Annotated in this window: 57 protein-coding genes, 3 tRNA genes and 1 rRNA gene (1 of these 61 only partly in view); 36 read left to right on the forward strand and 25 right to left on the reverse strand. The window is 55.7% G+C overall.

Going from position 1 to position 56,349, the window contains the following annotated elements:
* Positions 1-103 (forward strand): 5S ribosomal RNA (rrf, locus tag USH94_RS18210); the annotation flags it as partial.
* A gap of 234 nt (positions 104-337) precedes the next feature.
* Here the strand turns inward: rrf and USH94_RS18215 are convergent.
* A tRNA-Phe gene (locus USH94_RS18215) sits at positions 338-413 on the reverse strand.
* Between the two features lie 170 nt (positions 414-583).
* On the opposite strand from USH94_RS18215, the gene USH94_RS18220 reads away from it, so the two are divergent.
* Together USH94_RS18220 and USH94_RS18225 are read left to right on the forward strand one after the other, a co-directional pair.
* The gene (locus USH94_RS18220; protein WP_111965416.1) at positions 584-1,429 is read left to right on the forward strand and encodes an AraC family transcriptional regulator; all 846 of its coding nucleotides are present in this window, start codon (positions 584-586) and stop codon (positions 1,427-1,429) included.
* A 37-nt stretch (positions 1,430-1,466) separates the two neighbouring features.
* Positions 1,467-2,057, forward strand: a complete 591-nt coding sequence (locus USH94_RS18225; RefSeq protein WP_111965415.1) for a LysE family translocator — start codon at positions 1,467-1,469, stop codon at positions 2,055-2,057.
* Here USH94_RS18225 and USH94_RS18230 read toward each other — a convergent pair.
* The 5 genes from USH94_RS18230 to aspA form a co-directional block, all read right to left on the reverse strand.
* The gene (locus tag USH94_RS18230) at positions 2,054-2,629 is read right to left on the reverse strand and encodes a transcriptional regulator (RefSeq protein ID WP_111965414.1); all 576 of its coding nucleotides are present in this window, start codon (positions 2,627-2,629) and stop codon (positions 2,054-2,056) included. The two genes, USH94_RS18225 and USH94_RS18230, sit on opposite strands and share 4 nt — an antisense overlap.
* Positions 2,630-2,678: 49 nt before the next feature.
* On the reverse strand, positions 2,679-4,370 hold the full coding sequence (locus tag USH94_RS18235; RefSeq protein ID WP_111965413.1) for a protein-disulfide reductase DsbD: 1,692 nt from the start codon (positions 4,368-4,370) through the stop codon (positions 2,679-2,681).
* Positions 4,346-4,669 carry a divalent cation tolerance protein CutA gene (gene cutA, locus USH94_RS18240; protein ID WP_111965412.1) on the reverse strand — a complete coding sequence of 108 codons (324 nt, stop codon included), beginning with the start codon at positions 4,667-4,669 and terminating at the stop codon, positions 4,346-4,348. Before cutA ends, USH94_RS18235 begins: the two co-directional genes overlap by 25 nt.
* 113 nt (positions 4,670-4,782) lie before the next feature.
* The gene (locus tag USH94_RS18245) at positions 4,783-6,084 is read right to left on the reverse strand and encodes an anaerobic C4-dicarboxylate transporter (RefSeq protein WP_024907357.1); all 1,302 of its coding nucleotides are present in this window, start codon (positions 6,082-6,084) and stop codon (positions 4,783-4,785) included.
* Between the two features lie 115 nt (positions 6,085-6,199).
* Complete coding sequence (gene aspA, locus USH94_RS18250; RefSeq protein WP_003855923.1) at positions 6,200-7,636, reverse strand: aspartate ammonia-lyase; 1,437 nt, start codon at positions 7,634-7,636, stop codon at positions 6,200-6,202.
* Between the two features lie 334 nt (positions 7,637-7,970).
* On the opposite strand from aspA, the gene USH94_RS18255 reads away from it, so the two are divergent.
* On the forward strand, positions 7,971-8,435 hold the full coding sequence (locus tag USH94_RS18255; RefSeq protein WP_023616652.1) for an FxsA family protein: 465 nt from the start codon (positions 7,971-7,973) through the stop codon (positions 8,433-8,435).
* Between the two features lie 24 nt (positions 8,436-8,459).
* Here the strand turns inward: USH94_RS18255 and yjeH are convergent, their stop codons facing one another.
* On the reverse strand, positions 8,460-9,710 hold the full coding sequence (gene yjeH / locus USH94_RS18260) for an L-methionine/branched-chain amino acid transporter (protein ID WP_111965410.1): 1,251 nt from the start codon (positions 9,708-9,710) through the stop codon (positions 8,460-8,462).
* Positions 9,711-9,889: 179 nt separating this feature from the next.
* Between yjeH and USH94_RS18265 the strand changes: the two genes are divergently transcribed.
* The 3 genes from USH94_RS18265 (at position 9,890) to USH94_RS18275 (ending at position 12,346) form a co-directional block, all read left to right on the forward strand.
* Complete coding sequence (locus tag USH94_RS18265; RefSeq protein WP_003855929.1) at positions 9,890-10,183, forward strand: co-chaperone GroES; 294 nt, start codon at positions 9,890-9,892, stop codon at positions 10,181-10,183.
* Positions 10,184-10,214: 31 nt separating this feature from the next.
* Entirely contained in the window at positions 10,215-11,858 is a 1,644-nt protein-coding gene (gene groL, locus USH94_RS18270) for a chaperonin GroEL (RefSeq protein WP_023310114.1), read from the forward strand.
* A 134-nt stretch (positions 11,859-11,992) separates the two neighbouring features.
* Positions 11,993-12,346 carry a DUF4156 domain-containing protein gene (locus tag USH94_RS18275; protein WP_023310115.1) on the forward strand — a complete coding sequence of 118 codons (354 nt, stop codon included), beginning with the start codon at positions 11,993-11,995 and terminating at the stop codon, positions 12,344-12,346.
* Between the two features lie 47 nt (positions 12,347-12,393).
* Here USH94_RS18275 and epmB read toward each other — a convergent pair whose 3' ends face one another.
* Positions 12,394-13,422, reverse strand: coding sequence for an EF-P beta-lysylation protein EpmB (epmB, locus tag USH94_RS18280; protein ID WP_111965409.1), 1,029 nt, complete (start codon positions 13,420-13,422; stop codon positions 12,394-12,396).
* Positions 13,423-13,462: 40 nt separating this feature from the next.
* On the opposite strand from epmB, the gene efp reads away from it, so the two are divergent.
* From efp to ecnB, 3 genes are all read left to right on the forward strand, one after another.
* Positions 13,463-14,029: an elongation factor P gene (efp, locus tag USH94_RS18285; protein ID WP_008502940.1), complete on the forward strand. Its 567-nt coding sequence runs from the start codon at positions 13,463-13,465 to the stop codon at positions 14,027-14,029.
* A 58-nt stretch (positions 14,030-14,087) separates the two neighbouring features.
* Positions 14,088-14,219: an entericidin A/B family lipoprotein gene (locus USH94_RS18290; RefSeq protein WP_024907352.1), complete on the forward strand. Its 132-nt coding sequence runs from the start codon at positions 14,088-14,090 to the stop codon at positions 14,217-14,219.
* A 108-nt stretch (positions 14,220-14,327) separates the two neighbouring features.
* A complete protein-coding gene (ecnB, locus tag USH94_RS18295) occupies positions 14,328-14,474 on the forward strand; it encodes a lipoprotein toxin entericidin B (protein ID WP_003025482.1) in 147 nt (48 codons plus the stop codon).
* A 35-nt stretch (positions 14,475-14,509) separates the two neighbouring features.
* Here ecnB and USH94_RS18300 read toward each other — a convergent pair whose 3' ends face one another.
* Positions 14,510-15,109: a helix-turn-helix transcriptional regulator gene (locus USH94_RS18300; protein WP_111965408.1), complete on the reverse strand. Its 600-nt coding sequence runs from the start codon at positions 15,107-15,109 to the stop codon at positions 14,510-14,512.
* 261 nt (positions 15,110-15,370) lie between these two features.
* Between USH94_RS18300 and sugE the strand changes: the two genes are divergently transcribed.
* On the forward strand, positions 15,371-15,688 hold the full coding sequence (gene sugE, locus USH94_RS18305) for a quaternary ammonium compound efflux SMR transporter SugE (RefSeq protein WP_111965407.1): 318 nt from the start codon (positions 15,371-15,373) through the stop codon (positions 15,686-15,688).
* Here the strand turns inward: sugE and USH94_RS18310 are convergent.
* Together USH94_RS18310 and USH94_RS18315 are read right to left on the reverse strand one after the other, a co-directional pair.
* Positions 15,685-16,215, reverse strand: a complete 531-nt coding sequence (locus tag USH94_RS18310) for a lipocalin family protein (protein WP_111965406.1) — start codon at positions 16,213-16,215, stop codon at positions 15,685-15,687. The two genes, sugE and USH94_RS18310, sit on opposite strands and share 4 nt — an antisense overlap.
* Positions 16,216-16,320: 105 nt before the next feature.
* Positions 16,321-17,466: a cephalosporin-hydrolyzing class C beta-lactamase ACT-58 gene (locus USH94_RS18315; RefSeq protein ID WP_111965422.1), complete on the reverse strand. Its 1,146-nt coding sequence runs from the start codon at positions 17,464-17,466 to the stop codon at positions 16,321-16,323.
* 132 nt (positions 17,467-17,598) lie between these two features.
* Between USH94_RS18315 and ampR the strand changes: the two genes are divergently transcribed.
* Positions 17,599-18,474, forward strand: a complete 876-nt coding sequence (gene ampR, locus USH94_RS18320; protein ID WP_111965405.1) for a LysR family transcriptional regulator AmpR — start codon at positions 17,599-17,601, stop codon at positions 18,472-18,474.
* A gap of 29 nt (positions 18,475-18,503) precedes the next feature.
* On the opposite strand, the gene frdD is transcribed toward ampR, so the two are convergent.
* Genes frdD through frdA form a run of 4 tightly spaced genes read right to left on the reverse strand, consistent with a single transcriptional unit; the run spans position 18,504 to position 21,797 of the window.
* Positions 18,504-18,863 carry a fumarate reductase subunit FrdD gene (gene frdD / locus USH94_RS18325; RefSeq protein ID WP_111965404.1) on the reverse strand — a complete coding sequence of 120 codons (360 nt, stop codon included), beginning with the start codon at positions 18,861-18,863 and terminating at the stop codon, positions 18,504-18,506.
* Positions 18,864-18,873: 10 nt separating this feature from the next.
* Entirely contained in the window at positions 18,874-19,269 is a 396-nt protein-coding gene (gene frdC / locus USH94_RS18330; protein ID WP_111965403.1) for a fumarate reductase subunit FrdC, read from the reverse strand.
* A gap of 10 nt (positions 19,270-19,279) precedes the next feature.
* The gene (locus USH94_RS18335) at positions 19,280-20,014 is read right to left on the reverse strand and encodes a succinate dehydrogenase/fumarate reductase iron-sulfur subunit (RefSeq protein WP_111965402.1); all 735 of its coding nucleotides are present in this window, start codon (positions 20,012-20,014) and stop codon (positions 19,280-19,282) included.
* Positions 20,007-21,797: a fumarate reductase (quinol) flavoprotein subunit gene (gene frdA, locus USH94_RS18340; protein WP_111965401.1), complete on the reverse strand. Its 1,791-nt coding sequence runs from the start codon at positions 21,795-21,797 to the stop codon at positions 20,007-20,009. Before frdA ends, USH94_RS18335 begins: the two co-directional genes overlap by 8 nt.
* Positions 21,798-22,107: 310 nt before the next feature.
* Between frdA and epmA the strand changes: the two genes are divergently transcribed.
* A complete protein-coding gene (gene epmA, locus USH94_RS18345; RefSeq protein WP_024907345.1) occupies positions 22,108-23,085 on the forward strand; it encodes an elongation factor P--(R)-beta-lysine ligase in 978 nt (325 codons plus the stop codon).
* A gap of 44 nt (positions 23,086-23,129) precedes the next feature.
* On the opposite strand, the gene mscM is transcribed toward epmA, so the two are convergent.
* From mscM to rsgA, 3 genes are all read right to left on the reverse strand, one after another.
* On the reverse strand, positions 23,130-26,453 hold the full coding sequence (gene mscM / locus USH94_RS18350; protein ID WP_111965400.1) for a miniconductance mechanosensitive channel MscM: 3,324 nt from the start codon (positions 26,451-26,453) through the stop codon (positions 23,130-23,132).
* A 19-nt stretch (positions 26,454-26,472) separates the two neighbouring features.
* A complete protein-coding gene (gene asd / locus USH94_RS18355) occupies positions 26,473-27,441 on the reverse strand; it encodes an archaetidylserine decarboxylase (RefSeq protein ID WP_111965399.1) in 969 nt (322 codons plus the stop codon).
* Between the two features lie 97 nt (positions 27,442-27,538).
* A complete protein-coding gene (gene rsgA, locus USH94_RS18360; RefSeq protein WP_181574042.1) occupies positions 27,539-28,591 on the reverse strand; it encodes a small ribosomal subunit biogenesis GTPase RsgA in 1,053 nt (350 codons plus the stop codon).
* A 107-nt stretch (positions 28,592-28,698) separates the two neighbouring features.
* Here rsgA and orn point away from each other — a divergent pair, with 107 nt between their 5' ends.
* The 3 genes from orn to USH94_RS18375 all read left to right on the forward strand — a co-directional run bounded on the left by orn (position 28,699) and on the right by USH94_RS18375 (position 29,628).
* Positions 28,699-29,244: an oligoribonuclease gene (orn, locus tag USH94_RS18365; RefSeq protein ID WP_023310130.1), complete on the forward strand. Its 546-nt coding sequence runs from the start codon at positions 28,699-28,701 to the stop codon at positions 29,242-29,244.
* Positions 29,245-29,440: 196 nt separating this feature from the next.
* A tRNA-Gly gene (locus USH94_RS18370) sits at positions 29,441-29,516 on the forward strand.
* 36 nt (positions 29,517-29,552) lie between these two features.
* Positions 29,553-29,628: transfer RNA gene (locus tag USH94_RS18375), tRNA-Gly, on the forward strand.
* A 270-nt stretch (positions 29,629-29,898) separates the two neighbouring features.
* Here the strand turns inward: USH94_RS18375 and queG are convergent.
* Positions 29,899-31,038: a tRNA epoxyqueuosine(34) reductase QueG gene (queG, locus tag USH94_RS18380; protein ID WP_111965397.1), complete on the reverse strand. Its 1,140-nt coding sequence runs from the start codon at positions 31,036-31,038 to the stop codon at positions 29,899-29,901.
* Between queG and nnr the strand changes: the two genes are divergently transcribed.
* From nnr to rlmB, 14 genes are all read left to right on the forward strand, one after another.
* The gene (gene nnr, locus USH94_RS18385) at positions 31,037-32,560 is read left to right on the forward strand and encodes a bifunctional ADP-dependent NAD(P)H-hydrate dehydratase/NAD(P)H-hydrate epimerase (RefSeq protein WP_111965396.1); all 1,524 of its coding nucleotides are present in this window, start codon (positions 31,037-31,039) and stop codon (positions 32,558-32,560) included. The genes queG and nnr overlap by 2 nt on opposite strands.
* Positions 32,553-33,014 carry a tRNA (adenosine(37)-N6)-threonylcarbamoyltransferase complex ATPase subunit type 1 TsaE gene (tsaE, locus tag USH94_RS18390; RefSeq protein WP_013095283.1) on the forward strand — a complete coding sequence of 154 codons (462 nt, stop codon included), beginning with the start codon at positions 32,553-32,555 and terminating at the stop codon, positions 33,012-33,014. Before nnr ends, tsaE begins: the two co-directional genes overlap by 8 nt.
* Before the next feature lie 16 nt (positions 33,015-33,030).
* Positions 33,031-34,371, forward strand: coding sequence for an N-acetylmuramoyl-L-alanine amidase AmiB (amiB, locus tag USH94_RS18395; RefSeq protein WP_111965395.1), 1,341 nt, complete (start codon positions 33,031-33,033; stop codon positions 34,369-34,371).
* Between the two features lie 9 nt (positions 34,372-34,380).
* Complete coding sequence (gene mutL / locus USH94_RS18400) at positions 34,381-36,225, forward strand: DNA mismatch repair endonuclease MutL (protein WP_111965394.1); 1,845 nt, start codon at positions 34,381-34,383, stop codon at positions 36,223-36,225.
* A complete protein-coding gene (gene miaA, locus USH94_RS18405; protein ID WP_032662417.1) occupies positions 36,218-37,168 on the forward strand; it encodes a tRNA (adenosine(37)-N6)-dimethylallyltransferase MiaA in 951 nt (316 codons plus the stop codon). The genes mutL and miaA overlap by 8 nt, the downstream gene beginning before the upstream one ends.
* A gap of 85 nt (positions 37,169-37,253) precedes the next feature.
* Positions 37,254-37,565, forward strand: coding sequence for an RNA chaperone Hfq (hfq, locus tag USH94_RS18410; protein ID WP_023334248.1), 312 nt, complete (start codon positions 37,254-37,256; stop codon positions 37,563-37,565).
* Positions 37,566-37,639: 74 nt separating this feature from the next.
* The gene (gene hflX / locus USH94_RS18415; RefSeq protein WP_023310136.1) at positions 37,640-38,920 is read left to right on the forward strand and encodes a ribosome rescue GTPase HflX; all 1,281 of its coding nucleotides are present in this window, start codon (positions 37,640-37,642) and stop codon (positions 38,918-38,920) included.
* Between the two features lie 56 nt (positions 38,921-38,976).
* The gene (hflK, locus tag USH94_RS18420) at positions 38,977-40,233 is read left to right on the forward strand and encodes an FtsH protease activity modulator HflK (protein ID WP_111965393.1); all 1,257 of its coding nucleotides are present in this window, start codon (positions 38,977-38,979) and stop codon (positions 40,231-40,233) included.
* A gap of 2 nt (positions 40,234-40,235) precedes the next feature.
* Positions 40,236-41,240 carry a protease modulator HflC gene (gene hflC, locus USH94_RS18425; RefSeq protein ID WP_111965392.1) on the forward strand — a complete coding sequence of 335 codons (1,005 nt, stop codon included), beginning with the start codon at positions 40,236-40,238 and terminating at the stop codon, positions 41,238-41,240.
* A gap of 71 nt (positions 41,241-41,311) precedes the next feature.
* A complete protein-coding gene (locus tag USH94_RS18430) occupies positions 41,312-41,509 on the forward strand; it encodes a DUF2065 domain-containing protein (protein ID WP_111965391.1) in 198 nt (65 codons plus the stop codon).
* Positions 41,510-41,613: 104 nt separating this feature from the next.
* Entirely contained in the window at positions 41,614-42,912 is a 1,299-nt protein-coding gene (locus USH94_RS18435; protein ID WP_111965421.1) for an adenylosuccinate synthase, read from the forward strand.
* Between the two features lie 192 nt (positions 42,913-43,104).
* Positions 43,105-43,530, forward strand: a complete 426-nt coding sequence (gene nsrR / locus USH94_RS18440) for a nitric oxide-sensing transcriptional repressor NsrR (protein WP_111965420.1) — start codon at positions 43,105-43,107, stop codon at positions 43,528-43,530.
* A 38-nt stretch (positions 43,531-43,568) separates the two neighbouring features.
* Positions 43,569-46,010 (forward strand): ribonuclease R, encoded by a 2,442-nt coding sequence (rnr, locus tag USH94_RS18445; RefSeq protein WP_111965390.1) that lies wholly within the window; start codon positions 43,569-43,571, stop codon positions 46,008-46,010.
* A gap of 66 nt (positions 46,011-46,076) precedes the next feature.
* A complete protein-coding gene (gene rlmB / locus USH94_RS18450; RefSeq protein ID WP_028015258.1) occupies positions 46,077-46,811 on the forward strand; it encodes a 23S rRNA (guanosine(2251)-2'-O)-methyltransferase RlmB in 735 nt (244 codons plus the stop codon).
* Positions 46,812-46,901: 90 nt separating this feature from the next.
* Here the strand turns inward: rlmB and USH94_RS18455 are convergent, their stop codons facing one another.
* Positions 46,902-48,176 carry an MFS transporter gene (locus USH94_RS18455; RefSeq protein WP_111965389.1) on the reverse strand — a complete coding sequence of 425 codons (1,275 nt, stop codon included), beginning with the start codon at positions 48,174-48,176 and terminating at the stop codon, positions 46,902-46,904.
* A gap of 194 nt (positions 48,177-48,370) precedes the next feature.
* Between USH94_RS18455 and USH94_RS18460 the strand changes: the two genes are divergently transcribed.
* A complete protein-coding gene (locus USH94_RS18460; RefSeq protein ID WP_111965388.1) occupies positions 48,371-49,993 on the forward strand; it encodes an isovaleryl-CoA dehydrogenase in 1,623 nt (540 codons plus the stop codon).
* Here the strand turns inward: USH94_RS18460 and USH94_RS18465 are convergent.
* The 3 genes from USH94_RS18465 to bsmA form a co-directional block, all read right to left on the reverse strand.
* On the reverse strand, positions 49,990-51,921 hold the full coding sequence (locus USH94_RS18465) for a methyl-accepting chemotaxis protein (RefSeq protein ID WP_111965387.1): 1,932 nt from the start codon (positions 51,919-51,921) through the stop codon (positions 49,990-49,992). The genes USH94_RS18460 and USH94_RS18465 overlap by 4 nt on opposite strands.
* A gap of 172 nt (positions 51,922-52,093) precedes the next feature.
* Positions 52,094-52,381 carry a DUF1471 family protease activator YjfN gene (gene yjfN, locus USH94_RS18470; protein WP_111965386.1) on the reverse strand — a complete coding sequence of 96 codons (288 nt, stop codon included), beginning with the start codon at positions 52,379-52,381 and terminating at the stop codon, positions 52,094-52,096.
* A 136-nt stretch (positions 52,382-52,517) separates the two neighbouring features.
* Positions 52,518-52,847 carry a biofilm peroxide resistance protein BsmA gene (gene bsmA / locus USH94_RS18475; protein WP_111965385.1) on the reverse strand — a complete coding sequence of 110 codons (330 nt, stop codon included), beginning with the start codon at positions 52,845-52,847 and terminating at the stop codon, positions 52,518-52,520.
* 137 nt (positions 52,848-52,984) lie between these two features.
* Between bsmA and yjfP the strand changes: the two genes are divergently transcribed.
* The gene (yjfP, locus tag USH94_RS18480) at positions 52,985-53,707 is read left to right on the forward strand and encodes an esterase (protein WP_111965384.1); all 723 of its coding nucleotides are present in this window, start codon (positions 52,985-52,987) and stop codon (positions 53,705-53,707) included.
* Positions 53,708-53,874: 167 nt separating this feature from the next.
* Here yjfP and yjfY read toward each other — a convergent pair whose 3' ends face one another.
* Complete coding sequence (gene yjfY, locus USH94_RS18485) at positions 53,875-54,150, reverse strand: DUF1471 family protein YjfY (protein WP_010427445.1); 276 nt, start codon at positions 54,148-54,150, stop codon at positions 53,875-53,877.
* 341 nt (positions 54,151-54,491) lie between these two features.
* On the opposite strand from yjfY, the gene rpsF reads away from it, so the two are divergent.
* Genes rpsF through rplI form a run of 4 tightly spaced genes read left to right on the forward strand, consistent with a single transcriptional unit; the run spans position 54,492 to position 55,931 of the window.
* Positions 54,492-54,887 carry a 30S ribosomal protein S6 gene (rpsF, locus tag USH94_RS18490; RefSeq protein WP_014068637.1) on the forward strand — a complete coding sequence of 132 codons (396 nt, stop codon included), beginning with the start codon at positions 54,492-54,494 and terminating at the stop codon, positions 54,885-54,887.
* Between the two features lie 6 nt (positions 54,888-54,893).
* A complete protein-coding gene (priB, locus tag USH94_RS18495) occupies positions 54,894-55,208 on the forward strand; it encodes a primosomal replication protein N (RefSeq protein WP_008502895.1) in 315 nt (104 codons plus the stop codon).
* Positions 55,209-55,212: 4 nt separating this feature from the next.
* Positions 55,213-55,440: a 30S ribosomal protein S18 gene (gene rpsR, locus USH94_RS18500; protein ID WP_000135199.1), complete on the forward strand. Its 228-nt coding sequence runs from the start codon at positions 55,213-55,215 to the stop codon at positions 55,438-55,440.
* 41 nt (positions 55,441-55,481) lie between these two features.
* On the forward strand, positions 55,482-55,931 hold the full coding sequence (rplI, locus tag USH94_RS18505) for a 50S ribosomal protein L9 (RefSeq protein ID WP_024907318.1): 450 nt from the start codon (positions 55,482-55,484) through the stop codon (positions 55,929-55,931).
* 67 nt (positions 55,932-55,998) lie between these two features.
* Here the strand turns inward: rplI and USH94_RS18510 are convergent, their stop codons facing one another.
* A protein-coding gene (locus tag USH94_RS18510) for an OapA family protein (RefSeq protein ID WP_111965383.1) crosses the window boundary here: on the reverse strand, positions 55,999-56,349 show its 3' portion. 294 nt of this gene lie beyond the right edge of the window; the window shows 351 of its 645 coding nt (coding positions 295-645); its start codon lies off the right edge, out of view; it ends in the stop codon at positions 55,999-56,001.

Genomic DNA, 56,349 nt, shown 5'->3' on the forward strand with positions numbered 1-56,349 from the left:
GCGCGGTGGTCCCACCTGACCCCATGCCGAACTCAGAAGTGAAACGCCGTAGCGCCGATGGTAGTGTGGGGTCTCCCCATGTGAGAGTAGGGAACTGCCAGGCATCAAACATAAGAACCCCGTACCGAAAGGTGCGGGGTTTTTTGCTTTGTGCTCAGAAAAAACCGGTGTCGCTGCACTTGCCGGATCTACGGGTTTAGTAGGCCCGATAAGGTAAAGCTGCAAATTGGCAATACAGACCGCACGATCCCACGACAAAGAGAAACAAGAATACAAAGAAGGGATTTATAAACGCAGAAAAGCAAAAACCCAGCCATAGGCTGGGTTCTTTAAATAGTGGTGCCCGGACTCGGAATCGAACCAAGGACACGGGGATTTTCAATCCCCTGCTCTACCGACTGAGCTATCCGGGCAACGGAGCGCATTAAACCGCAATCACGCGCTATCGTCAACATTATTTCGGGAAAAGCTGTTCAACTGCTTAAGTTTACGGCAATCTGCCCGCTTTCGCCGCGAAAATGCACAAATCTTCCAGACAGAACCAGTGTAATACGGCAATGCTGATAGTAAGAGGAGGGCAGTAATGGTGAATGACTGGCTTGAACTGCGTCAGCATGCAGATACGGGTATTGAGACGATTAAAGCGCATTTCGAAGGGCATGCATTTGATCCGCACTGGCACGATAGCTACCTGGTAGGGATAACCCTCTCCGGCACGCAGCAGTTTCACTGCCGCCGTGAGCGTCATCGCAGCCAGCCGGGCGACGCTTTCCTCCTCGAGCCTGGTGAAATCCACGACGGAGATGCGCCTGTAGAGGGTGGTTTTACCTATCTGACCTTCTATCTTGATGAGCGCTGGCTTATCCGTGCGCTACAGGGGCTTTACGAATCTACTCCCGGGAGTTATTCACTCCACTTTGCCCAAACGCTGACGCGGGAGCCGCAGCTGGTGCGCGCTATCGGCGAGACATTTTCCACCCTGCATAATAATGAGTTGAAGATCGTTCAGCAGAGCGCAATGGATAATCTGCTCTCCCGGATCACCGCCCAATGCCACTGGCGTAAAAAGCTGCCGTCGCAGTTACAAAGTGCTGCCGTGGCGTACCGTGCGCGCGACTATCTCTATGCTCATATCGGCGAGAACGTAGGGCTATCAGACCTTGCGCGCGAGACGGGCACCGATCGCTTCACCCTGACGCGCTGTTTTAAGCGCGAGTTCAACCTGGCGCCTCACGCATGGCTTATTCAACTGCGTCTGGCAAAGGCCCGACAGCTGCTTGCGTGTGGCGACCAGCCTGTTGATGTGGCTGCGGCAGTGGGATTTGCCGATCAAAGCCATCTGGGGCGCTGGTTTCAGCGGGCTTACCGTATCTCTCCTGCACACTACCGCCGGTTGTGCACAAATCTTCCAGACGTTTCCAAAAAATAGCCGCACATTCATGGCTCTAATAAAAAAGGAGCCACCTGTGAGTTTGATACCCTTTCTGTTGTTCGCCTTTGTCGCCTCCATTACGCCGGGGCCAACCAATATTCTGGTGCTGATGAACAGCCAGCGCTTTGGCGTTAAAAATACCGTACCAGCTATTCTGAGCGGGTGTATCGCGGCCAGTGCGATTGTGCTGATATCAGGCGCCGGCGCAGGGGAAGTGCTGCGTCAGTATCCTCTAATACGTCAGCTCATGAGCTGGACAGGCGTGCTGTGGCTAAGCTGGATGAGCTGGCAGCTGTTTCGCGCCCCGGCCGCTCGTCTCTGCGCTGAGAACCATATCCAATTTACCGCTAAGGCGGCTGCACTGCTGCAGATCGTGAACCCTAAAACCTGGATGATGGCGCTGGCCGTCGTCAGTCTGTTTGCGCCTGCTGGCGATCATGCATTGCGAGATATTGCGCTAATGGCGCTATGGTTTCTGCTGATCTCAATAGCCTGTTTGATGTGCTGGGCGTGGCTGGGTAAAGCGGTGAACCGAATTTTTCGCACCACCGTAGCGATGGTGCGGTTTCAACGCCTGATGGCGCTGTGTCTTATCGTCTCTTCCTGGGCTGGCATGCTGGCTTAGGTCAGCGCTCCGCCCATACGGCACTGAGCAAAGCGCAGAATATCTTCCGCCAGGCGGTGCGCTGTATCCACATCGGCCTGGCTACGGTTTACCAGCATGCGGCTGAGGCAACCTTCCAGCACCAGTTCCATCTGCTTCGCCACCATCGCCGGATCGTCGACTTCCAGGGTGGTTAACAGCTCATGGGTGAAGTCATGAGCCGCCCGTTTTTGCTGATCTGCTAACTGGTGGATAGGATGCCCAGGGTCGGGAAAATAAGTGCAGGCGGCGATAAACAGACAACCCGGGTACCGGTTGTTGCTGACACATTCCGTCAGGGCGGTATAGCGCGCCAGCAGCTTCTGCTCCGCAGTCAGTTCTTCATTCAGCATCAGCTGCCTGCGCCAGATATCAACCTGCTGGCTGAGATAGCGCAGGGCATCATAGAGTAGCGCTTCTTTATCCGGCCAGAAGCGCTTAAGCTCACCCAGGGGGTAATCGATACGGTCGGCTACCATCTCAAGCGTGGTGCTGGCGATCCCTTGAATCTCAAGTAATTGCAGGGCTTGTCCCAGTACGTCTTCACGTTGCACGGTTATCTCCTCCGCTATTCCCAACGGTTTGTCCCGTTTAAAGTGTTGTTTACGGTTGGCGATTGCGCAAATGCGCGCTAAATGCCGCTGCATCCATAAACCCGGTTACACGCTTTTCTGGCTGCTCCTGGCCCTGTTGATTGAAGAAAAGAATGGTTGGCAGTCCGAGGACGTTAAGCTGCTTCAGCAGAGCCTTATCCTGTGCTTTGTTGGCTGTCACGTTTGCCTGGAGCAGAACAGTCTCTTTCAGGGCATTTTGCACCTGTGGATCGCTAAAGGTGTATTTTTCAAACTCTTTGCAGGCGACGCACCAGTCGGCATAGAGATCGAGCATCACCGGTTTGCCTTTTGCCTGTAAGAGCGCGCTGTTGAGCTCATCAACGTTCTTAATCTGGATGAAGTTCAAATGCGCCTGCGTCTGGCCGACCGGCGAGCCGAACGCCCAGTCTTGAAGAGGACGCACGCTTACCAGCGCGGCAGCCAGCAGCAGGATTTGTACCAGACGCATCCACGCTTTTTTCGCCCCCAGGCTGACGATAAACGCCCAGGTAAAGAACGCTACCCCGAGCATTGCCCACAGGCGCATACCCCAGACGTCACCGATGATACGCTCCAGCAGGAACACCGGCAGCGCCAGAATGACAAAGCCAAATGCGGTTTTCACCGTTTCCATCCACGGGCCGCTCTTCGGCAGCAGTCGATTGCCGAAAACCGTGACCAGAATCAGCGGCAGACCCATGCCCAGGGCATACAGGTACAACGTTCCGCCGCCGAGCCACATGTTTCCGCTCTGGGCGATATAGAGCAGGATGGCGCTAAGCGGCGCGGTGGTGCAAGGGGAACAAATCAGCCCGGCAATGGCACCCATTGCGAACACGCCGCCTGCCGAACCACCCTGCTGGCGATTACTCATCAGCGTTAAGCGGGTTTGCAGCGAGGAGGGCAACTGCAGCGTGAACAGGCCAAACATCGACAGCGCCAGCAGGATAAATATCGCCGACAGGCCAATCAGCACATAAGGATGCTGCAGTGCGGCCTGGAACTGTAACCCGGCAGCGGCAACCACAAGTCCAAGGGCCGTGTAGGTCAATGCCATACCCTGCACGTAAATTAAGGCCAGCAGCAGCGCGCGGGCTGTGGAAAGGCGCTGTTTGCCGCCCAGCACGATGCCAGAGATGAGCGGATACATAGGCAGCACGCAGGGTGTAAAGGCAATGCCAATCCCAATCAGGAAGGCCCAGAGCGCCGAGAATGGAAGGTCTGCGCGGTCTTCGCTCTTCTCGTCCGAGGGGAGAGGGGAAACTGCAGCAGCCGCTTTCACTTCGCTGAGCGGAACAACCTTCGTTTCCGGCGGATAGCAGAATCCGGCATCCGCGCACCCCTGATAGGTCACCGTCAGCGTCGCGCCTTTATCCGCCTGATTCACCGTAACAGGCACGTTCAGGCGCTGGCGATAGATCTCGCTTTTGCCGTAAAACTCATCTTCATGCCACTCGCCAGCGGGCATCTGTAATGCGCCTACGCTGGCCTGAGCAGGCGTAATGCTCACCTGCTTGCGATAGAGGTAATAGCCCTCTTTCACCTGCCAGTTGAGCGTAAGGTCATGCTGGTTTTGCTGAAAATCGAAAACAAACGCCTGGTCGACAGGGATGAAGTTCGAACGGCCGGGCGCGTCAAATAGCCCGGCAAATACTGATGTGCTGCACAGCAGCAGAATCAGCGTAAGGAAGCGTTGAGCCATGAGAGATAGTCGTTATCGCCATGAACCACTGGCACAACCAGCAGCTCCGGGGTTTGGTAAGGATGATGAGATTTGAGGCAGTCCAGGAGTGCCTGCTGATTTGCCAGATTGGTTTTGAGCAACATCTGGACCTCGTACTCTTGCTCCAGCTTACCTTCCCAATAGTAAAGAGAGGTGGCACCGGGGAGGAGCGTAACGCAGGCTGCCAGTTTTTCGGCCAGCACTTTGGCGGCGAGATCCTGGGCAGAGGCTTCATCAGGGGCGGTACAAAGTACGACAACAGCATCAGGCGTGTTCACAAGTCGACCTCCTCATCACGAAAGGTTTAACTATATCACGCAAGGCGGTTGGTCATTAATGAAACGGGCCGCAGAGCGGCCCGATTTTAACTATTTTTACAACCGGGAGCGGTTTACAGCACCACGCCACCGATGATAAAGCCGAGGATCACGCAAAGTGAAATGGCGACCACGCCCGGGATCAGGAACGCATGGTTAAACACATACTTACCGATACGGGTTGAGCCGGTGTCATCCATCTCTACCGCCGCCAGCAGGGTTGGGTAGGTAGGCAGCACGAACAGGGCGGAGACGGCAGCAAACGAGGCGATGGCGGTCAACGGCGTTACGCCCAGCATCAGTGCCGCAGGCATCAGCGCTTTGGTGGTCGCGGCCTGAGAGTAAAGCAGGGTCGCAGCAAAGAACAGCACGACCGCCAGCAGCCATGGATAGTTGTGCAGCAGGTCCCCGGCCACGGTCTGAATGTCGCTGATGTGCGCTTTCACGAAAGTATCACCGAGCCACGCCACACCCAGCACGCACACGCAGGCGCTCATACCGGATTTAAAGGTGCTGGCGTTCAGCACTTCGCTGGTATCAATTTTACAGGTGATGCTAATTAGCGTGGCTATGGTCAGCATAAACACGACAATCGCTTCGTTGCGCGGCAGAACCGGGTTCTGGATCAGACCTACGGTATCGCTGATGGCGGTCGCGTAGAACATGACGGCAACGATACCAATCAGGAACAGCAGCACGGAGCGTTTCGCGTGTGGCTTCAGTTCGAAGACCTGACTGCCGCGCAGGCTCACTTCACCTTTTGCCAGACGCTCCTGATAAACCGGATCGTCTTTCAGTTCAGCGCCGAGGAAGTTACACAGCACGGCGGTAATCATCACCGCGATCAGCGTCACCGGGATACAGATCGCCAGCAGCGTCAGGTAGCTCACGCCCATCGGCTCAAGGATACCGGCGAAGAAGACCACCGCCGCGGAAATCGGTGAAGCGGTAATGGCAATCTGGGACGCGACGACCGCAATGGAGAGCGGACGCGACGGACGGATACCCTGTTCTTTCGCCACTTCGGTAATCACCGGTAACGTAGAGAAAGCGGTGTGGCCAGTACCGGCGAGAATGGTCATAAACCATGTCACCAGCGGAGCAAGGAAGGTAATGTATTTTGGATGGCGGCGCAGCATACGCTCCGCCAGGCTTACCAGGTAGTCCATACCGCCAGCTACCTGCATAGCGGCGATAGCGGCAATAACTGCCATGATGATTTCGATAACGTCGAACGGTATAGCGCCGGGTTTAATCTGAAAGATAAGGGTAAGAACGAGCACCCCAAGACCGCCGGCAAAACCGATGCCGATACCCCCGAGTCGTGCTCCCAAATAAATCGCCAACAAGACGATGACGAGTTCTGCTCCAAACATAAGGACCTGCCTTGCTTATTAACAAGTTGATATTGAATTGTTGTATTTTGGTAACGCCTAAAAAGAAAAAAGGCACGTCACAAGTGACGTGCCTTAAGAAGCCTAGCCTGAACGGTTACTGTTCGCTTTCATCGGTATATCGTTTCGCTTTATATGCCGGGTGCATCAGGTTTTGGGCCGAGAAGATATCGTCCAGCTCGGCTTCGGTCAACAGCCCGCGCTCCAGTACCACTTCACGTACACTCTTACCGGTTTCGGCACAAATCTTACCGACGATGTCGCCATTGTGGTGACCGATGAACGGGTTGAGGTAGGTGACGATCCCGATGGAGTTGTAGACATAACCTTCACAGACTTCTTTATTCGCCGTGATGCCGTTAATGCATTTTTCCAGCAGGTTGTAGCAGGCGTTCGTCAGGATGTGGATAGATTCAAACATCGCCTGGCCAATCACCGGCTCCATCACGTTCAGCTGCAGCTGACCCGCTTCAGAGGCCATGGTCACGGTCGTATCGTTACCGATGACTTTGAAGCAAACCTGGTTCACCACTTCTGGCACCACCGGGTTCACCTTGGCCGGCATGATGGATGAACCGGCCTGCAACTCTGGCAGGTTGATTTCATTCAGGCCAGCGCGCGGACCGGAAGAGAGCAGGCGCAGGTCGTTACAGATTTTGGACAGTTTCACTGCCAGACGTTTCAGCGCGCTGTGTACCATGACGTAGGCGCCGCAGTCGGAGGTGGCTTCAATCAGGTCTTCTGCAGGCACAACCGGCAGGTTAGACACTTCAGCCAGTTTCTGTACCGCCAGCTGCTGATAGCCATCCGGGGTGTTCAGACGCGTACCGATGGCGGTGGCGCCCAGGTTCACTTCCAGAAGCAGCTCGGAGGTGCGCAGCAGGTTTTTGGTCTCTTCGTTCAGCAGTACGTTAAACGCGTGGAATTCCTGGCCGAGGGTCATCGGCACCGCATCCTGCAGCTGGGTACGACCCATTTTCAGGATGTCCTGGAACTCAACCGCTTTACGCTGGAAGCCATCACCCAGTTGGTTGATCGCATCCACCAGTTTCACCACGGAGGCATACACCGCAATACGGAAGCCGGTTGGGTAGGCGTCGTTGGTGGACTGGCATTTGTTAACGTGGTCGTTCGGGTTCAGGTACTGGTATTCACCTTTCTGGTGACCCATCAGCTCCAGGCCAATGTTTGCCAGTACTTCGTTAGTATTCATGTTGACGGAGGTGCCCGCGCCGCCCTGATAGACGTCAACCGGGAACTGGTCCATGCATTTGCCGTTGTTCAGCACTTCATCGCAGGCTGCGATAATCGCATTTGCCGCGCTTTTAGGAATGGTTTGCAGCTCTTTGTTGGCCAGTGCTGCGGCTTTCTTCACCATCACCATGCCACGGACAAACTCAGGGATGTCGCTGATTTTGCTGTTGCTGATGTAGAAGTTTTCAATCGCTCTCAGAGTGTGGACACCGTAGTAGGCATCCGCTGGAACTTCCCTGGTACCCAACAAGTCTTCTTCGATACGAATGTTGTTTAACATGTGAACCTTCTTTTCAAGCTGCCGATGGATTGTACTAAACACACAGTATTTATGTGGTTTTAAATATTTTCTGGCCGACGATTATTCCCTCAATCAGCCAGATGCTCGAGATCATATGCTGATGATAGCGAATTGCCGTAAGCTGGATCACTTATTATCGAGCCGATTCCATGATAATTATTAATCTGTGAAATGGGTCACCGCTTTAAAATTTCCAAAAAAAATATCCGTGCAAACTGATTGAATTTTCGCTAACCGTCACCATCTCATACAAACGCGCGTCGCTAACACATTCAGACAGGGGCCGATGGCCCTTGCCATACAGGAGATGCCAGTGCGCTGGATACCGTTTATTGCTTTCTTCCTCTATGTTTACATTGAGATTTCCATTTTTATCCAGGTTGCCCATGTGCTGGGCGTCCTGCTGACGCTGATTCTGGTGATTTTCACCTCTGTCATCGGCATGTCGCTGGTGCGTAATCAGGGTTTCAAAAATTTCCTGATAATGCAGCAGAAGATGGCCGCAGGGGAAAGCCCGGCGGAAGAGATGATCAAAAGCGTGTCGTTGATTATTGCGGGGCTGCTGCTGATCCTGCCGGGGTTCTTCACTGACTTCCTCGGCCTGCTGCTGCTTCTGCCGCCGGTGCAAAAACACCTGACCATGAAGCTGCTGCCGCATCTGCGCTTTAGCCGAATGCCGGGGGGCGGATTTAGCACCGGACCGGGCGATACCTTCGAAGGGGAGTATCAGCGTAAGGATGAACAGCACGACCGTCTAGATCACAAAGACGATCGGTGATTTTGTTGCCCGGTGGCGCTTCGCTTACCGGGCCTCCGGGAGCGCACCGCGCCTCGGCAAAAACACCCACAGCCCTGCCAGCATGACAATTGCGTACAAACTCTTCCAGCCCACCATCGCCAGCAGCAGCAGGCAAAGCAAACCCCCGACGACCGCCAGAGCTTTATAGCGACCTTTTAGCAAACGGCATCCCGCCAGCATGCACAGCAGGTAGATCATGATGAAAATGCCGTTGGCGTAGACGATGAGCGCGTCCAGATTGATCTTCAGTGCGTAAATACAGAGCGTGCTCACCACGCAGCAGCCCAGTACGGCATTCAGGGCATTCAGCGGAAGCTGGCGTTTAGACAGGCGCGCGAGGAGATTCTCAGGTTTGTCGAGCGCCTGCGACCACACCAGACGGGCAAAGCTCTGGATATAAATGTTGAGGCTGGCAAAACAGGCCAGATAGCCGATGACGCAGGCTATCCACAGCGCTTTCACGCCAAACAGATCAACCACGATACCCGGCAGCGATGCCGCGGCGGCGAGATCCGCTCCGAACGCGTGGAAGTGTAAGACCAGCACGGTACACGCCCAATAGACCGTGCCAGCCAGCAGCAGGCCTATCATCAGGGCGCGGGGGAAATCACGTTCAGGCTGCTTAAATTCAGACGCCAGATGGGCAAAGGCTTCCAGGCCGACAAAACACCAGAACATGACGGAGAGTGCGGCAAAAAGCTGCGCGTGGTCGACGTCTGTCAGCGCAGGGAAGGGAATTTCCTTGATGGTGATATCGCCCGCCCACCAGATAGCGACAACGAGCGCGACAATCAGCACCGCAACCAGCGTCTGCAGGTTGGCGCTCGAGCTGGCGCCGCGAGAGCCCACCCACCAGACGATTGCCAGCGTACCCAGCTCGGCCAGCAATAACTGCTCGTTATGCCAGCCAAACAGCGCCTGACCAAATCCGGTCGCAATATGCAACGCCGCAGGAAGGCCAACCGGAATCACGGAGAGAAACAGCCAGCCGGTTACACGCTGCAGTCGCGGGCCAAAGGCCAGTCCGACAAAGTGCGCCACGCCGCCCGCGCTGGGGAAATGCCGCCCCAGGATGGCAAACACAATGGCTATCGGGAAAACCAATACAATCAGCGCCGGCCACGCCCACAGGCTGTTATTTCCAGCCACCAGCGCCGCCAGTGCGGGTACGGCAAACACGCCTGTACCTAACAAGGAGGTTGAGAGCAGTCCGACGCCCTGCGCCAGTCCCAACTCCTGCTTGAGTCCACTCATTGACATCGCCCTGCCAGTACCAAAAGAGAGGCGATGGTAACACTTTCGCAAATTTTTTTTTCAACTCCCCCTTGAAGGGGTAAAAAGCTATCCCCATCTCTCAGGGCACTAGTCGGAAAACCGCATGCGGGCCGGCGTCATCCATAACTGATAATGACTTTCTCAAAGGAGAGCTATCAATGAGTATTCGTCCGTTACATGATCGTGTGATCGTCAAACGTAAAGAAGTTGAAACCAAGTCTGCTGGCGGCATCGTTCTGACCGGTTCTGCAGCAGCCAAATCAACGCGTGGCGAAATCATCGCTGTCGGTAAGGGCCGCATCCTGGAAAACGGAACTGTGCAGCCACTGGACGTTAAAGTTGGTGACATCGTAATTTTCAACGATGGCTACGGCGTGAAATCCGAGAAGATCGACAATGAAGAAGTGTTGATCATGTCCGAGAGCGACATTCTGGCAATTGTTGAAGCGTAATTTACGCACGAGAATTTGAGGAAATAAGAACATGGCAGCTAAAGACGTAAAATTCGGTAACGACGCTCGTGTAAAAATGCTCCGCGGCGTAAACGTACTGGCAGATGCAGTTAAAGTGACCCTGGGCCCGAAAGGCCGCAACGTAGTGCTGGATAAATCCTTCGGCGCGCCAACCATCACCAAAGATGGTGTTTCTGTAGCACGTGAAATCGAGCTGGAAGACAAGTTCGAAAACATGGGTGCTCAGATGGTGAAAGAAGTTGCCTCTAAAGCGAACGACGCTGCAGGTGACGGTACCACCACCGCGACCGTTCTGGCGCAGGCGATCATCACCGAAGGTCTGAAAGCCGTTGCTGCGGGCATGAACCCAATGGATCTGAAACGTGGTATCGACAAAGCTGTCGCCTCCGCTGTTGAAGAACTGAAAGCGCTGTCCGTACCGTGCTCTGACTCTAAAGCCATTGCTCAGGTTGGTACTATCTCCGCTAACTCCGACGAAACCGTAGGTAAACTGATCGCTGAAGCGATGGACAAAGTCGGTAAAGAAGGCGTAATCACCGTTGAAGACGGTACCGGTCTGGAAGACGAACTGGACGTGGTAGAAGGTATGCAGTTCGACCGCGGTTACCTGTCCCCATACTTCATCAACAAGCCAGAAACTGGCGCTGTTGAGCTGGAAAGCCCGTTCATCCTGCTGGCTGATAAGAAAATCTCTAACATCCGCGAAATGCTGCCAGTACTGGAAGCCGTTGCGAAAGCAGGCAAGCCTCTGGTTATCATCGCTGAAGACGTTGAAGGCGAAGCGCTGGCGACCCTGGTGGTTAACACCATGCGCGGCATCGTGAAAGTGGCTGCGGTTAAAGCACCTGGCTTCGGCGATCGCCGTAAAGCGATGCTGCAGGATATCGCTACCCTGACTGGCGGTACCGTGATCTCTGAAGAGATCGGTATGGAGCTGGAAAAAGCGACCCTGGAAGACCTGGGCCAGGCGAAACGCGTTGTGATCAACAAAGACACCACCACCATCATCGATGGCGTGGGTGAAGAAGCCGCTATTCAGGGCCGCGTTGGTCAGATCCGTAAGCAGATCGAAGAAGCGACTTCCGATTACGACCGTGAAAAACTGCAGGAGCGCGTAGCAAAACTGGCAGGCGGCGTTGCGGTAATCAAAGTCGGTGCTGCTACCGAAGTTGAAATGAAAGAGAAAAAAGCACGCGTTGACGATGCTCTGCACGCGACCCGTGCTGCGGTAGAAGAAGGCGTGGTTGCTGGTGGTGGTGTCGCGCTGGTGCGTGTTGCCGCTAAACTGGCTGGCCTGACCGCTCAGAACGAAGACCAGAACGTAGGTATCAAAGTTGCGCTGCGCGCAATGGAAGCCCCTCTGCGTCAGATCGTTTCTAACGCCGGTGAAGAGCCATCTGTGGTTGCGAACAACGTGAAAGCGGGCGAAGGTAACTACGGTTACAACGCAGCAACTGAAGAATACGGCAACATGATCGACTTCGGTATCCTGGATCCAACTAAAGTGACCCGTTCTGCTCTGCAGTATGCGGCCTCTGTTGCTGGTCTGATGATTACCACCGAGTGCATGGTGACCGACCTGCCTAAAGGCGATGCGCCTGACTTAGGTGCTGCTGGTATGGGTGGCATGGGCGGTATGGGCGGCATGATGTAATCGTGCGCTCTACGTCGTAGAATGTGAAAAACCCCCGAGCAGAAATGCTCGGGGGTTTTTCTTTTGGTCATCTTTTAGGTATAAGATTTACACACGGACAACTACTGTCCAGCTTATTGAAAACGAGGAATAACATGCGCGTAAAAGTCTGTGCAGGGATTGTAGGGGCAGCATTGCTGCTGGCGGGTTGTAGCTCCAGCAATGAGCTGTCGGCAGCGGGCCAGGGCGTTCGCTTTGTGGAAGATAAGCCTGGCAGTGAATGCCAGCTGTTAGGCACGGCAACCGGTGAGCAAAGCAACTGGATGTCAGGTCAGCATGGCGAAGAAGGTGGCTCGATGCGCGGTGCGGCGAATGCCCTGCGTAACCAGGCTGCGGCAATGGGCGGGAACGTGATTTACGGCGTGAGCAGCCCAACGCAGAGTATGCTGTCCAGCTTCGTGCCGACCGCCAGCCAGATGAACGGCCAGGTCTACAAGTGCCCGAACTGATTGCCTTTTTCCCTCTCCCTGTGGGAGAGGGTTAGGGTGAGGGGAAACTAGTGCTGTCGCAGCTGCAAGTCCAGCGGCGTCTTGCTCGGCTCTCCGCCAATCTCCCGTGCCAGCTTCGGCACCATATAGCCTGAAACCAGCGTTAACAGTTCGCGCATAATCTGCCGGGCTTCTTCATCCGTCACCATGAAATGGGCCGCGCCCTGAACGCGATCCAGCACGTGCAGGTAATAGGGCATCACGCCCGCATCAAACAGGGCGTTACTCAGGTCAGCCAGCACGCGGGCGCTGTCATTCACGCCGCGCAGCAGCACGCTCTGGTTCAGCAGCGTTACGCCCGCTTTACGCAGACGCGCCATCGCCGCGCGAAAATCATCGTCAATTTCGTTCCCGTGGTTGATATGGTTCACCAGCAGCACCTGCAATCTTGACTGCTCCAGGCGTGACACCAGTCCGTCGGTGATCCGCGCGGGAATAACAATCGGCAAACGGCTATGAATGCGCAGACGTTTAATGTGCGGGATGGCTTCCAGCTGTGTCAGCAGCCAGTCCAGCTCGTGATCTTTTGCCATCAGCGGATCGCCTCCGGAAAAAATAATCTCATCCAGCTCTGAATGGGCGGCAATATAGTCCAGCGCGACCTGCCAGTTGCGTTTATTGCCCTGGTTTTCGGCATACGGGAAGTGCCGACGGAAGCAATAACGACAATTTACCGCGCAGCCGCCCTTTACCAGCAGCAGGGCACGGTTGAGATATTTGTGCAGTAAACCAGGCACCACGCTGTTCTGCTCTTCCAGCGGATCGGTGCTGTATCCCGGCGCGGTGATAAACTCATCCTGCGAAGTAAGCGTTTGTTTTAATAGCGGATCGTCGGGGTTGCCTTTCTCCATCCGCGCCACAAACGCACGGGGAACGCGCAGGGCGAAAAGGCGCTTTGCCTCGCGGCCGGCAAGCAACTCTGGGTGCTGATCGAGGTCTAAAAGACGCAGCAATTCATCAGGACTGGTGATTACATCGGCAAGTTGCGATAACCAATCTTCTCTGGACGGGGTGTTTAGGGTTACAATATGCGCCATTTTGTGGCTTAGCTACCAGTTAACAAATTTAGAGGGCCTTATGGCAACGTACTATAGCAACGATTTTCGTGCTGGTCTTAAAATCATGATGGACGGCGAACCGTACGCGGTTGAAGCCAGCGAATTCGTTAAACCAGGTAAAGGCCAGGCATTCGCACGCGTTAAGCTGCGCCGTCTGCTGACCGGTACCCGTGTTGAGAAAACCTTCAAGTCTACTGACTCCGCTGAAGGCGCTGATGTTGTTGATATGAACCTGACCTATCTGTACAACGATGGCGAGTTCTGGCATTTCATGAACAACTCCACTTTCGAACAGCTGTCTGCTGATGAGAAAGCGGTAGGTGATAGCGCTAAATGGCTGCTGGACCAGGCTGAGTGCATCGTAACCCTGTGGAACGGTCAGCCTATCGCTGTGACCCCACCAAACTTCGTAGAACTGGAAATCGTTGAAACCGATCCAGGTCTGAAAGGTGATACCGCAGGTACCGGCGGTAAACCAGCCAAACTGTCTACCGGCGCAGTGGTTAAAGTTCCACTGTTCGTACAGACTGGCGAAGTGATCAAAGTGGATACCCGCTCCGGCGAATACGTGTCCCGCGTGAAGTAATTTACGTCATGATTGAAGGCGCAGCGCCCGCTGCGCCTGATTTTTGCAGGCAGGGATGATGAAACGTACCGTTAAAATTCTGCTTCTGTTAGCGCTTTCCAGTGCATTGCTTTCCGGCTGTAACACCACGCGTGGAATGGGACAAGATATCCAGGATCTCGGTCATATCATTTCTCACGCCGCCAGCTAAGTTCGTCTAATTTTCCTAAAAATGCTTCCTTTTCCGTCATCCGGCGGGATCTTGTCTATCCTTAAGTTGCTATACACAAAACAACTTTGGCTATAAAAGGAAGATATTATGGTTAAGAAGACAATTGCAGCGATCTTTTCAGTCCTGGTACTTTCTTCAGTATTAACAGCCTGTAATACCACGCGTGGCGTTGGTCAGGATATTTCTGAAGGTGGTAGCGCAATCTCTGGTGCGGCAACTAAAGCTCAGCAGTAATTAACACACGGTACGAGACCAGCCGTTTCGTACCGTCAGCTTTTTGATTCCTGCAGGGATAAGAACGGAGAAAAACGCGTATCCATATGCAATTTCATGCGGATATTACGTTTATAGGTATAGACCGTTTTTCCGTTGATACTCAGGTGAGCAGCAATCTTTTGATTGCTCGCGCCGTCCATCCACAATGTCAGCACTTTCTCTTCCTGCCGGGTCAGCAACGGGGCGGCTGCCGTGGGCCTTTCAGCGCATGAGCGCGAGGTTAATGCGTCGTTTATAGTCGTTGCCACTTCTTCGAGACTGGCGTTTTTCAACAGCGACGACCAGACCGGGAACTGTCCGAGCCAGTCTGCCATGCCGTTGTCCTCTCCCGACTGCAGCAAAATAAACGGTAAGCGTTCACTGGCGTTGAGCAAGGACGAGAGCTGCTGAAAATGATGAATATCCTGCCTGAAGCCGTACAGATCGGCGATAACCAGTGTGGGTTTCCATTGCAGAATGTGCTCCCTGGCAAGGAACAGATTATTCAGCCCGGTCACAACGTAGTGTCCCGGGAACAAACCGGAATGATTGAGCCATGCTTCAAACCCCGTTCGGGTGAAGTGACAACGGTCAATCAAGAGAATTTTGAACATATTATATTCGCAGTCGGCTAGTGGTTTGGCTTCCTGCCATCAGAAAGCACATCATCATAGAGAAGTCGGATGAGTGCTAAATGCCGGAACTACGCGCCATACTGCGGCTATTTCTTGCCTTAACGTGTTCAGCAAAAAAAGATTGAAAAAAAATAGCACGCTAACCAAAATATGGGGCGTAATCTCTGCCTTACGGGACGACCCGTAAGCGTTTCTTTCACCGGGGACGGCCCCAACTTCTATTAAGTTAAGGAGCCTGAAATGTCCTGGATCATTCTTTTTATTGCCGGTCTGCTCGAAGTGGTGTGGGCGATTGGTCTCAAGTACACCCATGGATTTACCCGTCTGACGCCCAGCTTTATTACCGTAACCGCGATGATCGTGAGTATTGTCCTGTTATCCTGGGCGATGCGCTCGCTGCCTGTGGGAACGGCTTATGCCGTCTGGACGGGCATTGGTGCGGTGGGGGCCGCCATCACCGGCATTCTGCTACTGGGAGAGTCAGCGAGTCTGGCGCGTATCGCCAGCCTCGCCTTGATTGTAGCGGGGATCATTGGGCTTAAGCTCAGCACCCATTAATGGGGTTGTTTTACCCAGATCAGTTTTGACACATCAAACCCTTGCCGGGTCGCGACGTCCAGCATCTGCTGTTTCATTTCTGACGAAATAGTTGGCGTGCGGGAAAGTATCCACAGATAGTCGCGATCCGGCCCGCAGACCAGCGCGTGACGGTACTCTCTGTCGAGCGCGATCACGTTATAGCCTCCATAAAATGGGCCAATGAACGAGACTTTGAGCGCGGCCCGTCGCGGGTCGCCCGTGAAGTACGCTTTCCCAATCGACTGCTGCCACATCTCCCGATCGGGATTATAGCCCCGGTTGATCACCTGAATACCGCCATCATCCATCGGGCTGTAATTTGCAGTGACCTTCTCTAAGCCCTGCTCAAACCGATGGTCGAGGCGCGCGATTTCATACCATGTTCCAAGGAAGCGTTGTGCATCAAAAGGCGTGACGACGGTAACGCCAGGCGGTGGGGTAGGGGAACTGCAGGCAACCACTAAAAACGCGGCTGTCACCGCGGCGATAACAGGCAGAATGCGCATAGGAGTTTCCTTACTGTTTTTTGTTAAGTGTAGATGACGGCAAGGAAAATGTGGTTTTTGTGCGGTGTGTTTCGCCGGGTAAGCGCAGCGCCACCCGGCAATGTTTTACTGCAGCGCGTCGAGGATATGGTATGCCGCCTCAACGCGGGCAGGGTTCGGATAGCTTTTATTCGCCAGCATCACAATGCCGAGCTGTTTTTCAGGAATAAATGCCACGTAGCTGCCAAACCCGCCGGTTGAGCCTGTTTTATGGACCCAGGACGCGTTGACCGGCGGTGCCGGCGGATTCACTTCTCTCGCGGTCAGCGGTGCCAGCGCTACCTTATTGTCGCTACCTTTAACCACGGTTTTGGCATCGACCGGCCAGTTAAGCATTTCCCAACCTAACCCTTGATACATGGCCCCCACGCGCCAGTAGCGAGACTGCGCCAGGGCAATGCCTTGCCTGAGTGAAGTATCCGGGAGGGAGTCTGGCTTCATATTAACCATCACCCAGCTTGCCATATCCTGCACGTTGGTTTTTACGCCATAGGCTTCTGCATCCAGCATTCCTGGCGAAACGTGGACCGCTTTACCGTCGCGGTATCCCCAGGCGTAATGCGCCTCTTCCGTTTTCGGAACGTTAATCCAGGTATGGTCCAGCTTGAGCGGCTTAAAGACCCGCGTCGTTATGGCCTGCTCATAGCTCATGCCGGAAGGTTTGACCGCCAGCGCGCCAAAAAGACCGATGCTGGCATTGGCGTAAAGACGCGTGGTGCCCGGCTTCCACTGCGGCTGCCAGTTTTGATAAAAGCGCAGCAGAGAGGCGTTATCCGTGACCTCATCCGGTACCTGTAACGGCAGACCGCCTGCGGTATAGGTTGCCAGATCCAGCATGCGGATCCCCTGCCACTGCTTGCCTGTCAGCTCAGGCCAGTATTTTGTCACCGGATCGCCCAGCGATATTTCACCGCGAGCAATGGCATCGCCACCCAATACGCCGGTGAAGGTTTTACTTATAGAACCCAGTTCGAACAAGGTTTGTGGGGTAACAGCTTTGTTTGCCGCAACATCGGCTTTACCGAAGGTAAAGTAGTGCGGCTGACCCTGATAAATCACCGCCACCGCCATGCCCGGAATGGCCTGCGCTTTCATCAGTGGCGTAACGGTGCGTTCCACCACCTCAGCCAGCTGTTTTTCTGACATCGGGGCAGCCAATACTGAGCTGGAGGTGCTGAGCAGCAGGGCGCAGCAAAGGGATTTTGTCATCATCATTTATCTTCCGTAATAGCAGTTCAAGGGAGTGTCCGGGCCCGTCAGACCGCTGTAGTCTGTTGGATTTGACTATGGCTGACAAACGGTTAAATTTAGCATGAGCTGTTAATTTTTCTAACGGACGAGACCATGACGCGCAGCTATCTTCCTCTGAACTCCCTGCGGGCGTTTGAAGCAGCCGCCAGGCACCTCAGTTTTACGCATGCCGCTATTGAGCTGAATGTCACCCATTCCGCGATTAGCCAGCACGTAAAGGCGCTGGAGCAGCACCTTAACTGCCAGCTTTTCGTTCGCGTTTCGCGAGGGCTGATGTTGACTACCGAAGGCGAGAATTTGCTGCCGGTGCTGAATGACTCGTTCGATCGTATCGCCGGAATGCTGGATCGCTTTGCCAGCCAGCGCGCGCAGGAGAAGCTCAAAATTGGCGTGGTCGGGACATTTGCGACGGGGGTGTTATTCTCGCAGCTCGCGGACTTCCGCCGCTGCTATCCGCATATTGATCTTCAGCTTTCCACCCATAACAACCGTGTCGATCCGGCGGCTGAAGGACTTGATTACGCCATTCGTTATGGCGGCGGGGCGTGGCACGGCACGGAAGCGACGTTTCTTTGCCCCGCACCGCTTGCGCCGCTTTGCACGCCTGACATTGCTGCCGCGTTGCACACCCCTGCAGATGTCCTGAAGTTTACCCTCCTGCGCTCTTACCGGCGCGACGAGTGGACCGCCTGGATGCGGGCTGCGGGAGAAAACCCGCCTTCACCGACGCACCGGGTAATGGTATTTGATTCGTCCGTCACCATGCTGGAAGCCGCGCAGGCAGGCACAGGGATTGCCATTGCGCCTGTCGATATGTTTACCCAGTTACTCAGCAGCGAGCGCATCGTGCAGCCGTTTGCAACGCAGATTGACCTCGGCAGCTACTGGCTGACAAGACTACAGTCACGGGCAGAAACCCCCGCAATGCGCGAGTTTGCCCAGTGGCTGGTGGGGAAGATGCAGAAATAAAAGGCCCGCCGGATGGCGGGCCTGAAGCTTCAGATGGTGACCACGGCAATCAGCGTTACTACGGTCAGGATAGTCGCCAGACCGTAGAAAACCCATTTCCCGCTCGGGACATGGATTTTCAGGTCATGCATCGCATGGTGAATACGGTGCAGGCCACACCACAGCGGCAGGACGATCATCAGGAAGATGAACACGCGGCCGATAAAGCTGCTCGCGAACGCCAGTACGCGTTCGTAGCTCAGCGCATCTCTCGGGAAGAGCCCCAGCGGCAGCATAATGCCGACCAGCAGTATAATGACGGGGGCGATGATGGCACTCCACATGCCGCCTGCGCCAAACAGACCCCAGAAGACCGGCTCGTCAGAACGTTTTGGATTTGGATTGATCACAGTAGTCTCCTTACCAGAACAGTGCGACAAACAGAATGACCACAGTGACCAGAATCGTCACTGCCCAGAGCCCTTTAATCACCGGCTCTGGCCCCATTTTCTCGTCTTTTACGATGATGTTCGCCGCTTTTGGCGCCAGCTCAAACCAGGTTTTGGTATGAAGCAGCGCGGCCGCGAGCACGATCAGGTTCAGAACAACAATGATCGGGTTTTGCAGGAAACCGACGAAGCTGGCCCAGGCTTCCGGGCCATGCTTGAGGGCAAAAACGCCGTACATCAGCTCAAGGCTGAACCAGACCGCCGGTACCGCCGTGCCTTCACGCAGCATGTAGAAGCGATAAAACGGCAGATTTTTCCACCAGGTTGACGGCACAGGCCGCACGTAGGCTTTGCGTTTAGTCGTCATCATGCACTCCTTAGCGTGGTTTCAGGGTAGCGATAAGAAAGTCTTTCGAGCTTTCCACTTTACCCTGCTGAATTGCGGCGGCCGGGTCGACGTGCTTCGGACAGACTTCGGAGCAATAACCCACAAAGGTACAGCTCCAGACGCCGTTCTGGCTGTTAAGCTGCGCCATGCGTTCTTTTTTGCCGTGATCGCGGCTGTCCTCGTTATAGCGGTGCGCCAGGGTAATGGCGGCCGGGCCGATGAACTCCTTGTTCAGGCCAAACTGTGGACAGGCGGCGTAGCACAGGCCGCAGTTGATGCATCCGGAGAACTGATGGTATTTCGCCATCTGAGCTGGCGTCTGGGTGTTTGGCCCCTGAACCGGCGTGCGCGGGTTACCAATGATGTACGGCTTAATCGCTTCCAGGCTTTCGATAAAGTGGGTCATATCGACCACCAGATCGCGTTCAATCGGGAAGTTGCCCAGCGCTTCGACCTTAATGCCCTTGGTGTATTCGCGCAGGAAGGTCTTACAGGCCAGCTTCGGCACTTTGTTGACCATCATGCCGCAGGATCCGCAGATTGCCATGCGGCAGGACCAGCGGTAGCTCAGGTCTGGCGCCAGGTTGTCTTTGATATAGCCGAGCGCATCCAGCAGGGAGGTTTGCTCGTCAAAAGGGACTTCATAGAAAGCGCTGTGCGGTGCGGCGTCCACTTCCGGATTGTAGCGCACCACTTCAACCTTCATTTTTTGCATCTCAGCCATTCGCCTTCTCCTTCTTCTCGGCGGCTTCTGCTTCTGCACCGTACACGCGTTTAGCCGGCGGCAGCGTGGTGATTTTCACGTCGCTGTAGTCCAGACGTGTGGTGCCATCCGCATCGCGCCAGGCGAGAGTGTGTTTCAGGAAATTGACGTCGTCACGTTCGGTGCAGCCTTCGTCCAGACGCTGGTGGGCTCCACGTGACTCTTTACGCGCCAGCGCAGAGTGCGCCATACATTCCGCTACGTTCAGACCGTGGCCCAGCTCGATAGTGTAGAGCAGGTCGGTGTTGAATACGCTGGAGGTATCGGTGATGCGCACGCGCTTGAAGCGCTCCTGCAGTTCCGCCAGCTTGTCGACGGTTTTTTGCATCAGCTCTGGCGTACGGTAGATACCGCAGCCTTCTTCCATCGACAGGCCCATCTCGTCGCGGATCTTAGACCAGTTCTCGTTACCCTCCTGGTTCACCAGATCTTTCAGGCGTTTTTCAACGTCTGTAACCTGCGCATCCAGTGCGGCACCGTTGACTTCGCCTGCTGTAGCCGCCCGCTCCATCGCGCGCTCGCCCGCCATGCGGCCAAAGACCACCAGCTCTGCCAGCGAGTTAGACCCCAGACGGTTGGCGCCGTGCAGGCCCACTGAGGAACACTCGCCGACGGCGAACAGACCTTTAATTCGGGTTTCACACTGCTGGTCGGTTTCGATCCCGCCCATGGTGTAGTGCGCCGTTGGACGTACCGGAATCGGCTCTTTCACCGGGTCGACGCCAACGTAGGCTTTTGCCAGTTCGCAGATGAACGGAAGACGTTCCAGCAGCTTCTTCTCGCCCAGATGACGCAGGTCGAGGTGAACGACGTCGCCGCGCGGCGTGGAGATAGTGTTGCCTTTGCGCCACTCGTGCCAGAAGGCCTGAGAGACTTTGTCGCGCGGGCCAAGTTCCATGTATTTGTTTTTCGGCTCGCCGAGCGGGGTTTCCGGGCCCATGCCGTAATCCTGCAGATAGCGGTAGCCGTTTTTGTTGACCAGAATACCGCCTTCACCGCGGCAGCCTTCCGTCATCAGAATGCCGGAGCCTGGCAGGCCGGTTGGGTGATACTGGACGAACTCCATATCGCGCAGCGGTACACCGTGGCTGAGCGCCATGCCCATGCCGTCACCGGTGACGATGCCGCCGTTGGTGTTATAACGATAAACGCGACCCGCACCGCCCGTCGCCATCACTACCGCGTTGGCGCGGATCTGGACAAGCGTGCCTTCCATCATATTCATCGCCACCAGGCCGCGCGCGTGTCCGTCATCAACCAGAATGTCGAGGACGAAATGTTCATCGAAGCGTTGAATTTGTGGGAACTGAAGGGAGGTCTGGAACAGGGTGTGCAGCATGTGGAAGCCGGTTTTATCGGCGGCGAACCAGGTGCGTTCAATCTTCATTCCGCCAAAGCGGCGAACGTTGACGCTGCCGTCCGGGCGGCGGCTCCACGGACATCCCCACTGTTCAAGCTGGGTCATTTCCGTTGGACAATGATGCACAAAGTAGTCAACGACATCCTGTTCGCAAAGCCAGTCGCCCCCTGCAACCGTGTCGTGGAAATGGTATTCAAAGCTGTCATGATCCTGCGCAACGGCGGCGGATCCTCCTTCTGCTGCCACAGTGTGACTACGCATTGGATAGACTTTTGAAATCAATGCGATTTTAGCGTTGGGATTAGCTTGTGCTGCAGCAATCGCAGCACGTAATCCAGCCCCGCCAGCGCCTATTACGGCAAGATCGGCTTGAAAAGTTTGCACGACATTCCTCCAGATTTTTGTTATTTCGCAACGCGACAAACTAAAGGTAGTTCACCCGTCCAAAAGGACGATTGCGAAAGCGTTTCCACTGCTCCTTAATGGGTAAAACAGTATAACCGTGTAGATGTCAGGGAAATTTGACGTGTTCGATTTTTTTGCTGTTCTGTACGGCGATTTATCATGAAGATTGATGAAATACGTCACGAAAAAGTTCACCTAAATGAAATGCGCTTTTTTACTGCGCAAAATTTGTCTCTGCCCCTGCTAACGAGTAGACTTCGTGCCCTTGTCTGAAATCGGAGAACAACTCATGAGCGAAACGGCCACCTGGCAGCCGAGCGCATCCATCCCTAATCTGTTAAAACGCGCTGCAATTATGGCGGAGATCCGCCGTTTCTTTGCCGACCGCGGAGTCCTTGAGGTGGAAACGCCGTGCATGAGTCAGGCAACGGTAACGGATATTCATCTGGTCCCGTTTGAAACCCGTTTTGTTGGCCCCGGCCACTCTCAGGGGATGAATTTGTACCTGATGACCAGCCCGGAATATCACATGAAACGCCTGCTGGCAGCGGGATGTGGCCCGGTGTATCAGCTGTGCCGCAGTTTCCGTAATGAAGAGATGGGTCGTCACCACAACCCGGAATTCACCATGCTGGAGTGGTACCGCCCGCATTATGATATGTACCGCCTGATGAATGAGGTGGACGATCTGCTCCAGCAGGTGCTGGACTGTTCAGAAGCCGAAACGCTCTCCTATCAGCAGGCTTTCCAACGCCATCTGGAAATCGATCCGCTGTCGGCGGATAAAACCCAACTGCGTGAAGTAGCGGCAAAGCTGGATCTGAGCAACGTGGCGGATACCGAAGAGGATCGCGACACGCTGCTGCAGCTGCTGTTCACCTTCGGCGTAGAACCGCAGATTGGCAAAGACCGTCCGACGTTTGTCTATCACTTCCCGGCAAGCCAGGCTTCACTGGCGCAGATCAGTACCGAAGATCATCGTGTCGCAGAGCGTTTTGAGGTCTATTACAAAGGCATCGAACTGGCGAACGGCTTCCACGAACTGACTGATGCCCGCGAGCAGCAGCAGCGCTTCGAGCAGGATAACCGCAAGCGCGCCGCGCGCGGTCTGCCGCAGCAGCCTATTGATGTTAATTTGCTTGAAGCCTTAAAAGCGGGTCTGCCGGATTGCTCCGGCGTGGCGCTGGGTGTGGATCGTCTGGTGATGCTGGCCCTGGGCGCAGAGCAGCTTGGCGATGTGATTGCATTTACCGTAGATCGCGCCTGACGGCAGTTAACCCTCTCCCGTGGGAGAGGGTCGCCCTGCTTATCTTACAAACTCCCCGCCGGGCGCGTACGCGCCGCTGACGTCAACGTTCTTCCCGTTTTACGCCCGTCCAGGCTTTCCAGACGCATCTGGAACGGTGGGAACGGCATATCAATACCGTGCTCGCGGAAGCCTGCCAGAATCAGCTGGTGGATCTCATGGCGCAGCGGCATACGGTGGCCCATTTCGGCGGCGTAGATACGCAGCTCGAAAATCTGGATCCCCTGCTGTAAATCCACCAGGAACACTTCCGGTGCCGGGTTATCGATCACCAGCGAGCAGCGCTCTGCGGCTGTGTAGAGGATCTGGGTGACTTCTTCGCTGTTAGCGTCCGATGGCGCCGGTACCGTCAGCACTACACGGGTAACGGAGTCTGACAGCGACCAGTTGATGAACTGCTCGGTAATAAACGCCTTATTCGGTACGATGATCTCTTTGCGATCCCAGTCGCTGATCGTTGTCGCGCGGGTGTTGATCTTCGTGATGCTGCCGGTCAGATCGCGAATCGTGACGGTATCGCCAATACGGATCGGTTTTTCGAACAGAATGATCAGGCCAGAGATGAAGTTGGCGAAAATCTCCTGTAAACCAAAACCTAACCCTACACCAAGGGCCGCCACCAGCCACTGCAGCTTCGACCACTCAATACCGATCATTGAGAAGCCAACCAGTCCGCCAAACAGCATGATCAGATATTTGGTTATGGTCGTAATCGCATAACCCGTCCCCGGCGTTAAATCCAGATGCTGCAGCAGCGCCAGCTCCAGCAGCGCCGGGAAGTTGCGCACCAGCTGCGTGGTAATGATCAGCACCAGAATGGCAATCAGCACCGCGCCTAAGGTGATCGGCTCCAGGCTTTCAACACCCTGCACCGTGGACGTCACGTCCCACAGAGAGATGTTCTCCAGGAAACCAAATGCGGAGTGGATCTCTGACCACAGGAATATGACCGACAGGAGGGCAATCAGCATCAGGATGGAGCGAACCAGACGCAGGGACTGGGTGCTGATGGCATCCAGATCCAGTTCGACCTCGTCCGCCTCCGTCGTGCCTTCCGTACTGTTGACGTGGTTTGGCTCTTCCTCACCCCGCGCGCGCTGGGCGAGGATCTCTGCCCGGCGATGCTTGGCACGGTCAAAGGCCAGACGGCGCCGCTGGATCAGCATCCAGCGGCGGATCACGTGGTACACCACCAGCAGCAGGAACCAGATGGCCACCGAGGTTTCCAGCCTTGCCAGCAGCGCCTGCGCGGTTGCCAGATAGCCCACCGCGGCTGCCAGCATCGCAAACAGCGGCGCGCTAAGCAGCAGGTTCCAGAGCAGCCGGTTGAACATGTTTTCGCCGCTGCCGGATTTATCGAGATAGAGCGGAATACCCGCGCGTTTCAGGCTGAGCGTGACGATGGCCAGCGCCCCGCATATCAGCATAAAGCAGAGACGGCCCAGCGAGCCTGAGAATTCCCGGTCGTTGAGATTGTCGAACATGATCAGCGCCATAATCAGCGGCACAATCAGCCCGATGCTCATCAGGTAGTAACGCATGGCGCGCGCAACGCGATTACGCGGCCAGCCAAAGTGGGTGATAAACAGGCCGTTGGGGCGCGCGAAGGTGGCGCAAATCATGACTACCCACAGCAGCGGCACCGTGGCGGTGACGCCATCGCCAATCGCGACCGCGAGCGGATAGGGCCAGGCTTCCCGCAGGCCATACCCCAGCGTCATCCACAGCACCGGCAGCGGGGAGGCGACAAGAATCGACCAGAATACGGTGCGCAACGTTAGCCAGAAGTGATCCTGGGTGACTTTCCCGACCCTGGAGCTGGAACGCTCCAGGAAGCGAGTGAAATGTCTGCGCGAGTAAATGCTGAAGCCCACCAGAATCAACGCCCCCAGCAGCGGGAAAATGGTCTCTTTGCTGGTGAACATCATCACGCTGGCCTGTCCCAGCTGGCTGAAGGTGTCCAGCGAAATCAGGCGGCGCAGGTCCTGGACGATCTCAATCGGCCACGAGAAGGTCATCGGACGCACGTCGGACGTCCAGAAGAGATAACGGTGCGTCGCCTCGTTCACCTCTTTCAGCGCATCTTCCAGCTGGCTGTTGGAGACTTTTAGCTTGGTCAGCTCCAGAATCAGCGTATCCCCGCCCTGGAGCAAAGAGTTCAGCAGTTCACGCTGGGTACGCAGCTGGGCTTCCAGAATACGGTTTTGCTCGCTGGTCAGGGGCTGTCCGTCAGCCTGACGGATCTGGCGGATTTGCGGCTGTTTATTAAGGAGATCTTCAAAGTGCAGTCGCTGAACGCGCAGCTGGGCCATCTCGGTATCCAGCTGTTGCGGCTTCGGCATTTCCGGCAGGCGCGCGACCTGGGCACGTAGCGCTTCGCCCAGCAGGTTTGATGACCCGAGCCACTGGGACTGCTCGCGCAGGGTGTTGAGCGCCTGGCGAACCTGAAGGGTTTGATTGGTGGCCTGACGCTGCTGCGAGGCAACCAGATCCATACGCTGCGCCTGCTGATTCAGCGCGGCAGAAAGCTCGCGGTTGACCTTAAACTGTTCGACGATGCCGGCAGGCAAGTTATCGCTGTTTTCTGCCAGCAGTTCGGTACTTTCCAGCGCGCGCTCCGCCTCGCGTTGACGCTGACTGTTGAGCTGATTGCGCAGGGCCTGAAGATACGCATCCAGTTGCTCGCTCTGCTTCTGAGCGAGTTCAGAGCGCATCCGCGACAGCTCCTGGCGGTTATTGGCGGAAAGCTGCGCCAGCTCAAGCTCATCGACAAGGGCCTTCAGGCGAGCCGATTCTGCCTGCAGGCCCAGATTTTGGGCCTGAGCCTGTGGCGTATTGCCGCTTTGCGTACCCACGCGGCGCTCAACTTCATTAAGCTGGCGACGGGCGTCGGTTTGCTGCTGCGGAAGCTGGCTAAGGGAGTCGGCAATTTCGCGCGCGCGCTCCTGCTCCTGCTGAGCAAGGCGGCTCTTTTCCAGAAGCTGGCTGCTGACCTGCAGGATCTCCTGGTTCAGCGCGTCGGAGGTCATCCCTGCGGGCACATCGCGCGGTTCGTCACGCAGATTATTGAGCTGCGAGCGTAGCGTCTGCGAGAGTTTTGGGAAGTTGTCGATAACCTGCTGATACTGCTGAGCGCGCTCAAGAGAGCCTTTCCGCTCCTCAAGCGCGTTCAGGGCAGCCTGGAGCGACTCGACGGTCTCTGGCTGAGCGGGTTTGGCCGCTTTTGCCTGCTCCAGTTCCTGGGTTATCTGTTTGGCGTCGGGGGCTGTCGCTGCGTACGCCCCCATGCTGAGGCACCAGGCCATCAGTAGAACGATAATCGGGCGCACGTCAGCGATCCTTCTGTTGTTAGCCTTCGTCTTTTTTGTCGTCAACCAGCGGGCTGGCGTCGTGCTCGGCGTTGATCTCTTCCTGTGACAGCGGAGCAGGTTCTGCTTCCGGCGTCACGAAGGTTTCGGTTGAGACCGCCAGCGGCTGACCCAGTTTGGTAACCGACAGGCTTTCAAGCTGTTCAGCCAGCTTCACTTTGCCCGGCGCAAACAGGTTAATCACGGTGGAGCCCAGCTTAAAGCGCCCCATCTCCTGACCTTTCAGCAGGGCCACAGAGCCTTCCGCTTCACCGGCAGGCCAGGTCCAGCGTTTGATCACGCCTTCGCGCGGTGGGGTGATGGTGCCGGCCCAGACGGTTTCAATGCTGCCTACGATGGTTGCACCCACCAGAATCTGTGCCATAGGGCCAAATTCAGTATCGAACAGACAGATGACGCGCTCGTTACGGGCAAACAGGTTCGGCACGTTCTGCGCGGTCAGATGGTTGACGGAGAACAGGTCGCCCGGGACATAAATCATTTCACGCAGTATACCGTTACACGGCATGTGCACGCGGTGATAGTCGCGCGGTGACAGATAGGTGGTGGCAAACGTACCGTTGCGGAACAGATCCGCCATCAGGTAGTTACCTGCCAGCAGAGCTTCCAGACTGTAGTTATGGCCCTTCGCCTGCAGGATTTTGTCGTCTTCGATGTTACCCAACTGGCTGATCACGCCGTCTGCCGGCATCACCAGGACGTTAGGATCGGTGTTCAGCGGGCGCACTTCGTCGCGCAGCGGGCGCACGAAGAACTCGTTGAAGGTGCGGTAGCTGGCGATATCCGGCTTCTGCGCCTCTTTCATGTCGACCTTGTAATATTTTACGAAAAGATCGATGACCAGTTTGGTCAGCCAGCCTGCGCGTTTGCTCGCGCCCCAGCCCGCCAGGCGAGTGAGCCACAGTTTTGGCAGAATGTATTGAAGCGAAAGTTTAAATGCGTTTAACAAGGTAGCCTCCAGGCCATTGTTTTGTCGTTCCTGATCCGGCGTTAAGCCGCCGGAACCTGAAAAAGGGGGACGATTTTAGCGATGCTTAGCTTAGTTGTCAGTTATCAGAATCAGAAAAGTTTTTACGCGTTTTTACGTCTTCCATGCTCTCAAGAATACGGTGGTAATTCTCGAAGCGGGTTTCCGCGATCTCGCCTTTCTCAACCGCTTCACGGATAGCGCAGCCTGGGTCGTTATCGTGTTTACAGTCGCGGTATTTACAAGCGCCTAAATAATCATGGAATTCGACAAATCCGTTAAAGATTTGTTCCGGCTCCAGATGCCATAAACCGAACTCACGCACCCCTGGGGAGTCGATCACGTCGCCGCCGTGCGGGAAGTGGTACAGGCGTGACGCGGTGGTGGTGTGCTGGCCCAGACCCGAGACATCAGAGACATCGTTGGTCAGGATCTCTTGCTTGAGGCCAAGCAGGTTGTTCAGCAGGCTTGATTTACCTACGCCGGACTGGCCCGCAAAGATACTGATGCGGTCGGTAAGCGCCTCTTCCAGCGGTTTAAGACCATCTTTGGTGTGGCTGGAGACCATCAGCACGCGATAACCAATTTTGCGGTAGATATCCATCTGCTCATTCACGAAGGCCATGCCGTCGTCATCCAGCAGATCGATTTTGTTCAATACGATAATCGGTTCAACCTGCAGCGTTTCGCAGGCGACGAGGTATCGATCGATAATATTGAGCGAAAGTTCAGGCAAAATCGCCGATACGATAACAATCTGGTTGATGTTAGCGGCAATCGGTTTGACCCCGTCGTAGAAGTCGGGACGGGTTAACACGGACGTGCGCTCATGGACCGCTTCAACGATACCTTTTACCGTCACGCCTTCCGCCGCCTCTTTGCCCGGTCTCCAGACCACGCGATCGCCGGTCACCAGGGAACGAATGGTACGGCGGATATTGCAACGGTGAATATCCCCGTCGGCGGATTCGACATCGGCATGCATACCGAAACGGCTGATGACTACGCCTTCTGTCGCTTCACCAAACAGGTTGTCGTCATAATCCGGCTTCTCCGAAGTGGTTTTAAGACGGCGCTGGTGGTTGGCGTTTACGCGGCGCTGCTGCCCTTTGGAGAGTTTATTTTTACTCAATCGCGCTGGCTCCTGGTCGCCCGTAAGGGGCAAAACCTCTATGATACACTCTAATTAATACTAGTTAACCTGCTACTGCCGGTTATGCGAGAAGGGTGGAAAATAACATGAGCGCGGATGAAAACAACCTGATTTGGATCGATCTCGAAATGACCGGGCTGGATCCCGAGCGCGATCGCATCATTGAAATTGCAACGCTGGTGACGGACGCTAACCTGAATATCCTGGCTGAAGGGCCAACGATTGCGGTGCATCAGTCCGACGACCAGCTGGCTTTGATGGATGAATGGAACGTGCGTACCCACACCGGCAGTGGCCTGGTCGAGCGCGTGAAGGCGAGCACGTTTGGTGACCGCGAGGCGGAACTGGCGACGCTTGAGTTCCTGAAACAGTGGGTTCCGGCAGGCAAATCCCCTATCTGCGGCAATAGCATCGGCCAGGATCGCCGTTTCCTGTTTAAGTACATGCCGGAGCTGGAGTCTTACTTCCACTACCGTTATCTGGATGTCAGCACTTTGAAAGAGCTGGCGCGTCGCTGGAAGCCTGAAATCCTCGACGGCTTTAAAAAGCAGGGGACGCACCAGGCGATGGACGATATCCGAGAGTCCGTGGCGGAGCTTTCCTACTACCGCGAAAACTTTATTAAGCTGTGATTTTGCGATCCGGCGCCTTGCGTGGCCGGGTTTTTGTCGTTAAATTGTTCAGCTTGCCGATTTAATAAGCATTTGAACTTAATTTCGAAAAAATCGCTTTAAGGGGGGTTGCAGCTAAAAGGATTTCTCGTATAATGCGCCTCCCGTAACGACAGAGAATTACACGTTACGACAGCAACAAAAGCAGTGCAGATTTGCGGGAATAGCTCAGTTGGTAGAGCACGACCTTGCCAAGGTCGGGGTCGCGAGTTCGAGTCTCGTTTCCCGCTCCAAAATTTGAAAGTGCTTCCACAGCACGGACCACCCAAGCGGGAATAGCTCAGTTGGTAGAGCACGACCTTGCCAAGGTCGGGGTCGCGAGTTCGAGTCTCGTTTCCCGCTCCAAATTCTTCTTCATCTCTAAAATATCCACAGCGAAAAGCGTCGCTGGGGACGTTTTCTATTGTCTCTGAAATACTCTTTTTAACAGAGTTATCCACAGAAACTGCGCTTAACCGAAACAGGGTTAAAACTTAGCAGGGTGAATAATATCTCCATAACTAACTCTTTTTAAAGAATAAAATTTGATTTCAAAATGTTATTGAGATCACTTGACCTCTTCCCCAGCCCAGATGGCGCTTGAGTTTGTAATTTTATTCACAGGCTGTGAATATTTCAGGCATCCCGCGGAAGCCCTTTTTCAATCACCCTCACCAGACGCTGTTTCTTCGGCAGCTGCACCTCGACCACGCAGGCATTACGTTTCTCAATTTGCTGCGCAATCGCCCACTCGATGTGCTCATCAAGAAGTGGGTGCTCACCTCGACGGCTTTCAAGCGCCTGAATATTGGCTTCATCCCACGGGGCATTCCCCAGCGCGACGGCAACATTACGCAGCCAGCGCAAATGACCGATACGGCGAATGGCAGAACCTTCCGTCACCTTCAGGAACCAGGCCTCGGTCCAGGCGAACAGCTCAATAAGCGGCGGCGCATGCAGCGCCTTACGCGGGCTGAAATCCTCTTCGTCCGTTAGCTGCGAATAGCGGTTCCACGGGCAGATGAGCTGGCAATCGTCGCAGCCGTAGATGCGGTTGCCGATAAGCGGCCGGAACTCCTCTGGAATGGCCCCTTCCAGTTCGATAGTGAGGTAGGAGATGCAGCGGCGTGCATCAACAGTGTAAGGCTCGACGATAGCACCCGTCGGGCAGATGGTCATGCAGGCCACGCAGCGCCCGCAGCCTTCTTCGACCGGGCCGTCTACCGGCAGCGGTAAATCAATCAGCAGTTCGCCCAGGAAGAAGAACGATCCGGCGTCACGGCTGAGGATAAGTGAGTGCTTACCTGTCCAGCCAAGCCCGGCTTTTTCGGCGATCGGGCGCTCAAGAATAGGCGCAGAATCGACAAAGGGTCTAAAATTCAGCGAAACACAGTGCTGCTGAATGGTTTCCCCGAGTTTTTTTAAGCGGTTACGCAAGAGCTTATGGTAATCACGACCCAAAGCGTACCGGCTGACGTAACCCAAAGAGGGATTTTTTAGCGTGCGCGCAAAGGCCGCGTTGGCGGGTAGGTAGTTCATGCGCACGCTGATGACGCGTAATGTGCCCGGCAAAAGCTCGTGAGGACGGGCGCGCATCATGCCATGACGCGCCATCCATTCCATTTCGCCGTGGTATTGTTTATCCAGCCAGGCCTGCAGTTTCGGCTCGCTGGCGGAAAGGTCGGTATCGGTAATGCCCACCTTCTGGAAGCCAAGCTCAGCACCCCACTGTTTTATTTTTTGCGCTAATTCATTGAGATCGAGGGGCTGTGACATGACGGACCATACGGTGAAGAAAAACCCCGCAAGTATACCACATTCCATCTGGCATGCGGATGACCTCCGGCGTGCCGAAAAAGAGGCCGCAGACAGCCTCGGGATTACCCTCTATGAACTGATGCTGCGTGCGGGTGAGGCGGCGTTTAACGTTGCCCGCAGCGCGTACCCGCAGGCCGCTCACTGGCTGATTCTGTGCGGGCACGGCAATAACGGCGGTGACGGCTACGTCGTCGCCCGTTTGGCGGTTGCGGCCGGTATCCGCGTGACCTTGCTGGCTCTCGAAAGTGATAAACCGCTGCCGGAAGAGGCCGGCGCGGCGCGGGAGGCATGGCTTAACGCAGGCGGTGTGATTCATGCGCCTGATATCGTCTGGTCGGAAGAGGTGGATCTGATTGTTGATGGTCTTCTGGGCACCGGGCTGCACAGCGCACCGCGCGAAAATATTGCCGCGCTTATTGAACACGCTAACAGACATTCCGCGCCGGTAGTCGCCCTGGATATTCCCTCTGGCCTGATTGCACAAACCGGCGCGACGCCGGGGGCGGTCATTCAGGCAGCCCATACGGTGACCTTTATCGCCCTCAAGCCGGGGTTACTGACCGGTAAAGCGCGAGACGTGGTTGGCGTGCTGCACCACAATGCGCTGGGGCTGGAGAGCTGGCTGACCGGGCAGGAAATGCGCCTCGCGCGTTTTGATGCGTCACAGCTTGCAGCGTGGCTCCCGCCGCGCCGACCAACGTCCCATAAGGGCGATCACGGCAGGCTGGTGATTGTGGGAGGAGACCACGGTACGGCTGGTGCGATTCGTATGACGGGTGAAGCGGCTCTGCGCAGCGGTGCCGGATTAGTGCGAGTGCTCACTCGCATTGAGAATATTGCGCCCATAATCACCGCCCGACCGGAACTGATGGTCCATGAGCTTACGCTCCAGGCGCTTGAAGAAAGCCTGGAATGGGCGGATGTGGTGGTGATTGGCCCCGGGCTTGGGCAGCAGTCATGGGGTAAACAGGCCCTGCAAAAGGTCGAGAATTTTCGTAAACCGATGCTGTGGGATGCCGACGCGCTTAACCTTCTGGCAATAAACCCGGATAAGCGTCACAATCGCATTCTGACACCACACCCCGGCGAAGCCGCGCGCCTGCTTAACTGCAGCGTGGCAGAAATTGAAAGCGATCGCTTACTTTCTGCTCAGCGTCTGGTAAAACGTTACGGAGGTGTTGCTGTTTTAAAAGGGGCAGGAACCATTGTCGCCAGTGATGAGACGCTGGGCATTATTGATGCCGGAAATGCGGGCATGGCGAGCGGCGGAATGGGCGATGTGCTTTCCGGCATCATTGGCGCATTGCTTGGACAGAAACTTCCCCTTTATGATGCAGCCTGTGCGGGCTGCGTGGCCCACGGTGTCGCGGCGGATAAACTGGCTGCGCGTTACGGTACACGCGGTATGCTGGCCACGGATCTTTTTTGCACGCTGCGGCGTGTTGTTAACCCGGATGTGATTGACGTAGAAAATGACTAATCGAGCGATTCCTTTACCTGATGAACAAGCCACTTTAGAACTCGGCAAGCGCGTGGCGCAGGCCTGTCAGGGGGCAACCGTCATTTATCTGTATGGTGATTTAGGTGCGGGTAAAACCACCTTCAGCCGGGGTTTTTTGCAGGCGTTAGGGCATAACGGGAATGTGAAAAGCCCAACCTACACGCTAGTAGAACCGTACACCCTTGAAAATCTCATGGTGTACCACTTCGATTTATACCGCCTTGCGGATCCTGAGGAGCTGGAATTTATGGGGATCCGTGATTATTTTGCCAACGACGCCATTTGCCTGGTGGAGTGGCCGCAACAAGGTGCGGGTGTGCTGCCTGACCCGGATGTCGAAATTCACTTAGATTACCAGGCTCAAGGGCGTGAGGCACGCATCAGTGCTGTTTCCTCATCAGGCAGTTCCTTACTGGCGCGTCTGGCCGGTTAAGCGTAGGGATGACGGGATGATAAATCGCGTTAAAGGTTGGTTGTTGGCTGCCACCGTGCTGCTGTGCGCGCAGGCCGGGGCGGCAAACCTCTCAGATATTCAGGTATCAAACGGCGAAAGCCAGGCCCGGATCACGTTCAGCTTTATGGGCGATCCTGAATATGCGTTTTCACAGCCAGACAGCCACAGCGTGGCGCTGGATATCAAGCAGACAGGCGTGATCCAGGGGCTACCGCTGCGGTTCAGCGGTAACAACCTGGTGAAAAGTATCCGTTCGGGTACGCCGCAGGATAGCCAGTCGTTACGCCTGGTGGTCGATCTGACCGAAAAGGGCAAAACGAAGGCGGTGAAGCAGCAAAACGGGGCGAACTATACGGTGGTCTTTACCATCAATGCCGATGTCCCGCCACCGCCTCCACCGCCGCCGGTCGTTGCGAAACGCGTCGAAGAACCGGTGTATACGCCGCGTCCTGCTGAACCTGCGCGTAATCCGTTTAAATCGCAAAACGACCGCATTACTGCGGCAACCAGCAGCAATACGGTGACGCGTCCGGCGGCCAGCGCGCGACGCGCGACGGTCAGCGGTGACAAAGTGATTATCGCCATTGATGCGGGTCACGGCGGGGAAGATCCCGGGGCGATTGGTCCTGGCGGCACGCGAGAGAAAAACGTAACTATCGCTATCGCGCGTAAACTGCGTTCGCTACTCAATGACGACCCTATGTTTAAAGGCGTGTTGACCCGCGACGGGGATTACTTTATCTCCGTAATGGGGCGCTCGGATGTGGCGCGTAAGCAAAACGCAAACTTCCTGGTCTCCATTCATGCGGACGCCGCACCGAATCGTAGCGCCACCGGCGCCTCGGTTTGGGTGCTGTCGAACCGTCGCGCTAACAGCGAAATGGCCAACTGGCTGGAAGAGCATGAGAAGCAGTCTGAACTGCTAGGCGGTGCGGGCGACGTGCTGGCGAACAGCCAGTCCGATCCGTACCTCAGCCAGGCGGTGCTGGATTTACAGTTCGGTCATTCTCAGCGCGTCGGGTATGATGTCGCCACTAACGTATTGAACCAGCTGCAAAGCGTTGGCGTGCTGCATAAGCGTCGTCCGGAACATGCCAGCCTCGGCGTTCTGCGCTCGCCAGATATTCCGTCCATCCTTGTAGAGACGGGCTTTATCAGTAACAACGGTGAAGAGCGTCTGTTGGGAAGCGACAGTTACCAGCAGCAAATTGCCGAAGCGATTTATAACGGTTTACGCAAATATTTTGAGGCGCATCCTCTGCAGTCTGCGCCGCAGAGCGGCGCTGCCCAGACGGCCAGCGCAGCGCTGCCGGGTGAGATGACCGCGACCAACTAAGGAGAATTCATGCCGATTCAGGTTCTACCGCCGCAGCTCGCGAACCAAATCGCCGCCGGTGAGGTGGTGGAACGCCCTGCGTCGGTGGTGAAGGAGCTGGTGGAAAACAGCCTCGATGCGGGCGCAACCCGCATCGATATTGATATCGAACGCGGTGGCGCGAAGCTTATCCGCATTCGGGACAATGGCTGTGGCATTAAAAAAGAGGAGCTGTCGCTGGCGCTGGCTCGTCATGCTACCAGTAAAATTGCCTCTCTGGACGATCTGGAAGCGATTATTAGCCTCGGTTTTCGCGGTGAAGCGCTGGCCAGTATCAGCTCGGTTTCGCGTTTAACGCTGACCTCCCGTACCGCTGAACAGCAGGAAGCCTGGCAGGCTTACGCCGAAGGGCGCGATATGGATGTGACGGTCAAACCGGCGGCGCATCCTGTTGGGACAACGCTTGAAGTATTAGATCTCTTCTACAACACCCCCGCCCGACGCAAGTTTATGCGTACCGAGAAGACCGAGTTCGGCCATATCGACGAGATTATCCGCCGTATTGCGCTCGCCCGTTTCGATGTCACCATCAACCTTAGCCATAACGGTAAGGTGATGCGTCAGTACCGTGCGGTCGCGGAAGGCGGACAGAAAGAGCGTCGCCTGGGCGCTATCTGCGGGACGCCGTTTCTGGAACAGGCGCTGGCTATAGAATGGCAGCACGGCGATCTGGCTTTACGCGGCTGGGTTGCCGATCCAAACGCGAGCAGTGCTGCGTTCTCGGAAATTCAGTATTGCTACGTGAACGGCCGCATGATGCGCGACCGTCTCATCAATCACGCGATTCGCCAGGCCTGCGAAGACAAGCTCGGGGCCGATCAGCAGCCTGCTTTTGTGCTTTACCTGGAAATCGATCCCCATCAGGTGGATGTGAACGTTCATCCTGCCAAGCATGAGGTGCGGTTCCACCAGTCGCGTCTGGTTCACGACTTCATTTATCAGGGCGTGGCCACCGTGTTGCAGCAGCAGGCAGCACCAACGCTGCCGCTGGAAAACGACGCTCCAGCGCCGCGTCCGCTGCCGGAAAACCGAGTGGCGGCAGGGCGCAACCATTTTGCGGAGCCTGCCGCCGCGCGTGAACCGGAGACCCCGCGTTTCTCCCCGGCAGGGAGCGCACCGCGTTCAACGGGCGCGAACTACCCGAATGCCCAGCCTGGTTATCAGAAGCAGCAGGGAGCGTTGTACCGCAAATTGCTGGAAACACCAGCCGTGGAGCGTAAAGAGCACATTCCTGCCGCTCAGCCTTCTCTGGACGGGCATAGCCAAAGTTTTGGCCGGGTGCTGACGATTATCGCGCCCGACATGGCATTGCTTGAGCGTGACGGCAAACTGATGCTTATGGCACTGCCGGTCGCCGAACGCTGGCTTAAGCAGGTGCAGCTCACGCCCGGCGAAAATGCAGCCTGTGCGCAGCCGCTCTTGATTCCGGTTCGCCTGAAAATATCCCCTGATGAAGTAAGGGTATTGCAGCGTGCAGAGCCGCAGCTGGCGCAGATGGGTATTGAAACTGTGCTCGAACCACAACATGTGACAATTCGTGCAGTGCCTTTACCCTTACGCCAACAAAATTTACAAAACTTGATTCCTGAACTGATAGGCTACCTGGCGCAGCAAACATCGTTTGATGCCGCCAACACCGCGCAGTGGATCGCCCGCCATCTGGCAAGCGAACACGCGCCGTGGAGCATGGCACAGGCCATCAGCGTGCTGGCGGAGGTTGAACGCCTCTGTCCGCATCTGGTGAAAGCGCCGCCGGGTGGGTTATTACAACCTGTTGATTTACAAACGGCGATGAACGCCCTGAAACATGATTGACGCAAGTAAGGCGAGCCTGCCTAAGGCAATTTTTTTAATGGGCCCAACGGCCTCCGGCAAAACGGCGCTAGCCATTGAGTTGCGTAAGGTTTTGCCTGTAGAGTTGATTAGCGTCGACTCCGCCCTCATCTACCGAGGGATGGACATTGGCACGGCGAAGCCTGACGCAGAAGAACTGCGCGCGGCACCGCACCGTTTGCTGGATATACTCGACCCGGCTCAGGCTTACTCCGCAGCGGATTTTCGCCGGGATGCCTTAGCCGAGATGGCCGAGATAACGGCGGCGGGGCGTATACCGCTGTTGGTTGGCGGAACCATGCTCTACTTCAAGGCGCTGCTGGAGGGGTTGTCACCTCTGCCATCCGCGGATCCGGAAGTAAGAGCGAAAATTGAGCAGCAGGCGGCAGAGCAGGGTTGGGACGTTTTGCATCAGCAACTGGCGGAGATTGACCCGGTTGCTGCAGCGCGGATCCATCCAAATGATCCGCAAAGGCTTTCCCGGGCACTGGAAGTTTTTTTCATTTCGGGTAAAACTTTAACGGAACTGACGCAAACGTCAGGAGACGCTCTGCCGTATCAGGTGCATCAGTTCGCCATCGCCCCGGCGAGCCGTGAACTGCTCCATCAGCGGATTGAGCAGCGTTTTCATCAGATGTTAGCTTCAGATTTTGAAGCAGAAGTGCGGGCGCTTTTTGCCCGTGGAGATTTGCATACGGACATGCCTTCCATTCGTTGTGTGGGATACCGCCAGATGTGGTCGTATCTTGAAGGTGAGATTTCATACGATGAAATGGTTTATAGAGGTGTTTGCGCCACGAGACAGTTAGCGAAGCGCCAGATCACCTGGTTGCGCGGTTGGGAGGGTGTTCACTGGTTAGACAGTGAAAAACCGCAACAGGCGTTAAACGAAGTGATTGAGGTTGTTGGTGATATCGCTCACTGAATGTGTACAATTGAGGCGTATCGTGCGCAATTTTTCAGAATCGCAAGGTTCTAAGTACAAAACAAGCATATAAGGAAAAGATAGAATGGCTAAGGGGCAATCTTTACAAGATCCGTTCCTGAACGCATTGCGTCGGGAACGTGTTCCAGTTTCTATTTATTTGGTGAATGGTATTAAGCTGCAAGGTCAGATTGAGTCTTTCGATCAGTTTGTGATTCTGTTGAAAAACACGGTCAGTCAGATGGTCTACAAGCACGCTATTTCTACTGTTGTTCCGTCCCGTCCGGTATCTCATCACAGCAATAACGCTGGCGGCGGCACTGGTAGTAACTACCATCATGGCAGCAGCGCGCAAGGTTCTTCAACGCCGGCGCAGGACAGCGACGAGACCGAATAAGGTTTCGCACTGTTATCCACACGGGGAGCCAGGGATCCTGCGTTCCCCGCTGATCTTTTTAGAGAGGTTTACGCTTGTTTGACCGTTATGATGCCGGTGAGCAGGCGGTGCTGGTACACATCTATTTTTCGCAAGACAAAGATATGGAAGACCTCCAGGAGTTTGAATCTCTGGTCTCTTCCGCCGGTGTCGAAGCAATGCAGGTGATTACCGGTAGCCGTAAAGCGCCGCACCCAAAGTATTTTGTTGGTGAAGGTAAAGCAGTCGAAATTGCGGATGCCGTAAAAGCAACCGGCGCGTCAGTCGTGTTGTTTGATCATGCGCTGTCTCCAGCCCAGGAGCGCAACCTGGAAGCCCTTTGCGAATGCCGTGTTATCGATCGCACGGGTTTGATTTTAGATATTTTTGCTCAGCGTGCACGTACCCATGAAGGGAAACTGCAGGTTGAGCTGGCGCAGCTGCGCCATCTGGCAACGCGTCTGGTGCGTGGCTGGACACACCTTGAAAGACAAAAAGGCGGGATTGGTTTGCGCGGTCCGGGTGAAACCCAGCTCGAAACCGACCGTCGTTTACTGCGTGGCCGAATTACCCAGATCCTCTCACGTCTGGAACGTGTAGAGAAACAGCGTGAACAGGGGCGTCGGGCGCGCACCAAAGCCGACATCCCGACGGTGTCGCTGGTGGGCTATACCAACGCCGGTAAATCCACCCTGTTTAACCAGATAACCGAGGCCCAGGTGTATGCTGCAGACCAGCTGTTTGCGACCCTGGACCCTACGCTGCGCCGTATTGACGTTGCAGACGTCGGTGAAACGGTGCTGGCGGATACCGTAGGGTTTATTCGCCACCTGCCGCATGACCTGGTGGCGGCGTTTAAAGCCACCCTGCAGGAGACGCGACAGGCGACTCTGCTGCTGCACGTGATTGATGCAGCAGACGTGCGCGTGCAGGAGAACATTGACGCGGTGAATGTGGTGCTCGAAGAGATCGATGCTCACGAGATCCCAACGCTGTTGGTCATGAACAAGATCGATATGCTGGACGATTTCGAACCGCGTATCGACAGAGATGAAGAAAACAAACCAATTCGGGTCTGGCTTTCTGCCCAGACCGGTATTGGTGTGCCACTGCTTTTCCAGGCTTTGACAGAACGTCTTTCCGGTGAGGTAGCTCAGCACACGCTGCGACTGCCGCCACAGGAAGGCAGGCTGCGCAGCCGGTTTTATCAGCTTCAGGCGATAGAAAAAGAGTGGATGGAGGATGACGGCAGCGTGGGGATGCAGGTGCGTATGCCGATCGTTGACTGGCGTCGCCTCTGTAAACAAGAACCTGCGCTGGTCGACTATATCGTCTGATCAGAAAGGGGATGCCTGAATAATTCGCCCTTGCATAACAAATATGGAGCATATACATGGCGTGGAATCAGCCCGGTAATAACGGACAAGACCGCGACCCGTGGGGAAGCAGCAAACCTGGCGGCAACTCTGAGGGAAATGGCAACAAAGGTGGTCGCGAGCAGGGGCCGCCGGATCTGGATGATATCTTCCGCAAACTGAGCAAGAAGCTTGGTGGCCTTGGCGGAGGAAAAAGTTCTGGCTCGGGTGGCAATTCCACTCAGAGTACGCGCCCGCCAATGGGTGGCCGCGTAGTGGGCATCGTGGCCGCTGCGGTAGTCATCATCTGGGCAGCCAGCGGGTTCTACACCATTAAAGAAGCAGAACGCGGCGTAGTCACCCGTTTCGGTAAGTTCAGCCATCTGGTTGAGCCGGGTCTGAACTGGAAGCCAACCTTCATTGACGACGTGACCGCGGTAAACGTGGAATCCGTCCGTGAACTGGCCGCCTCCGGCGTGATGCTGACCTCTGACGAAAACGTGGTGCGCGTTGAGATGAACGTGCAGTACCGCGTGACCGATCCTGAGCGTTACCTGTTTAGCGTGACCAGCGCCGATGACAGCCTGCGTCAGGCGACTGACAGCGCCCTGCGTGGTGTCATCGGTAAATACACCATGGACCGTATTCTGACCGAAGGTCGTACCGTTATTCGTAGCGATACCCAGCGCGAGCTGGAAGAGACCATTCGTCCGTACAACATGGGTATCACCCTGCTGGACGTCAACTTCCAGGCTGCGCGTCCGCCGGAAGAGGTGAAAGCCGCATTTGACGATGCGATTGCTGCCCGTGAAAACGAACAGCAATACATCCGTGAAGCAGAAGCGTACACCAACGAAGTTCAGCCACGCGCTAACGGTCAGGCGCAGCGTATTCTGGAAGAAGCGCGCGCGTATAAGACCCAGACCATCCTGGAAGCTCAGGGTGAAGTGGCTCGCTTTGCGAAGATCCTGCCTGAATACAAAGCAGCGCCGGAAATTACCCGTGAGCGTCTCTATATCGAGACCATGGAAAAAGTGCTGAGCCACACCCGCAAAGTGTTGGTTAACGACAGTAAAGGCGGAAACCTGATGGTGCTGCCGCTGGATCAGATGCTGAAGGGCAGTTCTGCACCGGCAGCAAAAGACACCAGCGGAGCGAACAACCTGCTGCGTCTGCCGCCAGCCTCAACAGGCAGCGCCAGCTCGAACACAACGCCTTCTTCGAACGATGGTGACATTATGGACCAACGCCGTGCTAACGCGCAGCGTAACGACTACCAGCGTCAGGGGGAATAAGGATGCGTAAGTCAGTTATTGCGATCATCGTCATCGTACTGGTCGTGCTTTATACCTCGATCTTTGTGGTGAAAGAGGGCGAGCGTGGGATCAAGTTCCAGTTCAGCAGCGTCGTGCGTGATGGCGACAAACGCCCGGTGATTTACGAGCCGGGTCTGCACTTCAAGGTGCCGTTCATTCAGTCCGTAAAAACGCTTGATGCGCGTATCCAGACCATGGATAACCAGGCAGATCGTTTTGTGACCAAAGAGAAGAAAGACCTGATCGTTGATTCCTATATCAAATGGCGCATCAGTGATTTCAGCCGTTACTTCCTGGCAACGGGCGGCGGTGACGTTTCTCAGGCAGAAGTGCTGCTGAAACGTAAGTTCTCTGACCGTCTGCGTTCTGAGATTGGTCGTCTGGATGTGAAAGACATCGTGACCGACTCCCGTGGTCGTCTGACCCTGGAAGTTCGCGATGCGCTGAACTCCGGCACAGCGGGCACTGAAGATGAAGTTTCAACGCCGGCAGCAGACGATGCGATTGCCAAAGCGGCTGAACGTGTTCAGGCGGAAACCAACGGTAAAGTGCCGGTGATCAATCCGAACAGTATGGCTGCACTGGGTATCGAAGTCGTTGACGTGCGTATCAAGCAGATCAACCTGCCGGTGGAAGTGTCCGAGGCGATTTACAACCGTATGCGCGCCGAGCGTGAAGCGGTAGCCCGTCGTCACCGTTCACAGGGCCAGGAAGAGGCTGAGAAGCTGCGTGCTGCAGCAGACTACGAAGTCACCAAGACGCTGGCGGAATCTGAGCGCCAGGGCCGTATCCTGCGCGGTGAAGGTGATGCGGAAGCCGCGAAGCTGTTTGCTGATGCCTTCAGCCAGGATCCTGACTTCTATGCCTTTATCCGTAGCCTGCGTGCCTACGAGAATAGCTTCCAGAGCAGCCAGGATGTGATGGTGCTTAGCCCGGACAGCGATTTCTTCCGTTATATGAAGACGCCGACTAACGCAACGCGATAAACTCAGGCTCGTTTGAGTATTCAAACCACCGCTCTCAACGGAGCGGTGGTTTTCTTTTATAAGGAACAAAAATGAATTCAACGATCTGGCTCGCGCTGGCCCTGGTCCTGGTGCTTGAAGGCATGGGACCGATGCTCTATCCACGCGCCTGGCGTCGAATGATCGCCACCATGAGCCAACTGCCGGATAATATTTTACGTCGTTTTGGCGGTGGTCTTGTGGTTGCGGGCATCGTGATCTACTACATGTTGAGGAAAACGATTGGCTGATCAAAAAGTAGGCGCAATCGGCGTATTTTGAGGTCAAAAAGTGCTGTATATCTGAAAAAGCGATGGTAGAATCCATTTTTAAGCAAACGGTGATTTTGAAAAAAATGGGTAACAACGTCGTCGTACTGGGCACCCAATGGGGTGACGAAGGTAAAGGGAAGATTGTTGATCTTCTGACTGAACGGGCTAAATATGTTGTGCGCTACCAGGGCGGTCACAACGCAGGCCATACTCTCGTAATCAACGGTGAAAAAACCGTCCTCCATCTTATTCCATCAGGCATTCTTCGCGAAAACGTCACCAGCATCATCGGTAACGGCGTTGTGCTGTCTCCAGCGGCGCTGATGAAAGAGATGAAAGGTCTGGAAGACCGTGGTATCCCTGTTCGTGAGCGTCTGCTGCTCTCCGAAGCCTGCCCGCTGATCCTGGATTATCACGTGGCGCTGGACCTAGCGCGTGAGAAAGCGCGTGGCGCGAAAGCGATCGGCACCACCGGTCGTGGTATCGGCCCGGCTTACGAAGATAAAGTTGCACGCCGCGGTCTGCGCGTGGGCGACCTCTTCGACAAAGCGACCTTCGCTGAAAAACTGAAAGAAGTGATGGAATATCACAACTTCCAGCTGGTGAACTTCTATAAAGCTGACGCTGTTGACTACCAGAAAGTGCTGGATGACGTCATGGCGATTGCAGACATTCTGACCGGTATGGTTGTTGATGTGTCCGATCTGCTGGACCAGGCGCGCAAGCGTGGCGATTTCGTCATGTTCGAAGGTGCGCAGGGTACGCTGCTGGACATCGACCACGGTACCTATCCGTACGTTACCTCCTCTAACACCACTGCAGGTGGCGTGGCGACCGGCTCTGGCCTGGGTCCACGTTATGTGGATTACGTGCTGGGCATCATCAAAGCGTACTCCACTCGCGTGGGTGCGGGTCCATTCCCGACCGAGCTGTTTGATGAAACCGGCGAGTTCCTCTGCAAGCAGGGTAACGAGTTTGGCGCGACCACCGGTCGCCGTCGTCGTACCGGCTGGCTGGATGCGGTTGCCGTGCGTCGTGCAGTGCAGATCAACTCCCTGTCTGGCTTCTGCCTGACCAAGCTGGACGTACTGGACGGCCTGAAAGAAGTGAAAATCTGCGTAGGCTACCGTATGCCAGATGGCCGCGAAGTGACCACCACTCCGCTGGCTGCTGACGACTGGGAAGGCATTGAGCCAATCTACGAAACCATGCCGGGCTGGTCTGAGACCACTTTCGGTGTGAAAGAGCGTAGCGGCCTGCCGCAGGCGGCGCTGGATTACATCAAGCGTATTGAAGAACTGACCGAAGTGCCGATCGATATTATTTCTACCGGCCCGGATCGTACTGAAACGATGATCCTGCGCGACCCGTTCGACGCATAATCTTCGTGACTGCTGGCCTGCGGGGAGACCCGTAGGCCGGATAAGCGTAGCGCCATCCGGCGACCGCTCCTGGATCTCCGCTTTTTCGCCCCGTCTGTCAAATAAATTAGCCGCTAACTATCTGGCTGGTTTATCATCATTAATGAATATCTCTGCGGTTTGTCCGCGATTTCCCTTTTTCCTGAGGTTGATGTGCAGTTAACAAGTTTCACCGATTACGGCTTACGTGCGCTGATTTACATGGCGTCGTTACCCGAGGGGAAGATGACCAGTATCTCTGAAGTGACAGAGGTCTACGGCGTATCCCGTAATCATATGGTCAAAATAATCAATCAACTTAGTCGTGCCGGATACGTTGCTGCCGTCCGCGGGAAGAATGGTGGGATCCGTCTCGGTAAACCGGCACAGAGTATTCGTGTTGGCGATGTGGTACGTGAACTGGAGCCGCTGTCTCTGGTGAACTGCAGCAGCGAGTTCTGCCACATCACGCCCGCTTGCCGCCTGAAACAGGCGCTTTCTAAGGCCGTGCAAAGTTTTCTCATGGAACTGGATAACTACACGCTGGCCGATTTGGTTGAAGAGAATCAACCGCTTTATAAATTATTGCTGGTGGAATGAAGAAAATTTCCACCGGAGCTGACAACGGAGGAACCGACATGTCACACGATCCTTTCCAGGAACGCGAAGCCGAAAAATACGCGAATCCTATCCCCAGCCGCGAGTTCATCATTGAACACTTAACAAAACGCGAAAAACCCGCCAATCGTGAAGAACTTGCCGTTGAATTAAATATTGAAGGTGAAGAGCAGATTGAAGCCCTTCGCCGCCGCCTGCGCGCGATGGAGCGCGACGGGCAACTGGTCTTTACCCGCCGCCAGTGCTACGCGCTGCCGGAACGCCTCGATCTGCTGAAAGGGACCGTCATTGGTCACCGCGATGGCTTCGGCTTCCTGCGCGTGGAAGGCCGTAAAGACGATCTGTATCTCTCATCTGAACAGATGAAAATGTGCATCCACGGCGACCAGATCCTGGCGCAGCCGCTGGGCGCTGACCGTAAAGGTCGCCGCGAAGCGCGCGTCGTGCGCGTTCTGGTGCCAAAAACCAGCCAGATTGTTGGCCGTTACTTCACCGACGCGGGCGTGGGCTTCGTGGTGCCGGACGACAGCCGTCTGAGCTTCGACATTCTGATCCCACCTGAAGAGGTGATGGGCGCCCGCATGGGCTTTGTGGTGGTGGTGGAACTCACCCAGCGCCCAACCCGTCGCACCAAAGCGGTAGGTAAAATCGTCGAAGTGCTTGGCGATAACATGGGGACTACGATGGCCGTTGATATGGCATTGCGCACCCATGAAATTCCGTACATCTGGCCGAAAGCGGTTGAAGAGCAGATCGAAAGCCTGCGCGAAGAAGTGCCGGAAGAGTCCAAAGTGGGCCGCGTGGATCTACGCTCCCTGCCGCTGGTCACTATCGACGGTGAAGACGCCCGCGACTTCGATGACGCCGTCTACTGCGAGAAAAAACGCGGCGGCGGCTGGCGCCTGTGGGTTGCTATCGCTGACGTAAGCTACTATGTTCGTCCGCACACCCCGCTGGATAACGAAGCGCGCAGCCGCGGTACCTCGGTCTACTTCCCGTCGCAGGTCGTGCCGATGCTGCCGGAAGTGCTGTCTAACGGCCTTTGCTCCCTGAACCCGCAGGTTGACCGCCTCTGTATGGTTTGCGAGATGACCATCTCCACCAAAGGGCGCTTAACCGGCTACAAATTCTACGAAGCGGTGATGAGCTCGCACGCGCGTCTGACCTATACCAAGGTCTGGCATATGCTGCAGGGCGACCAGGATCTGCGCGAACAGTACGCGCCGCTGGTCAAACACATCGAAGAGCTGCATAACCTCTACAAAACGCTGGATCAGGCGCGCGAAGAACGCGGCGGGATCTCGTTTGAAAGCGAAGAGGCGAAATTTATCTTCAACGCCGAGCGCCGCATTGAACGTATCGAACAGACCCAGCGTAACGATGCGCACAAGCTGATCGAAGAATGTATGATTCTGGCGAATATCTCGGCGGCACGCTTCGTCGAAAAAGCCAAAGAACCGGCGCTGTTCCGTATTCACGATAAACCGTCGACGGAAGCCATCACCGCGTTCCGCTCCGTACTGGCCGAGCTCGGTCTGGAATTGCCGGGCGGCAATAAGCCAGAGCCGCGCGATTACGCCGAGCTGCTGGAATCCATTAGCGATCGTCCTGATGCAGAAATGCTGCAGACAATGCTGCTGCGCTCGATGAAGCAGGCGATTTACGATCCGGAAAACCGCGGTCACTTCGGCCTGGCTCTGCAGTCTTACGCCCACTTTACGTCGCCGATCCGTCGTTATCCTGACCTCTCTCTGCACCGTGCAATCAAGTATCTGCTGGCGCAGGAGCAGGGGCATAAAGGGAACACCACCGAAACCGGTGGCTACCACTATTCGATGGAAGAGATGCTGCAGCTGGGTCAGCACTGCTCCATGACCGAACGCCGTGCTGATGAAGCTACCCGCGACGTGGCGGACTGGCTGAAGTGTGACTTTATGCTGGACCAGGTCGGTAACGTCTTCAAAGGTGTGATTGCCAGCGTGACCGGCTTTGGCTTCTTCGTTCGTCTGGACGAGCTGTTTATCGACGGTCTGGTGCACGTCTCCAGCCTGGATAATGACTACTACCGCTTCGACCAGGTCGGCCAGCGTCTGATTGGCGAATCTGGCGGCCAGACCTATCGTCTGGGCGACCGTGTGGAAGTGAAGGTTGAGGCCGTGAATATGGACGACCGTAAAATCGACTTCAGCCTGATCTCCAGCGAGCGCGCCCCGCGTAACGTTGGTAAAACCGAACGCGAAAGAACGAAAAAAGGCGGAAACGGCAAAACGAGCGGCAAGCGCCGTCAGGCCGGTAAGAAGGTGAACTTCGAGCCGGACAGCGCGTTCCGCGGTGAGAAGAAGCAGAAGCCGAAGGCGGCGAAGAAAGAAGCCCGTTCAGCGAAGAAACCTTCCGCGAAGACACAGAAAATAGCGGCTGCCACCAAAGCGAAGCGCGCGGCCAAGAAAAAGCAGGCGGAGTAAAATCTCCCCTCATCCTGACCCTCTCCCCAACGGGGGGAGGGGAAATACTTATTACGAGAACCATCAATGAGTGAAATGATTTACGGCATCCACGCGGTGCAGGCCCTTCTCGAGCGCGCACCGGAGCGTTTTCAGGAAGTGTTTATTCTGAAAGGGCGTGAAGATAAGCGTCTGATGCCGCTGATCCATGCCCTGGAAGCGCAGGGTGTGGTGATCCAGCTGGCGAACCGCCAGTTCCTGGATGAAAAAAGTGAAGGCGCGGTTCACCAGGGGATCATTGCCCGCGTGAAGCCGGGCCGTCAGTATCAGGAAAACGATCTGCCGGATCTGATCGCTGAGCTGGAGAATCCGTTCTTCTTGATCCTCGATGGCGTAACCGATCCGCACAACCTCGGCGCGTGTCTGCGCAGCGCGGATGCAGCGGGCGTGCATGCGGTGATTGTGCCGAAAGATCGCTCCGCGCAGCTGAACGCGACGGCGAAGAAGGTGGCCTGCGGCGCGGCGGAAAACGTTCCGCTGATCCGCGTGACCAACCTGGCGCGCACCATGCGTCTGCTGCAGGAAGAGAACATCTGGATCGTCGGTACCGCCGGTGAAGCGGATCATACCCTGTATCAGAGCAAAATGACCGGCCGTCTGGCGCTGGTGATGGGTGCGGAAGGTGAAGGCATGCGTCGTTTGACCCGCGAGCACTGCGACGAGCTGATCAGCATCCCGATGGCGGGCAGCGTGTCGTCTCTGAACGTTTCCGTTGCGACGGGCATCTGCCTGTTTGAAGCGGTGCGTCAGCGGGGAGAATAAACAGCAAGGCCGTCCACAGGATGGCCTTTAGTGTTTTCTCCCTCTCCCCGTGGGAGAGGGCCGGGGTGAGGGCATCAGACGGTGACAACCTCACTCCTCTAACGACCGCAAATGGTCATCCTTCCTCAGGGTCATCAGCGCGAAAATACTTACGACGGCCGTCGCCATCACGTAATACGCCGGAATATCCAGGTTGCCCGTCTGCTTAATCAGCCCGGTAATGATTAACCCTGCGCATCCCGAGAAAATCGCGTTCGATAACGAGTAGGCCAGCCCCAGGCCCGTATAGCGCACGCGCGTCGGGAACATCTCAGAGAGCATTGCCGGGCCCGGCCCCGCCAGCATGCCCACCAGACCGCCCGCAATTAATACCACTATCGCTTTCACCGCCAGCGTGCTGGACTCCGCCTGCAGAAGTTTCAGCAGCGGCAGGGCGAGGATCAGCAGCAGCGCGGTGGCGATAATCATCAACGTGCGACGCCCGATCCGGTCGCTCACGATCCCCGACGGAATAATGGTTAGCGCAAACCCAACGTTCGAAATCACCGCGATCAGCAGCGCCTGGTTAAACCCGGTGTGTAGCGCCGACTGGAGATAGGTCGGCATAATCACAAGGTAAGTGTAACCCGCCGCAGACCAGACCATTACGCGGCCAATCCCCATCACGATGGCCCGGAGCGTGGCGGCAGTATCCGCCTTAGCGACAACCGGTTTGTCCTGCTGCTGCACAAAGCTGGGCGTCTCCTCCATGCTGACACGAAGCCACAGCGCAACAACACCCATGGGCAGCGCAAGGAAGAAAGGAATGCGCCAGCCCCAGTCGTGCAGGGCTTCAGGCGTGAGTAGGGCGGAGAGCAGCGCCACGATGCCTGCGCCCGCTAACAGCCCCAGCGCCACGGTAAAGGACTGCCACGCGCCATAGAGCCCACGCTTGCCGCGCGGGGCGAACTCCGTCATCAGCGAGACCGCACCGCCGTACTCGCCGCCCGCGAACAGTCCCTGCAGGATGCGAAGCAGCGTAACGATCAGCGGTGCGGCAATCCCGATGCTGGCATAGACCGGCACAATGCCGATGGCGGCGGTGGCCAGCGTCATGAGCACCAGAACAATAATGAGCGTCGGCTTACGGCCAATTCGGTCGCCGATGCGTCCAAACACCACCGCGCCCAGCGGACGGAAGAAGAAGGCGATGGCGAATGAGGCGTAGGTGAGGATCAGGCTGGTAAGTCCCGCTTCCCCTTCAAGCTGGAAGAAGTTCTTCGCAATGACGGTCGCCAGAAAACCGTAGACCGCAAACTCATACCACTCGATAAAGTTACCAATGGAGCCGGCAATTAATGCTCGCTTGTGCGCATCCGGTTGCATAACTTTCCTCACTGAAAGGGGGAGAGAATAAATTATTCAACAAAAGCGAAGTCATGAAATAGTTTATTCTTATGTTCTGTGAGCTATTTCACGAATGATATCAGCGGGATCGTGAACGTGTGACTCCCCTCCCATGCATCGTGTGCGCGCTCTGTCCATACTTATCGTCATTGCCACTGAAGGAGGGAGACAGTATGCACTGGCAGACCCATACCGTTTTCAATCAACCCGCACCGCTTTCCAACAGCAACCTTTTCCTTTCGGACTGCGCGCTGCGTGACGCAGTTTCGCGCGAGGGGGCCGAGTGGGATGTTGAGCTGCTCGCCAGCATCGGGCAGCAGTTAGGTACTGCAGAGTCGCTGGAGCTGGGCAGGCTGGCGAACGTGAATCCGCCGGAGTTGCTTCGCTATGACGCCACCGGAGAGCGACTGGATGACGTCCGCTTTCACCCGGCATGGCACCTGCTGATGCAGGGGTTGTGTGCCAATCGGGTACATAACCTGGCATGGGAAGAGGAGGCGCGTAAAGGGTCGTTTGTCGCGCGGGCCGCACGCTTTGTGCTTCATGCTCAGGTGGAAGCGGGCACGCTTTGTCCGGTCACCATGACGTTTGCCGCGACACCGCTCCTGCAGCAGGCGCTCCCCAGACTCTTTCACGACTGGCTGACGCCGCTGCTCAGCGATCGCTACGATCCGCATCTTGCGCCTGGCGCACAAAAGCGCGGCCTGCTGATTGGTATGGGGATGACGGAAAAGCAGGGCGGCTCGGACGTGCTGAGCAACACCACCAAAGCGGAAAAATGCGGTGATGGCAGCTACCGGCTGGTGGGACACAAATGGTTTTTCTCCGTCCCGCAAAGCGATGCGCATCTCGTGCTGGCGCAGGCGAAGGGCGGGTTGTCCTGCTTTTTTGTGCCGCGCTTTTTGCCTGATGGACAGCGCAACGCCGTCCGGCTGGAGCGCCTTAAGGACAAGCTCGGGAATCGCTCCAACGCCAGCAGCGAGGTGGAGTTTCTTGATGCCTCCGGCTGGCTGCTGGGGGAAGAGGGCGAAGGGGTACGGCAGATCCTCAAAATGGGCGGTCTGACGCGCTTTGACTGCGCGCTGGGCAGCCACGGACTGATGCGTCGGGCGCTGTCCGTGGCGCTGTACCATGCGCATCAGCGCCAGACCTTCGGCAAAAATCTTATCGATCAGCCGCTCATGCGCGAAGTGCTAAGCCGGATGGCGCTGGTGCTGGAGGGGCAAACGGCGCTGCTGTTTCGCCTGGCGCGGGCGTGGGATAAACGCACGGATCCGCAGGAGGCGGCATGGGCGCGGCTGTTTACCCCGGCCGCGAAGTTTAGCGTGTGCAAAGCGGGCATCCCGTTTGTCGCTGAAGCGATGGAGGTGCTGGGCGGAGTCGGGTACTGCGAGGAGAGCGAACTTCCCCGCCTGTATCGCGAGATGCCGGTGAACAGCATCTGGGAAGGGTCCGGCAACATCATGTGCCTGGACGTGCTGCGCGTGCTGGCGAAGCAGCCGGGGATTCACGATCTGCTTGCCGATGAGTTTGCACAGGTAAAAGGGCAGGACAGACACTTCGACCGCAGCTGGCGACAGCTTCAGCAAAAACTGCGTAAACCGCAGGAGGCGCAGGGGCGGGAGATCGCGCAGCAGCTTTTCCTGCTGGGTGCCGGGAGCGAAATGCTGCGGCACGCGTCGCCTCCGGTGGCGCAGGCGTGGTGCCGCATGATGCTCGATACCCGTGGCGGCACGCTGATGAGCGAGCAGGTGCAAAGCGACCTGCTGCTGCGTGCGACGGGCAGAGTCGGTTAGCCTTTTAGCTGGAACAGGCTCACCAGCTGGGCCAGATGTGATCCCTTCTCGCGCAGCGTTTGAGCCGTTTGTTCGCTGCGTGAGATACGATCGGCATTGATATGCGACGCTTCGCCAATGTGGGTCATGGCGAGATTAACCTGGCCAATCCCTGCGGACTGCTCGCGTGAGGCATGGTTAATCTCGGTGACCAGCTGGCTGATGTTATCGATATGAATGATGATGTCATCCATCGCCAGGCGGGTCTTTTCAGACAGCGCATGGCCCTCACTCACTTTTCTGAGCGTATCGCCAATCAGCTGTTCAATCTCCTTCACCGCGTTAGCGCTGCGTCCCGCCAGGGCGCGAACTTCCTGCGCGACTACCGCAAACCCTTTTCCGTGCTCACCGGCGCGGGCCGCTTCCACTGCCGCATTCAGCGCCAGAATATTGGTCTGGAAAGCGATGGATTCGATCACGCGCGTGATGTCTTCTATGCGTTTTGACGCTTCGCGAATATCGTCCATGGTCGATACCGCGTGGGTGACCGTCTCACCGCCCTGATGGACCGCGAGCGAGGTTTCACCGACCAGCTGCTGCGTTTGCTCCATGTTGGCGGCATTTTGCTGCACGGTGGCGGCCAGCTGCTCCATGCTGGCGGAGGTCTCTTCCACGCTGCTCGCCTGCTTGTTGATCTGCTCTGAAATCTCGCCGGTGTCGGCGGCCAGCGCGTTGGTGCCCAAATGGATCTCGCCAGCGGCCTCGCGGACCTGCAGGACAATTTTTTGCAGGCCGCCGCCGATTCCGTTAATGGCGTCGATCAGCTGGCCGACTTCGTCCTGGCGCGTCACGGGCAGGCTGGAACGGAGATCCCCTGCGGCATATTGCCGGGCAAGATGGATCACATTGCGCAGCGGGCGGGTCAGCACGCGGCGAATAAGAATCACGAACAGGCCAGCAAACAGGATGGATAAGACCACGCCGGCAAGCAAGAAGCGATCGCGCATGGCGGTAACGCTTGAGAGCAGCACCGATTTATCCACTTCGCCGACGATAGTCCAGTTCCAGCCTGGCAGCGGGGTATAGGCCATTTTCAGCGTGCGGCCGTCGTCGCTTACGCGTTCCAGCGTGCCGGGCTTGTCACTCAAAAGCTGTTGCTGCGTCGCGCCGTCCCACTTCGGCAGCTGTCCCTCTTCACCGGCATGGAACAGGTATTGCCCGCGCGTTTTGCCGTTGCTGCGATCCAGCACGAAGAAGTGACCGCTCTCGCCCAGGCGGCGGGTGAGGATTTTTTCGCGCATGACGTTCCAGGAATGCGTAATGTCCACGCCAACGAAGACGATCGCAATGACCTGGCCATCGGCGTTTTTAACCGGCTGATACTGGGTGATATAGCGTTTGCCAAACAGCAGCGCCAGGCCACGGTAGACTTCCCCTCTGTTGACGGCGGCAAAGGCCGGGCTGGCGGTATCCAGCACGGTGCCCATCGCCCGCTCGCCGTTCTCTTTGCGCAGGGAGGTGGCGACGCGAACAAAGTCGTTACCGCTGCGTACAAACAGCGTGGAGATTGCTCCCGTACGGCTCAGAAAGTCATCGGAAAAAGAGGTATTTTCATGGAGTTCAGCGTCTCCCCCTTTCAGTAGGGGAACGGTGAGCCCGTTAATGGTCCGGGGCTGCTGAGTATCGACGCTAAAAGGCTGGGGCAGAAATGTCGTAAACAGTTTGGTGTAACTTTCGACTTCTTCGCTCAGGCTGGTATTAAACATCTGCACCATGTCGACCATGCCTGTGGACTGATTATGCAGGTCTTCGACGGCGAGGGCTTCAAGCTGCTGGCTGGCTTTTTGACTGAGCAGAAAAGTGAAAAGCAGAAACAGCGTGGCGACACTGATGCCCGTAAGCAGCGACAGCTTTGCCCCCAAGCCTGCACGGCGAAAAACGTTGATCATAAATTGCTCATCATTGAAAAGGTATGGTTCTTCAACGGCAGAGCGGGGATTACGTTTACTGAATTAATGTAACAAAATGTTATTTTATTGTTATTGATTGGTTTTTCATAAGATAAAAAATTTGCAAAAACGAAAAGCCACTAAAAATAAGTGGCTTTTATCAGGAGGGATATTACACGTAAAGAATGGCCTGTACTCGCCAGTGGTCGATGTGGTGATCTTCCTGCATCTGGATGATGCGATACCATGAAGCACCCTGCTCATCGGCCTTTAATGCCACAACGCGTTCAACGTCCTGCGGGCTCCCCGAGATATTATTCACGGAGATCTGGCCAATTTCATTCAGGCCAGTCACACAGTCAGCACTGGCGAATTCTGCTGACTGCGCGGTGGTGCTCACCAGGCCTGCTGAGAGCAACAGAGAGGTCAAAGCAAGAGTTCGTTTCATCGTCAGCTCCATTTCACATATCTCCGGTATCCGCCGGGCAATCCTTCGCGAATAAACTCCCTTCCATTGACGCGGGCATGGAGTTTATTGTGGACAGGAAAATGTCTATGGACGCAAAGCAGTGTAAATCTCGTTCAAAGGAAAACCATTATTTACGGTACAAAATGGCCTGTGAATACCACTGTCCCGTTATGATGGTTTCGTCGATCATAATGATGACGTAATAATCTGCTTTGGCGGCGACGGCCTGTGCTTTTATTGCCGCTTCTGCGTCATCGGGGGAGCCGCGTACCAGCGCGGAAATCGTGCCCATTCGTTGTAATCCTTCCGTCTGATTACGACGAATCTCCTGTGGATGATCGGCGACCGGTGGAGCGGGTTGCGGCGTTCCCTGCAGCGCGCTACAGCCACTAAGCAGAAACACCAGCACTAAAGCAGCAAACCTGCGCATAACCATATCTCGTTTCCTGATAGCCATAGTGTAGTTGTCTGTGAATTTAGTTTTGGGGGAATGTTCCCGAAGTGTTATCTGGGACGTAAATTTCGAATGAAAATGACGTGAAAGCGTAACCCAGTTCTCAACATTATGAATCATACATTCGCACAGGGTCGACAATGATTGAAATTGAAATACGCCACCTCGGCGACCATGAAATTTTACACGCGATGCCTGCGGGTAAACGTGATAAACCGCTGCCTGTTGTGGTTTTTTATCACGGGTTCACCTCATCGAAGCTGGTTTACAGTTATTTTGCCGTTGCGCTGGCGCAGGCGGGTTTTCGCGTGGTGATGCCGGATGCGCCTGACCACGGCGCCCGCTTTAAGGGCAATGAACAGGCGCGGCTTGGGCAGTTCTGGCACATTCTGCACGGGAGTCTGACCGAGTTTGCCGGGGTGCGCGATGCGCTTTATGAGTCCGGCCTGGTTGCAGACAATCGTCTGGCTGTCGCCGGCGCGTCGATGGGCGGTATGACGGCGCTGGGGATTATGACGCATCATCCGGAAGTGAAGTCGGTCGCCTGCCTGATGGGCTCGGGTTATTTTGCGTCGCTGGCGAAGACGCTCTTTCCCCCTCAGGAATTAGCGGAAATCACCGCGACGCTCGAAGAGTGGGATGTGACCCAGTCATTGCCGCGCGTGGCCGATCGCCCACTGCTGCTATGGCACGGTGATGCGGATGATGTGGTCCCGCCCGAGGGAACCTTCCGTCTGCAGCAGGCATTAATGAATGAAGGACTGGACGGTAATCTGACCTGCCTGTGGGAACCTGGCGTCCGCCACCGCATCACGCCAGCGGCGCTGGACGCCACGGTGGCATTTTTCCGCCAGCACCTTTAAATGCGCAGCACCTTTACTCTCTGATCTTCCAGCTTCTGGAGGAACTCACGGGGTCTTTTACCGATGGTATTCCGGAGCCTTTCTCAAAAAAAAGCCCCCGGGCAGGGGGCAACGTCAACTATGGCTATGTTCTCGTTGTTGGCTTTCCAGGTGCTAGCGTTAAAGCGTTATCGGTAAATATCTGCACTGGCGTGCATGTTGCCGTTGCTGCCGGGCTCACGGGTTAACATCACGTGGTAATAGGTTGCGCCCTGCGCATCGGTTTCTTCGTTTAGGGCCTGATCTGCTTCACTTTCCGTGGCGAAATTATGATTGATGTAAATTACGCCCAAGCTTTGCACATCATCCATGTTTCTGGCCTGTCGGCTGTCTATCTTGATGGCTGCCATCGCGTTTGCACTGAGCAAAAGCGCCGCCATTATGGCTAATGCGATTTTTTTCATGATATGCGCTCCACGACTACGTGCTGCGAGAGGGGGGATGCTCCTTCTTTAATTCAGGCGATCTCTGATTAAAGTGTAATCACTCATCCAGCGGGGATGCGTGACCATTTCTGATGCAGTTGTTCAAAAAAACAACGCTTCCGGGTGTGACCAATTTTAAATCACCTACTTAGACCCGCTTCGCGCTTTGTGCGAATTATTTGTGCAATCAGCTTGAGTTTCCAGGGGCGCGCAAGTATTATGACGCGTCAATTTTTCAGCCGACCTTTAACACGTTCCTTGCCTCCCCGGGCCTCGGCTGACCCAGACAGGAGGCTGAATAATCCGTAAGGAGCAATTCGATGCGTCATTACGAAATCGTTTTTATGGTCCATCCTGACCAGAGCGAACAGGTTCCGGGTATGATCGAGCGTTACTCTGCTGCCATCACTGGTGCAGAAGGTACGATCCACCGTCTGGAAGACTGGGGCCGCCGTCAGCTGGCTTACCCGATCAACAAACTGCACAAAGCACACTACGTTCTGATGAACGTTGAAGCGCCGCAGGAAGTGATCGATGAGCTGGAAACTACCTTCCGCTTCAACGATGCCGTTATCCGCAGCATGGTTATGCGTACCAAAAACGCAGTTACCGAAGCATCTCCGATGGTTAAAGCGAAAGACGAGCGCCGTGAGCGTCGCGATGATTTCGCAAACGAAACCGCAGATGATTCTGATGCTGGGGATTCTGAAGAGTAATTTCTGATGACCAACCGTCTGGCGTTGTCCGGCATCGTATGCAGGGCTCCCCTTCGAAAGGTCAGTCCATCAGGAATTCCGCATTGCCAGTTCGTGCTTGAGCATCGTTCTGTGCAAGAGGAAGCCGGGTTTCACCGGCAGGCGTGGTGCCAAATGCCCGTTATTATTAGCGGACACGAAAACCAGGCCATTACTCACAGTTTAACGGTCGGTAGCGCAGTAATCGTTCAGGGGTTCATCTCTTGCCACAAGGCAAAGAACGGCCTGAGCAAAATGGTTCTGCATGCCGAGCAGATTGATTTGATAGATTCTGGAGACTAGCCATATGGCACGTTATTTCCGTCGTCGCAAGTTCTGCCGTTTCACCGCGGAAGGCGTTCAAGAGATCGACTATAAAGATATCGCAACGCTGAAAAACTACATCACCGAAAGCGGTAAGATTGTCCCAAGCCGTATCACCGGTACTCGTGCAAAATACCAGCGTCAGCTGGCTCGCGCTATCAAACGCGCTCGCTACCTGTCCCTGCTGCCGTACACTGATCGTCATCAGTAATCGGGCACGGTCCATTAATACGACTTTAAGAGGATAAGGTAATGCAAGTTATTCTGCTTGATAAAGTAGCAAACCTGGGCAGCCTGGGTGATCAGGTTAACGTTAAAGCGGGTTACGCACGTAACTTCCTGGTTCCACAGGGTAAAGCTGTTCCAGCTACCAAGAAAAACGTAGAGTTTTTCGAAGCACGTCGCGCTGAACTGGAAGCCAAACTGGCTGACGTTCTGGCGGCTGCTAACGCTCGCGCTGAAGCAATCAACGCACTGGGCACCGTTACCATCGCGTCTAAATCAGGCGACGAAGGTAAACTGTTCGGTTCCATCGGTACCCGCGATATCGCTGATGCAGTAACTGCTGCAGGCGTTAAAGTGGCTAAGAGCGAAGTTCGTCTGCCGAACGGCGTTCTGCGTACCACTGGTGAGCACGAAGTTGACTTCCAGGTTCACAGCGAAGTGTTCGCTAAACTGGTTGTTAACGTTGTAGCTGAGTAATTTTTACTCTGCTCACGTTGAAACGCCGGCCTTGTGCCGGCGTTTTGCTTTTTACAGCTCCGGGCCCTTAACGCGCCCTGATAAAACTGCCGTCTGGCTGGCGGGTAAACAGCACCTGTTGTCCGTTTCCTGTATCAATCGTTAATCCTGTCACCACACCGCTGGCATTCTGACGAACCTGCACCATCTGTCCATTCTGCAGGTTACTGAGCGGCTTACCTGCACCTTCTACCTTCGCCATGGCATATACGTCGGTTGGCGGCAGGTTATGGTCGCGGAACAGCTGTGCCAGGGTTTTGCCCGGCTCCACGCGATAGGAACGCCACTGTTGCTCAATGCCGGTAGGCTGTTGCGTCTGAGGCTGAGACGGGGCGGCGGCTTGATCCTGCGGCTGTTCATCCTGAATGGGCTCTGGCTC

It is taken from the genome of Enterobacter sp. 148H3 (genome assembly GCF_034107425.1).
GTDB lineage: Bacteria > Pseudomonadota > Gammaproteobacteria > Enterobacterales > Enterobacteriaceae > Enterobacter > Enterobacter vonholyi.

Coding starts and splice junctions, on each gene's coding strand:
- USH94_RS18220 (WP_111965416.1), top strand. CDS start 584: ATGGTGAATGACTGGCTTGAACTGCGTCAGCATGCAGATACGGGTATT.
- USH94_RS18235 (WP_111965413.1), bottom strand. CDS start 4,370: ATGGCTCAACGCTTCCTTACGCTGATTCTGCTGCTGTGCAGCACATCA.
- USH94_RS18245 (WP_024907357.1), bottom strand. CDS start 6,084: ATGTTTGGAGCAGAACTCGTCATCGTCTTGTTGGCGATTTATTTGGGA.
- aspA (WP_003855923.1), bottom strand. CDS start 7,636: ATGTTAAACAACATTCGTATCGAAGAAGACTTGTTGGGTACCAGGGAA.
- yjeH (WP_111965410.1), bottom strand. CDS start 9,710: ATGAGTGGACTCAAGCAGGAGTTGGGACTGGCGCAGGGCGTCGGACTG.
- USH94_RS18265 (WP_003855929.1), top strand. CDS start 9,890: ATGAGTATTCGTCCGTTACATGATCGTGTGATCGTCAAACGTAAAGAA.
- groL (WP_023310114.1), top strand. CDS start 10,215: ATGGCAGCTAAAGACGTAAAATTCGGTAACGACGCTCGTGTAAAAATG.
- USH94_RS18275 (WP_023310115.1), top strand. CDS start 11,993: ATGCGCGTAAAAGTCTGTGCAGGGATTGTAGGGGCAGCATTGCTGCTG.
- epmB (WP_111965409.1), bottom strand. CDS start 13,422: ATGGCGCATATTGTAACCCTAAACACCCCGTCCAGAGAAGATTGGTTA.
- efp (WP_008502940.1), top strand. CDS start 13,463: ATGGCAACGTACTATAGCAACGATTTTCGTGCTGGTCTTAAAATCATG.
- USH94_RS18290 (WP_024907352.1), top strand. CDS start 14,088: ATGAAACGTACCGTTAAAATTCTGCTTCTGTTAGCGCTTTCCAGTGCA.
- ecnB (WP_003025482.1), top strand. CDS start 14,328: ATGGTTAAGAAGACAATTGCAGCGATCTTTTCAGTCCTGGTACTTTCT.
- USH94_RS18300 (WP_111965408.1), bottom strand. CDS start 15,109: ATGTTCAAAATTCTCTTGATTGACCGTTGTCACTTCACCCGAACGGGG.
- sugE (WP_111965407.1), top strand. CDS start 15,371: ATGTCCTGGATCATTCTTTTTATTGCCGGTCTGCTCGAAGTGGTGTGG.
- USH94_RS18310 (WP_111965406.1), bottom strand. CDS start 16,215: ATGCGCATTCTGCCTGTTATCGCCGCGGTGACAGCCGCGTTTTTAGTG.
- USH94_RS18315 (WP_111965422.1), bottom strand. CDS start 17,466: ATGATGACAAAATCCCTTTGCTGCGCCCTGCTGCTCAGCACCTCCAGC.
- ampR (WP_111965405.1), top strand. CDS start 17,599: ATGACGCGCAGCTATCTTCCTCTGAACTCCCTGCGGGCGTTTGAAGCA.
- frdC (WP_111965403.1), bottom strand. CDS start 19,269: ATGACGACTAAACGCAAAGCCTACGTGCGGCCTGTGCCGTCAACCTGG.
- USH94_RS18335 (WP_111965402.1), bottom strand. CDS start 20,014: ATGGCTGAGATGCAAAAAATGAAGGTTGAAGTGGTGCGCTACAATCCG.
- epmA (WP_024907345.1), top strand. CDS start 22,108: ATGAGCGAAACGGCCACCTGGCAGCCGAGCGCATCCATCCCTAATCTG.
- orn (WP_023310130.1), top strand. CDS start 28,699: ATGAGCGCGGATGAAAACAACCTGATTTGGATCGATCTCGAAATGACC.
- nnr (WP_111965396.1), top strand. CDS start 31,037: ATGACGGACCATACGGTGAAGAAAAACCCCGCAAGTATACCACATTCC.
- queG (WP_111965397.1), bottom strand. CDS start 31,038: ATGTCACAGCCCCTCGATCTCAATGAATTAGCGCAAAAAATAAAACAG.
- tsaE (WP_013095283.1), top strand. CDS start 32,553: ATGACTAATCGAGCGATTCCTTTACCTGATGAACAAGCCACTTTAGAA.
- amiB (WP_111965395.1), top strand. CDS start 33,031: ATGATAAATCGCGTTAAAGGTTGGTTGTTGGCTGCCACCGTGCTGCTG.
- mutL (WP_111965394.1), top strand. CDS start 34,381: ATGCCGATTCAGGTTCTACCGCCGCAGCTCGCGAACCAAATCGCCGCC.
- miaA (WP_032662417.1), top strand. CDS start 36,218: ATGATTGACGCAAGTAAGGCGAGCCTGCCTAAGGCAATTTTTTTAATG.
- hfq (WP_023334248.1), top strand. CDS start 37,254: ATGGCTAAGGGGCAATCTTTACAAGATCCGTTCCTGAACGCATTGCGT.
- hflK (WP_111965393.1), top strand. CDS start 38,977: ATGGCGTGGAATCAGCCCGGTAATAACGGACAAGACCGCGACCCGTGG.
- hflC (WP_111965392.1), top strand. CDS start 40,236: ATGCGTAAGTCAGTTATTGCGATCATCGTCATCGTACTGGTCGTGCTT.
- USH94_RS18430 (WP_111965391.1), top strand. CDS start 41,312: ATGAATTCAACGATCTGGCTCGCGCTGGCCCTGGTCCTGGTGCTTGAA.
- USH94_RS18435 (WP_111965421.1), top strand. CDS start 41,614: ATGGGTAACAACGTCGTCGTACTGGGCACCCAATGGGGTGACGAAGGT.
- rnr (WP_111965390.1), top strand. CDS start 43,569: ATGTCACACGATCCTTTCCAGGAACGCGAAGCCGAAAAATACGCGAAT.
- rlmB (WP_028015258.1), top strand. CDS start 46,077: ATGAGTGAAATGATTTACGGCATCCACGCGGTGCAGGCCCTTCTCGAG.
- USH94_RS18455 (WP_111965389.1), bottom strand. CDS start 48,176: ATGCAACCGGATGCGCACAAGCGAGCATTAATTGCCGGCTCCATTGGT.
- USH94_RS18460 (WP_111965388.1), top strand. CDS start 48,371: ATGCACTGGCAGACCCATACCGTTTTCAATCAACCCGCACCGCTTTCC.
- USH94_RS18465 (WP_111965387.1), bottom strand. CDS start 51,921: ATGATCAACGTTTTTCGCCGTGCAGGCTTGGGGGCAAAGCTGTCGCTG.
- yjfN (WP_111965386.1), bottom strand. CDS start 52,381: ATGGAGCTGACGATGAAACGAACTCTTGCTTTGACCTCTCTGTTGCTC.
- bsmA (WP_111965385.1), bottom strand. CDS start 52,847: ATGGCTATCAGGAAACGAGATATGGTTATGCGCAGGTTTGCTGCTTTA.
- yjfP (WP_111965384.1), top strand. CDS start 52,985: ATGATTGAAATTGAAATACGCCACCTCGGCGACCATGAAATTTTACAC.
- yjfY (WP_010427445.1), bottom strand. CDS start 54,150: ATGAAAAAAATCGCATTAGCCATAATGGCGGCGCTTTTGCTCAGTGCA.
- rpsF (WP_014068637.1), top strand. CDS start 54,492: ATGCGTCATTACGAAATCGTTTTTATGGTCCATCCTGACCAGAGCGAA.
- priB (WP_008502895.1), top strand. CDS start 54,894: ATGACCAACCGTCTGGCGTTGTCCGGCATCGTATGCAGGGCTCCCCTT.
- rpsR (WP_000135199.1), top strand. CDS start 55,213: ATGGCACGTTATTTCCGTCGTCGCAAGTTCTGCCGTTTCACCGCGGAA.
- rplI (WP_024907318.1), top strand. CDS start 55,482: ATGCAAGTTATTCTGCTTGATAAAGTAGCAAACCTGGGCAGCCTGGGT.